Consider the following 57,671-nt stretch of genomic DNA (forward strand, 5'->3'; position numbering starts at 1 on the left):
GGGCATCAACGTGTGCAGTGGCGGCATTGTTGGCCTAGGCGAGACACGCGCCGACCGCGTCGGTTTCATCCACACACTGGCGACCCTGCCGGCCCACCCCGAAAGTGTGCCCGTCAATGCGCTCGTGCCGGTAAAGGGCACCGTGCTGGGCGATATGCTCGCCGATACGCCACTGGCGAAGATCGACGACATCGAATTTGTGCGCACGATCGCTGTTGCGCGTATCACCATGCCGATGAGCATGGTCCGGTTAAGCGCGGGACGCGAAAGCATGAGCGAAGCGACGCAAGCCCTGTGCTTCATGGCGGGCGCGAACAGCATCTTTACTGGAGACAAGCTCTTGACCGCTGCCAATGCCGGCGACGACAAGGACGCCGCAATGCTGGCCAAGCTGGGGCTCGTGCCGATGGAGGCCGAGGAGCCACTGCGCGCGTGCAAGGCGTTGGAGGCGGCGGAGTAAGACGCATGAGCGCTTGTTGGAAACAGCTTTGATAGCCTCCGCAGATCCTATGCCGCATTCAGCGGCCACCAACGATTCGCCCGTGGCAAAGGCGTATGTCATCGCCGAGGTTGAAGTGCGCGATGCCGCTGCGTACGAAGATTACAAATCCGCCGTTGTCCCTATCGTTGCCCAATTTGGCGGACGTTACATCGTTCGTGGGGGACAGATCGAAAGCGTTGAGGGCAGCGATCCTAGCGGCCGCATGGTCGTCATTGAATTTCCGAATTTCACAGCTGCCCAGGCTTTTTTGAGGTCCGAAGAATATCGTCCTGTCGCTGATATCCGGCATAAGACAGCTATATCCCGCATTATGATTGTTGAAGGAACGCTTCCTTAATGTTCAAGAAAATCCTGATCGCCAACCGTGGCGAGATCGCTTGCCGTATCATCAAGACTGCGCGTCGGATGGGGATCGCGACTGTCGCGGTCTATTCCGATGCGGATGCACGTGCACCATTTGTGCAAATGGCCGACGAAGCGGTGCATATCGGGCCTTCGCCTGCTGCGCAGTCTTATTTGATTGCCGACAAGATCATCGCCGCGTGTAAGGCAACGGGCGCTGAGGCAGTCCACCCCGGCTATGGCTTCCTGTCCGAACGCACCAGCTTTGCCGAAGCGTTGGCCAAGGAAAACATAGCGTTCATCGGCCCGCCCGTGAACGCAATTGCCGCGATGGGCGACAAAATTGAGTCCAAGAAGCTTGCCATGAAAGCGGGCGTCAATGTCGTGCCCGGCTTTGTGGGTGAGATCGACAACACCGAACATGCGGTGCGGATTTCGGAAGAAATCGGTTATCCGGTGATGATGAAGGCCAGCGCGGGCGGCGGCGGCAAGGGGATGCGGCTTGCCTATAATGAGCAGGATGTACGCGAAGGCTTTGAAGCGACCAAGCGCGAAGGACTGAATTCCTTCGGCGACGATCGCGTCTTCATCGAAAAATTCATTCTCAATCCGCGCCATATCGAAATCCAGATATTGGGCGATCAGCATGGCAATATTTTATACCTGAACGAACGCGAATGTTCGATCCAGCGGCGCCACCAGAAGGTAGTGGAAGAGGCGCCTTCGCCCTTCGTCACGCCAAAGATGCGTAAGGCGATGGGAGAGCAGTGCGTCGCATTGTCGCGCGCGGTGGGCTATTATTCGGCGGGTACTGTGGAACTCATCGTATCGGGTGCCGACCCCAGCGGCGAGAGTTTCTACTTCCTTGAAATGAACACCCGTTTGCAGGTTGAGCATCCGGTGACCGAATGCATCACCGGCATCGATTTGGTCGAACAGATGATCCGCGTTGCCGCTGGCGAGAAGCTCGCCATGACGCAGGATGATATCAAAATCGATGGTTGGTCCATCGAAAACCGCGTCTATGCCGAAGATCCCTATCGCGGATTCTTGCCCTCAACAGGCCGCCTGACGCGCTATCGCCCGCCAGTCGCAGGATGGACTGAGGACGAGGACGCTAACGGCCGTCGCGGCGTCGAAGGCGTTCGCGTTGACGACGGCGTCTATGATGGCGGCGAAGTGTCTATGTTCTACGACCCGATGATCGCCAAGCTGATTACATGGGGCAAAACCCGCGACGAAGCGGCTGACTTGCAAATCGCTGCGCTCGACCGTTTCGAAATCGAAGGCCTTGGCCACAATATCGATTTCGTCAGCGCCATCATGCAGCATCCGCGTTTTCGTTCTGGCGAATTGACCACGGGCTTCATCGCCGAGGAATATCCAGACGGGTTCCACGGCGCGGCATCAACGCCGGATTTGGTCAAATCACTCGCGGCCATCGCTGGCTTCGTTGCGACGGCAGAAGCCGACCGCGCCCGCCATGTCGACGGCCAATTGGGCGACACGCTTGAACCGCCCGCGCGCTGGCAAGTGAAGATCGCTGACGCTGTCCACGATATCGAAATGGTCGATGGCGACATGCACGTCGACGGCGAACATTTCGATCTTTCGATGGAATATGATCCGGGTGATCGCTTGATCGAGGCGGAAGTCGGTGACGAAGAGCTGGCGGTTAAAATTGCGAAGATGCGGACTGGCTTTAAGCTAACGACACGCGGCGCAACCCATATCGCGCGCGTCTTGCCGGGGCATATTGCGCATTTGGCCGATCATATGATTGAAAAGATCGCGCCGGATCTGTCCAGATTCCTTATTTGCCCAATGCCCGGCCTGTTGACGACATTGCACGTCAATGCGGGCGATGCTGTGGAAGCAGGGCAACCGCTCGCCGTGGTTGAGGCTATGAAGATGGAAAACATCCTGCGTGCCGAAAAATCCGGGACGGTGAAAATTGTCAATGCGAAGGCCGGGGACAGCCTTGCCGTTGATGCTGTCATTCTGGAAATGGAATAATATGCGCGCGGTGGCTTAATCCAAAATCGCCACCGCCCTTATCCATCCGGCACTCGCACGTTCGATCTTCACGGGGAAGCATGACAGCGTAAAACCAAAGGCTGGCAATGCTTCCAAATTGGTAAGCTTTTCAATTTGGTAATAAGGCTGGATACGTCCGGCCTTATGTCCTTCCCAAATGATCGACGGGTCGCGCTTTTCGGCCCACCGCTTTGCGGTATGGCTGAACGGCGCATCCCAGCTCCATGCGTCGGTGCCGACGACCTCGACACCTTGAGAGGTCAAATACAGCGTTGCTTCCGCGCCCATGCCAACGCCTTGATCGGTAAAGTTATCCGTTCCGTAAACCGCTCCAGACTGCACCAGAACAATGTCGCGTGGTTGAAGGGTGTAGCCAATACGCTTGAGCTCCGCCTCGACTTCCTCCGCACTGACGACATGGCCAGCGGGCAAATGGGAAAAATCCAATTTCACGCCCGGTGCAAAAAATAGGTCGAGCGGCGCTTCATCAATCGATGGGGCAGGGCGTGCACCGGCATCAGTTGTCGAATGAAAATGCCACGGCGCGTCCATATGCGTTCCATTATGCGTGGATAGAGTGAGGCTTTCGACCGCCCAACCCTCCCCATCGGGAAGGTCATCCTGCGTGAGCCCCGGGAAGAACATTGCGATCTGTTCCCACGTATTTTCGTGCGTCATATAGGAAATCTGCGGCCGCATGACCGGCGGATCAGAAACGACATCGTTGGTAATCGGGATCGACAGATCAATAAATTGCGGCATGTTCTTCTCCTCGCCCAAATCGATAATCGCCCTTGTGGATAAGCGCAACAAGCCGCTTGAACGGCACGACATAGCGATTAAGACAGGCATGAGGGTTTTTAGGGGAATATCATGGCCGCTGCTGCCGAGAACGAAATCACACTTGATCCGAAACGGGACCGCCTGGTCATAACGGCGTCATCACTTGGCACTGTGTTCGAATGGTATGACTTCTTTGTCTACGGCATCCTTGCGGCACTGATCGGCAAATTATTCTTTCCTGCAGATAACCCAACCGCTGCAACGCTGGCTTCGCTGGCTATCTTCGGTGCCGGCTTTGGTGTTCGTCCGCTTGGGGCAATATTATTTGGCTATTTCGGCGACAAGATTGGACGGAAATATACATTTCTCGTGACCATCACGCTGATGGGCGTGGCGACAGCGGCGATTGGCCTGTTACCGACATTTGAGACCGCAGGGGTTTGGGCCGCAGGTCTATTGTTGCTGATGCGCTGTCTGCAGGGGCTGGCACTTGGCGGGGAATATGGCGGCGCGGCAATATATGTCGCCGAACATGCACCCGACGGAAAACGCGGCCAATATACCAGTTGGATCCAAGCGTCCGTCGCCGGCGGCTTTTTACTTGCGGTTATTGTCGTCCTTATCACCCGGCATGCGATGAGCACCGAAGCGTTTGAAGCTTGGGGTTGGCGCGTTCCGTTTCTGACATCGATCTTATTGCTTGCTGTATCGCTATATATGCGGCTCAAACTCTCGGAAAGCCCGGTATTTAAGGCGATGAAAGCCGCCGGAACCACGTCCAAAAATCCATTTGTCGAAAGCTTTAAATATCCCGGCAATATCGGACGTCTCTTCGTTGCGTTGTTCGGTGTTGCTGCGGGTCTGACCGTTATTTATTACACGTCACAGTTCGGCACGCTCTATTTCCTGACGGGCACGGCGCGCGTTCCAGAGGAAGATGCCCTTCTATATATGGCAGTAGGCGCCGCGCTCGCTGCGCCAACTTATGTTGCGTGCGGTTGGTTGTCGGATAAATGGGGCCGCAAGCGGATGCTTTTGTTAGGCTATGGCCTTTCCATCATCGGCGTATTTCCGATTTTCTGGATGATGGCCGATGCCGCCAACCCCGCACTTGCACGTGCGACCGTCAGCAACCCGGTTACGCTTTCCTTGCCGGCATGTGATTTCAACGTGCTCAACCGCACGCATGAGACCGAATGTGCGCAGGCGCTGAATTTCCTGACCAAGCGCGGGATTGCGTACAGCAAGCAGTCGTCCGAAACACTGGGGTTGAAGGTTGGGGATTCGCAGCTTCAGGGCTTTGACGAAAAAGCCTATGTCGCCGCATTGGAAAAGGCGGGCTATCCCGATAAATCTGATCCTGCCCAGCGGCAGCCATGGAAAATCATTCTCGCGGTGTTCCTGATGGTCGCGTTGTCGGGTATGACCTATGGACAGGTCGCGGCCATTTTGGTCGAAATGTTCCCGGCGAAAATCCGCTACACGTCCATGTCGATACCCTATCATATCGGCGCAGGCTATTTTGGCGGCTTTCTGCCGTATATCTCGCAATATATTGTGGCGCAGACCGGACAGCCTTTCTCCGGACTTTGGTATACGGTCGGCGTTACCGCATTGGCCTTTGTCGTTGCGTTGATTTGGCTGCCGGAAACGTCGGGAAAGACCAAGCTGGATTGACACGCAATGGGGTAGGGGCAAAAGGCCGCGGATGACCGATTTTGAACCCCCGCTGCGTTTAATCCTAGATGGCGACGCCCTCGCTGCGAATTGGAAAGCGCTTAACGCGCGCAGCGGTTCAGCGCTGGCTGGTGCAGCGGTAAAAGCCAATGGCTATGGCCTTGGCGCGCGCGAGGTCGCGGCGCGGTTGCGCGATGCGGGATGCCGAGACTTTTTCGTTGCCCATTGGGGCGAAGCCGCTGCGATCGCGGATATTATTCCTCCGGCCTGGATATCCGTCTTAAACGGCATTCAGGCCGCCGACATTCCGCACATACGCGCTTTAGGCACAGTGCCCGTGCTGAACACACCAGAACAGGTCTCGATCTGGCGCGCGTCAGGTGGCGGACGTTGCCACATCATGTTCGACAGCGGCATCAATCGGCTTGGCATCGGGCCGGAGCAGATGTCTCAATGTCGCTTGCAAGATATCGATGTCGATTTGCTGTTGTCGCATCTGGCGTCGGCGGATGAGGACAGCGCGCAGAACGAAGCACAACAACGCCTGTTTCGTGAACATGCGGCAGCTTGGGGCGCGAAGCGCCTGAGCCTTGCCAACAGTGCAGGGATCATGCTTGGCGCGGATTATCATTATGATCTCACGCGCCCGGGGCTTAGCCTTTATGGTGGCATAGCACGCTCCGGCATGGGGGCATTTATCAAGCCGGTTGCAAGGCTTTCTGCACGATTGCTTCAGGTACGGACGCTGCCTGCAGGTGCGCCTATTGGCTATAACGCGACGCATGTCTGTGGGAACGACACCACCGTCGGGACGATTTCTATCGGATATGCGGATGGTTATCTGCGTGCATTTTCCGGCAAGGGCAGTGCGCATCATGGCGCGGCCGCGTTGCCTGTTTTGGGGCGCGTATCAATGGACCTCGTGACAATCGATATCAGTGCGGCACCTGAGCTCCGCGAAGGCGACTGGGTCGACGTAGAATATGACTTGCCCACAGCGTCAGCGCTGACCGGGCTTTCCCAATATGAATTGCTCACCAATTTGGGGACGCGCTTCGCGCGCAATTGGCGATAGTTTGCTCGCGCGTTGTCGCGGCTTGCGATTAACCCAATAAAAAAGGGCGCCACATGGGCGCCCTTCTTTTTGCTGGGTCGTGATTAAACTAGAACCTGAAGTTTGTATTAACGAACCACTGGCGACCAGTATAGTCATAACCCGAGTATAGCGGGGCGTTACCAATTGTTGTGTAGTATGCTGTGATCTGTGGCGGATCCTTATCGAGCAAATTCCGCACGCCAAGAGTCATCTGGAATTTTTCCGTGATATTTAGCTGAACCGAAGCACTATGCTGGTAATAATCAGGCACTTCAAGTTGGTAACCTTCAGTCAAGATGCTAACATTTGCCTGGTTAACTAGACCGGTTGTACGGCTTGTTTGCAGATACTCTGCAGTACCGCTACTGCCATTAAACCATGACACACCATAACGGAACGTCACTGGCCCTGTGCGATAGGTGGCGTCGAAGTTTCCAACCAAATCTGGAACGTTCGTAGTCCCGTTGCTATCAAGCAAAAACTCTTCGGGAAAAGTTTTATCACTCTGCTCGGTGTACTTCGTCATGCTCGCGTTAAAAGTAAATCGACCACCGAACAGATCCGTCGCAAACCGACCCGTGAATTCATAGCCCTTTACGATATCCAGTGAAAGGTTCACGTAGCCGCTTGTCACAGTCAAAATCTGGTTTACGTCACGCTTTACAAACTTACAAAAACCTTCAGCTGGGTTGAAGTCGACCTCGCTGTAGCACCGAGATAGGATCGTCGATCCCGAAATCGAGGACACTCCGTTAGACACCTTGATATCGAAATAATCAACAGCAAGGCCCAAAGTTGTTGAGTTGGAAATGCGCGGTTGCACAACGGCACCTACCGACCAGTTGCGTGATGTTTCCGCTGACAAACCAGTTTCCGCACCACCACGCTGGAACAACGTAATGCTCGAATTCTGTTGGAATGTGTTAGGATCAATGCCGATTGACCGACAATTGGCAGCACGCTGCTGTTGAGCAGGAGTGTACGCGCTGGGGTTTGGGTTACCATTAAGGCGAGGGAAGTTATCGGAATCGCACGGATCGCTTCCACCACTACTAAAACCACTGGTTGCGCCCAAAAACTGCTCTGAAAGAGCAGGAGCACGGTAGGATGTACCATAGCTGCCACGAACGCCGAAGCCTTTAAAAAACTCCCATTCGCCTGCTACCTTATATGTGGTGTCGCTCCCGTATGAAGCATAGTCTGTATAACGGGCAGAAGCGTTCAAGCTGAGGTTTTGGAAAAACGGACGTTCGGAAACTATTGGAACGAAGACTTCGCCGAACACTTCCTTAACATTGTCAGTACCACGAGTAGGGGTACCGGCAGTCAAGCCAAGAAGATTACCGCTGATCGAGTTCGCATCTGGGGTGTCATCAATCTGCTGCTTGCGGTATTCTGCACCCAAGGCCAATTTTACGTCGCCACCGGGAAGAGCGAAGAGAGGACCATCGATGTTAAAGCTAGCCGTCGATTCACGAAACTTGGTGTTCCCGATCGTGTTAACAAGAATGTAATCACGAAATGCTTGGGGTAACTTACCGCCAATCACATCTGCGCTTAACCGAGGACCTGGTACACAGTTGACGTTTGAAGCAGCGCTGGCACAGCTCAGGACGCCAGTGGATGATTCCACAACGTTCATCGCATTTGCCATTCTGTCAATTAAGAAAGACTCGATCTCGTACGTCCCATCCGTCCAAGACTTTCCGACATACGCATCATAACGCCAGCCATCGAATGCAAAATCGCCACGGACGCCGGCGCCAGCTCGAACGTAGTCAACTTCTTGGAAGGAATCTGTAAGTCCAAAGCCTACAAAAGCACGGGCGGCAACCGGTTGACCGCTTGATACGTTGTTCGCGGCGAGAAACGTGCCTGTTCGGAATTCCACCGGTAGAAGAGGGCTGCCCCTCAAATAGTCTAATGACACCTGACGATATAGAAGTGATGAAGACTTACGGCGTGTAGCAAGCACCTCACCATAAATCTCTGCATTACCTAGAGCGTCCGTCTGATAGCTTCCGGCAAGGAATCCAGTGTAATTTTCAACCGGAGTAATCAGCTCTTCTTCCTGACTAGCAGGATCGAATGTGTCGCGGTCATATGTACCTACACCGAGATAACCAGGTGTCCCTCCAGCCGTTCCTGCAGCAGGGACGAACCTGCTAAAGGTGCCCGCAACGCCGCTTGTGCGACCAATAGCCGAGCGGCTCGGCAAGCCTAGTGTGTTAATGGTGACCCCGCCATTGTCGAGCGTGAAGCAGTTGCGGGGATCACCCAATGGGTATGGATCATCCGAGCCCAGAGGCGATGCTGCGTCAAGCTTGTAACCTGGAATCGGACAGCTTGTGAAGTCACGGTCGTTAAGACGCAAAGCTTCCCGCTTACGATACTCAAATGAGCCGAGCACATTGAAACGGTCATCACCGAAACCAAATGTCGTAGCGATCCGACGATCAACCCCAGCACCCACCTCAGGAACGTTGATCTGCGCGTCAAGTGTTACGCCACGGACTTTCTTGTCAGTCATAATGTTTACAACACCTGCAACGGCGTCAGAACCATAAATTGACGAAGCACCAGCCTTGAGAACTTCGATCCGCTCAACGATTGCGGTCGGTAGCACGTTAAGGTCAGCGGCAAGAACGTTGCCTCGGGTACCAGCAGGCGCAAGTCGACGGCCGTTCAGCAAAACGAGCGTTCGTGCGGGGCCAAGGTTACGAAGACCAAGCGTGTTTGCTCCGGTCCCACCAGCGGTTACAAAACCGCCATAAAAGTTGTTAATTTGTCCGGCGCCCGCGGTTACTACCTGGCTCTGCAACACGTCAGCAGCGCTATTGAAGCCGCCTTGCGTTATTTCTTCAGCGGTTACCACAGTAATTGGCTCGATTGTGCTGAATGTGTCGCGACGAATGCGCGACCCAGTAACTACAATTGCGCTGGATGCGTCTTCAACCGCTTCACCCGTTTTGACGACTGCTTCTTCGGCTTCATCTTCCTGCGCAACCTGTGCGTACGATGGAAAAGCGCCAAACAGCGCGAGGCTGACAGCGGACCCTGCAATCAACAAACGTGATTTTTTCATGAAAAAGCTCCCCAGCTTAAATGTTCATCTTCAATTAATACTTATATAAAGCGCAGACGGGTTGCATGTGCAATAGCGACGCTCAAGAAAGTCTGATTTTTGCGCTATTGTTGCCGACGGGCCACATAGGGAAAACTGCGGTAATGCCGCGACATTGCATCAAAATTTCATCAGGTGCCTTAGTCGCGAAATTATATAATGCAGCGTGCGAGAAATGCGTAGCAATTGATGTAAAGTGCAAAAGATCGCTATTCTGCAACGATATTTGCATGTCTGCTGAACGCCTCAATCCGCAAATATGTGAAGTAGACTGCAGGCGATGTTTTTTGTAATAAAGTTGCGTGCAACGACTGATTACGCGCGATTTTCGTTGCACGGCGCGCCGATGTTGCAGTGCACCACAGCTTGGTGCTATCGGGCCCTTATCATCCGTGAAAGGAACATGAATGGCACGTGCAGCCAGCAGAAATGGTGATGGTCCCATCATCATCAAAAAATACGCGAACCGGCGGCTCTACAACACGCATTCGTCCAAATATATTACGTTGGACTTCCTCGCGGAACTGACTCGTAAGGATATCGACTTCAAGGTTGTTGATGCCAAAACGAATGAGGACATTACCCATGGTGTGCTCACACAAATCATCATGGAAGAAGAAAATAGCGGGCAGCAAATGTTGCCCGTCGGCTTCCTGAAACAATTGATCGCCATGTATGGTGACTCGATGCAGGGGATGGTCCCGCAGTTTCTCGAAAGCTCCATGGACAATTTCCGCAAAAACCAGAAGCAGGTGCAGGATGCGATTGAAACCGCAATAACCTCCGGTCCTTTTGGTCATATTGCAAAACAGAATATCGAGTTCATGCGTTCTGCACGCGAAGCGTTGATGCCCAATCTTGGCGGCCTGACGGGGGGCAAGGCGGCGCAGACGGAGACGGTTGCCGACCTCAAGCGGCAGATTGCGGAGTTGCAGGCGAAGCTCGATAAAATTGCGGCGGATTAACGCCGCGCTCATATTCACTATAAAGTAACAGGTAAGATTTTGATAAAACATGCTTTAAGCGTCACGCGCGCTCAAAATTTCGCGGGCTGGTATCAGGAAGTCATTTCGGAGGCCGACCTAGCCGAGGAATCGGGCGTCCGTGGATGCATGGTCATCCGGCCATGGGGCTATGGCATGTGGGAACGCATCCAAAAGTTGATGGATGCGCAAATCAAGGCTGCTGGCGTGGAGAACTGCTATTTCCCGCTGTTCATTCCCTTATCGTTTTTTGAAAAAGAAGCCGACCATGTGGAGGGCTTTGCAAAGGAAATGGCTGTCGTCACGCACCACCGCTTGATTGGTGATGGCAAAGGCAAGTTGATCCCTGATCCCGATTCCAAGTTGGAAGAGCCGCTGGTTGTTCGCCCAACATCGGAAACCGTAATCGGCGCGGCCATGAGCCGTTGGGTCCAAAGCTGGCGTGATTTGCCGTTGATGGTCAATCAATGGGCCAATGTTGTGCGCTGGGAAATGCGCACACGCATGTTCCTGCGCACCAGTGAGTTTTTATGGCAGGAAGGGCACACCGCGCACGCCGATCGCGCCGATGCGATGCAGGAAACCATGCGCGCGCTTGAAATGTATCGTGCCTTCGCCGAGGGGCCATTGGCCATGCCAGTCGTGGCTGGCGAAAAGCCAGAGAATGAACGCTTTCCAGGCGCCGTTGCAACATACAGCATCGAAGCGATGATGCAGGACGGCAAAGCGCTACAGGCAGGTACGTCGCATTATCTGGGCACAGGTTTTGCCGAAGCGTCGGGTATCAAATATCAGGATAAGGACGGCAGCCAACAATTTGCGCACACCACCAGCTGGGGTGTTTCCACGCGGATGATTGGCGGCGTTATCATGACGCATGGCGATGATGATGGCTTGCGCTGTCCGCCGCAAATTGCCCCGCACCAAATCGTCATTATACCTATGTTGCGGGACAATGACGAAGACGAAGCCGTGTTGGAATATTGCCGCAGCCTGCGCCTCGAATTGCTCGCGCTTCATGCTTTCGGCGAACCCTTGCGCGTATTGCTGGACACCAAGGCGGCAAAGGCATCGAACAAACGTTGGTCTTGGGTCAAGAAAGGCGCGCCCATCATCGTTGAAGTGGGCCCACGCGACGTCGGCGAAGGCAAAGCGGCCGTTTTGCGCCGTGATCGCCTGTATAAGGACGACGGCAAGCTTGCGACGGCATTTACCCCGCGTGGTGAGTTTGTCGCGGCAGCCGCTGGTTTGCTTGAGGACATTCAGTCCACCCTCTACACACAAGCAAAAGAGCGGCTTGATGCCAACATCCGCCGTGACGTCACCGACCTTGCCGCGCATTTTGCCGGTGACGAGGCGAAGTTTGCTGGCTGGGTAGAGGTTCAGTGGGCACGTCCAACCGGCGCTGCACTCGATAAAATCGTTGAGCAGTTAAAGTCGCTCAAGCTGACGATGCGGAATAGCCCAATTGATGCGGCTGCGGTCGACGGCGCATGCTTTTTTACAGGCGAGCCCGCCGTGGAACGGATCCTTATTGGCCGGACTTATTAGGGAATGACCAAAAACACCCATTTTGAAGGCCTTCCATCGCGCGAACAGATACTCGCCTTTATCCAATCGTCTAACGATCCCGCGGGAAAGCGAGAGATTGCGCGGGAATTCGGCTTGCGCGGGAATGAAAAGATCGCGCTGAAGGCGTTGTTGAAAGACATGACGGATGAAGGCCTGATCGACATGGCACCGGGCCGTGCCTTTCACAAAATGGGTGGCGTGCCAAAAGTCACGGTGCTGAAAATTGTTGCGATTGACGGCAACCAAGCGGTGGCCATTCCGGAGCATTGGGAAGCCGAAGGCATTCCGGCCCCCAAAATCCGGGTGATTGAGACCAAAGGCAAGCGCAACAGTGCGTTGGGCATTGGCGACCGCATTTTGGCGCGCACCGAAGAACGCGGCAATGGCTGGGCCGCGCATGTCATGAAGAAACTCGCCAAGGGCAGCGAGCAGATATTGGGTGTTGTCGAGGGCGGCGAAAATGGCCGTTTCTGGCTGAAATCCGTCGACAAGAAATCACGTTTCGACACCCAAATCGGTGATGTTGGCGACGCAAAAGCTGGCGAGCTGGTGCTTGCTGAACTGACCGGAAACGCGCACAAAAAATCGGCGCGGGTAACGCAGGTTCTGGGCGATCCATTTGCGCCGAAAAGTTTCAGCCTCATTGCCATTCATAAATTTGGCATTCCGTTTGAGATGCCTGAAACGGTGGAGCGTGAGGCGGAGCGTGTACGCGAACTGCCCGTCACCGACGACCACCGCGAAGACCTGCGCCATCTGCCGATTATAGCCATCGACCCCCGCGATGCGCGTGATTTTGATGATGCGATCTGGGCCACACCAAATGCGGATACCGGTGGGTTTGATGCCATCGTCGCGATTGCCGACGTAAGCTATTATGTCCGTCCGGGCAGCGCGCTGGACCATGAGGCGTCGAAGCGCGGGAACAGTGTCTATTTCCCCGACCTGGTCGTGCCCATGCTGCCGCACGCATTGTCATCGGACAAATGCTCGTTGCGGGCAGGGGAAGACCGTGCAGTGCTGGCCTGCCACCTTGCCATTGGCAAGACGGGCCAAGTGACGTCATGGCGTTTCACGCGCGCAGTGGCGCGGATCGCCGCCAATATTCCCTATCCCGACGCGCAAGCCGCGATCGACGGGACGATGGAAAATCCGTTGCTGGAAACCGCGCTAAAGCCATTATGGGCATGTTGGCGGTTACTGTCGAAGGCGCGTGCCAAGCGTGGTCCGTTGGAATTGAACTTGCCTGAAAAGCGTATCACGCTTGATGAACAAGGCCGCGTGACGGGCGTTGCCGAACGTGAGCAGCTTGAAGCGCATCGTTTGGTCGAAGATTTCATGATCGCGGCCAATGTCGCGGCTGCAAAGGCGCTAGAGGCGAAGAAATCATCGCTCATTTACCGCGCCCATGAACCGCCAAGCCGCGAAAAGCTGGTCGCGTTGAAGGAATATCTCAAAACCTTCGACATAGATTTTGCGCTGGGGCAGGTGGTTAAGCCCGAAACCTTCAACGGGATCTTGGCAAAGGTCATCGACGAAGAAATCCGCCCGCAGATTATGGAAGCGGTCCTCCGCAGCCAGACTCAGGCCTATTATGGCCCGACTAATGTCGGACATTTCGGCCTGTCCTTGGGCAGCTACGCGCACTTTACCTCTCCCATTCGCCGTTATGCCGACCTCATCGTGCATCGCGCTTTAGTGAGCGCATATGGGCTTGAAATGCCCAAGCCGAAGATAAAGGATGTCGAGCCAATAACCGGCCTGACTGAGGCGGCGATTGCACGATTACCCGCGACCGCCGAAGCCATTAGCCGCACGGAACGCCGCGCGATGGAAGCAGAGCGCGAGACCACAGATCGCTATATCGCGGCATATCTATCGGCGCAGGTCGGGCAAGTGGTTCAGGCACGCATTACCGGCGTTCAGAATTTCGGTTTTTTCGCGACAGTTGAGGGTGTTGGCGGCGACGGCTTAGTTCCGGTCTCAACACTTGGAAAAGACTATTTCCATTATGATGAGGCGAGCCAAACGCTCATCGGTGAAAAAACGCGGCAGGAATATCGCCCAGGCATGCGCCTGGAACTCCGCTTGGCAGAAGCCAACCCTATTTCGGGATCGCTAAGGTTCGAATTGCCCGAAGGTGGCAGCTATGCGCCGGACCGGTTCAAGCATAAGGGGAAGCCAAAGGCCGGTAAATATGACGCGGGCAAACGCGGACGTCCCGGCAACATTCGGCATCAGGGCAAGCGGCGCTAGCTCAATTCATCCAGCTGCGCATCGCTCAGCGATCCGGGGATCACCATAACCGGGCAGGGTAATGTCCCTGCATTAATACCTGTAAAGTGCGCAATAAGTGGTCCAGGTGCGCCCTGGGCTGCGGCACCGAGCACAAGCGCGGCGATACCGGGATGTTCCGCAAGCATGGCCTTGACCACATCAATGGCTTCACCAGACTTAACGGTAATCGCAGGCCGAACACCCATTTCGTCAAAAATGGATCCTGCGGCAGCGGTCACAAGCTGCTCAGCCCGGTCACGCGCTTCTTCTTCCATCGTCGCTTGCACGCCGCCCCAGGCGACAAAATCCGCCTGCTCAACGAGCGCGAGGATATGCACGGTCCCGCCCGTTTTTGCGGCACGACGCGACGCAAACCGCAGCGCAAGCCGCGCTTCTTCGGTCTCATCAATGACAACAAGGTACGTCCGCATGCGCTTCCCCCGGCATGGGCCCCTGCGGCCAGCCTTTATGAATTCGTATAGCCTGCGCGAAATTTGAATGCTTGGCAACCTTATCGCGCTTGACGCTTGGGAAAGCTTGGCTATGCGATTATTTCAAATTGCGACCAAAAAAGGCCAAACCCGATGTCTATCGAACTCAAAATGCCCGCACTTTCCCCAACCATGGAAGAAGGCACGCTTGCCAGATGGCTGGTGAAGGAAGGGGACACCGTTTCGTCCGGCGATTTGATCGCAGAGATCGAAACTGACAAGGCGACGATGGAATTCGAAGCGGTCGACGAAGGCGTGATTACACAATTGCTCGTGCCCGAAGGCACCGACGGCGTGAAAGTCGGCACGGTCATTGCGATTATTCAGGGTGAAGATGACGATGCGACCGCTGCGCCAAAGGCGGCCGCGCCTGTAGCCGCGAAAGAACCAAAGCCGGCAGCAGTGGCTGCTGCTCCAGCGCCCGCGCCAGTCACAACCCCCGTTGCCACGCCATCGCACTGCTCAGGCGACCGTATCAAGGCCAGTCCATTGGCGAAACGTATCGCGGCGAATTCGGGCGTTGATCTGGCGGGTATTAGCGGAACTGGCCCCAATGGCCGTATTGTAAAGGCTGACGTTGAACGCAGCACTAAAAATACCGTCAGTGCTGAGCTTGTCGAAGCACGCCCCACAGCCGACAGCCGCCCTTCGACAGGCTCAGGGCTTACGGTGGATGGTGGCGACATCCCACACGAAGTCGTCAAACTCTCCAACATGCGCAAAACCATTGCGCGCCGCCTGACCGAGTCCAAGCAGCAAGTGCCGCACATCTACCTCACCGTCGATGTCCGCCTCGATGCTTTGCTCAAGCTGCGCGGAGAGCTTAACGCCTCGCTGGAACCACGCGGTATCAAGTTGTCGGTTAATGACATGCTGATCAAGGCGCTTGGCCTTGCGCTGATTCAGGTGCCCAAATGCAATGTCAGCTTCGCCGGCGACAATATGCTGCAGTACAGCCGCGCCGACATCAGCGTTGCGGTATCGGTGCCCACCGGCCTGATTACGCCCATCGTGACCGACGCAGCGAACAAGTCGCTGTCAAAAATCTCGACCGAAATTGCCGAACTTGCGGGCCGCGCGAAGGAAGGCAAGTTGCAGCCCCATGAATATCAGGGCGGCACCGCGTCCATATCCAACATGGGCATGATGGGTATCAAGCAATTCGAAGCCGTCATCAACCCGCCACAAGCGATGATCATGGCGATCGGCGCAGGCGAAAAGCGCCCCTATATCGTCGATGACGCACTCGCCATCGCCACAGTCATGTCGGCCACCGGCAGCTTCGACCACCGCGCCATCGACGGCGCAGACGGCGCGCAGTTGATGAAGGTGTTCAAGGAACTGGTCGAAAAGCCTTTGGGGTTGGTGGCGTAACATGTCTGATTACGACCTAATCGTCCTTGGCTCTGGCCCCGGTGGTTATGTTGCCGCCATCCGCGCGGCGCAGCTTGGGCTGAAAGTTGCCATTGTCGAGCGGGAAAATCTCGGTGGCATTTGCCTCAACTGGGGCTGCATCCCGACCAAGGCGTTGCTGCGCTCGGCCGAAATCTATCATTATATGCAGCATGCGGGCGATTATGGCCTGACGGCGGCGAATATCAGCGCGGATATCGACGCGGTGGTGAAGCGGTCGCGCGGTGTGGCGAAGCAGCTTAATCAGGGCGTTACGCATCTGATGAAGAAGAACAAGATTACCGTCCATATGGGCGACGGCAAGCTGACTGCAGCCAACACACTGACGGTCACCAAAGATGGCAAGAGTGAAGAGCTGACCGCGAAGAACATCATCCTCGCCACCGGCGCGCGCGCCCGTGACCTGCCATTTGCGCCTGCCGATGGAAAACGCATCTGGACCTATCGCCACGCGATGGTGCCGCCGGAAATGCCAAAGAAGCTGCTGGTCATCGGATCCGGCGCAATCGGCATCGAATTTGCCAGCTTTTACAATGATATGGGCGCGGAAGTAACCGTCGTCGAAATGCTCGACCGCATCGTGCCCGTTGAGGATGCAGATGTATCGACCTTCCTTGAAAAGGCGCTGACAAAGCAGGGCATGACGATCATGACCGGGGCAGGGGTACAAGAGCTCAAGGCCAGCGCGACGGGCGTTTCTGCGAAGATCAAGGGTAAGGACGGCAAAGTTGTTGCGTCCGAATTCACCCACTGCATCGTTGCCATCGGCATTGTCCCCAACACCGAAAATATCGGGCTAGAGGCGCTTGGCGTCGAAATGGACCGCGGTTTCCTGAAAACCGATCCAATGTGCCGCACCAATGTGCCGGGCCTGTGGGCCATCGGTGACATCACCGCGCCGCCATGGTTGGCGCATAAGGCCAGCCATGAAGGCGTTATTGCCGCTGAAGCGATTGCTGGCGGCCATCCGCACGCGATGGACCCCAAGAACATCCCCGGCTGCACCTATTGCCATCCGCAGGTCGCGAGCGTCGGCATGACCGAAGCCAAGGCGAAAGAAGCCGGTTATGACGTCAAAGTCGGCAACTTCCCGTTCCTCGGCAACGGCAAAGCGATTGCGCTGGGTGAGGCGGAAGGCTTCATCAAAACCGTGTTCGACGCCAAAACCGGAGAGCTACTAGGCGCGCATATGGTCGGCGCTGAAGTGACGGAGCTTATCCAAGGCTATACCATCGGCAAAACGGCGGAGTTGGTTGAGGCGGACTTCATGCACACCGTGTTCCCGCATCCGACATTAAGCGAAATGATGCACGAAAGCGTGCTCGGCGCTTATGGCAAAATGTTGCACATGTGATTTTGCCATTTCGTCTTTGGACGGGGGCGGCGGTTCTCTTTGTTCTCGTGCTCGTATTGGGTTTCGCTGTTACCGCAGGCTATTTCCGCGCATTTGACCTCACTATCTCCGACGCCCTCAATATGCAGCGCGGGGTTTCCCCTGAATGGCTGATCCTGCTTATGCAAGGCATCAGCTGGATCGGTGGCGGCGTTCAACGCTACATCATCGTCGCCGTTCTGACGTTCGCTTTATGGCGTTGGTGGGGATGGGGCTCTGCGCTTGCCATGGGCCTAACGACGCTGATCGCGGCACTGACGTCTGACGTCATGAAATATTTTTTCGCACGTGTCCGCCCCGAACTGGTGGCACAGCTTGACCCCGTCACCAGCCCGGCATTTCCCAGCGGCCATTCCAACAATGCGGCGGTCGTCTACATTCTTTTTATCATGCTGGTGCCGCAGGCGCGGCATCCTTTGTGGCAGCTGGCGGCGGCGGCGATGATCCTATTGACCGGAATTTCGCGGATCATGCTTGGCGTGCATTGGCCGACCGACGTGCTTGGTGGATGGATGCTGGGTGCGTCCTTCGCGCTTATGGCGGGCGGGGTCATTGCCTATCGCGAGCATCAGCGACAGGGACAGTTTCCTTCGGTTCTCGCACCTTAATACCCACAGCTGCGCTTTTTGCTGTCCTACACGCGCGGAATTTGTCATGCATGTATCTTAACAGTTTTTCGGGAGAAACGACCATGGGACATAGCCTCTACTTTCTGAGAAATGCTGGCGTTTTCGCGATTGCGTTGGCGGCCGTTTCGGCCCCTGCGTCCGCGCAAAATACGATCATTACTGCGGACAAGATGATCGACGTCCTCACGGGCAAGACCGTCGACCATCCCGCCGTCTTTGTTGGCGCCGATGGGCGTATCACCAGCATTGCCGATGCACGCACCGTCAAATGGGGCAGTGACGTCAAACATATCAACCTCAGCGGCAAAACGATATTGCCTGGCTTGATCGACATGCACGTCCATCTCGACGGTCCAGCGGATATTGGCGGCTATCGTGGACTGGAATTCACCGACAGCTTTTGGGGCATGACCGCCGTGGGATCGGCGCAAGCGATGCTGAAGGCCGGTTTTACCACGGTTCGCAACGTTGGCGCGGGCAACCGCAATGACATCGGCCTGAAACAAGCCATTGAAAACGGCTACGCAACCGGGCCGCGCATTGTTCCGGCTGGCTATGCGCTTGGCGCGACTGGCGGTCATTGCGACTCCACATTCCTGCCACCCAGCCTGGAGAAATCGGGCAAGGAAGAGGGCATCGCCGACAGCGAAGACGAACTGCGTTACCAAGTGCGGCGTCAGCGCAAATATGGCGCAGAGGTTATCAAGGTTTGCGCAACGGGCGGCGTGTTTTCGCGCAATACCGAACCCGGCCAGCAGCAGCTTTCCGAACGCGAGCTTCGCGTGATCGCGGACGAGGCGCATCAATGGGGCCTTCGTGTTGCCGCGCACGCGCATGGCGGCGACGGCATTAAAGCCGCGATCAAGGCCGGCATCGACACGATCGAACATGCCAGCCTTGTCGATGATGAAGGCATCAAGCTTGCAGCCGCGCGGCCACGGCCAGTCTGGTTCTCAATGGATATCTTCAACACAGACTACACCCAGTCCGAAGGCGCCAAGAACGGCGTGCTCGAAGATAATCTCAGGAAAGACCGGGAAGTCGCGCAAATCCAACGCGATAATTTCCGCAAAGCACATAAAGCAGGCGTCAAAATGGTGTTTGGATCGGATGCTGGCGTGATGCCGCACGGGCTGGTCGGCGGGCAGTTTAAGGTCATGGTCGAATATGGCATGACACCGTTGGAAGCGATCCAAGCCGCCACGCGCAATGCGGCGCAGGCTTTGGGCCGTGAAAAGGATGTCGGCGCAATCGCCGTCGGTCGCTTCGCAGATATCATTGCGGTGGATGGCGATCCGTTGGCCAATGTTCGTGAACTGGAATCGGTCGATGCCGTCGTAAAAGGTGGCAACGTCGTTAATTAAAGCCAATATGACGGTGTGCGATGTTGCATTGATTGCGAACCGCACACTGTGATAAATAGAACCGGTACGATGAACATCTGGGGGTTTGAACTATGATTTCTTTGATCGCAGCAACTTTGCTCAGCATGGCCGCCATGAAGGGCGACGCCATGGACAATGCCCGCAAGGCATTCAACAATTGCATGATTGAAACGCACAACACCGCGGTTGACGGAAAAGCGAGCCCGAGCGATTTCATCAAAACCAGTGATACAGCCTGCCCAACGGAGCGCGCCGCCTATAAGGAAATTCTGGTGAAGTCAGAACGCTCATATGGTTCAAGCATGGCGGATGCCGAAAAATTTGCGGCTGAAGAAATTCAGATGATCGTCGACTCAATCGTCACCAGCTTCAACGAAAATGTTGAAAGCGGGGCAAAGCTGACGCCCGAGAAATAATCCCGGCGTTGTGGGTGCAACAAATTCGGTTGGGAAATTGGCGGACAGGGTGGGACCAATAATACGTTCTAGATCAACACGTTATGCATGTTATAATTATTATAAATCAATACTTTGTGTATCCATTTGTAGATAGTCGTATCGTGATATCTTCCAGAAGCGACTGAATAAGTGTACTCCAAGTGTATCCCGAGAGTCCATTCTCGGGAAGGGGTTCAACTATGGCGCTAATAACAGACTTGGCTATTCGGAACTGGAAGCCGACGAAGCCACGAGAGACAAAACCCTGTGGTGGACGAGATGGCCTTTACATTCGAGCCAACTCTGCCGGTGGCAAAGTATTCTACTGGCGTAAAACCTCATTCTATCGATTGGGCGACTATCCTGAGCTAACGCTGACCAAGGCCCGCGCAATGGTCGCGGTTTGTAATGATCGGGCGCAGGCAGGCATCGCACCAGAGATTATTGTTGCAGCATTAAGAGGCGCCGCTTCTGTATCAGATGTGGCTGAAGCTAGCCCAGAAACGATCGAAGCGTTACCGAAGTCACGGTTAAGGGCTAAACGTATCGAATCAGGCAAACCAACGTTCGATCAGGCTTTCTTCGAATTCTACGAAGCCTACGCAAAATCCAATCTCCAAGCTGGCCCCAGCCGCAATCAGCCGCTCAGCCTGCATCGCGATCATGTTCCGCAAGCGCTCAAGCTAATGGCGATAGATGAGATTAAGCGATCAGACATTTTTCCTTGGATGCTGAAGCTGCTGAAGGAGAAGCATGAGACGGCTCGCCGTTTGCGTAACCAGTTGGAGCGCGTGTTCGAATTTGCGATCAACAATGGGTATTGCGATGCAAACCCAGTGCCAAATAGGCGGGCCTTTGAAATTAAGAAGCCCAAGGCAAATGCTCATGGCACCCTCGATTATACAAGGCTCCCTGATCTGTGGGCGTGGGTTGATACGCGAGATTTCTTACCACAAACGCGCGCTGCAATAAGGCTACTTATGCTGTCGGCGCATCGTGTCACGGTTGTCCTTGCTGCGCGCTGGGAGCATTTCGACTTTGACGCAGGCACTTGGACTGTTCCGGCTAAGACTGACAATGAAACGCCGGGCTTAATGAAGTCGGGCAGGGCGCATACCATCACTTTACCAAGACCGTTTTTGGATGAACTAAGGGCCATGAAGGTTGATGAGCATTTGCTTTTTCCCTCTACGTCCGGCCGCGGACATCTGACAGAGAATGCCCTGCTAAAAGCGCTAAAGACCTATGACGAGAGCATCACCGCCCACGGGTTCAGGAACAGCTTCAAGACTTGGGCGCGTTCTGCAGGCGTAGCTGACTGGATAGCAGACGCTTATGTGGACCATAGCCTCAAGGGACTTGATGCATCATACCGGCGCGAGGATCCTGCGCGTGTCATAGCTGAGTGCGCTCTAGTTACTGAGAGGTTGTACAAATATGTCCGCGGGTAATGATAATCTCACCCCTGACGGTCCTAATCACGCTGCCGCATTGAGCCTGCTCAATGATCTTATGCTGGTACTGGATAGTGCGGCCAAGCAAGGAGTCGAACGATATTGCTCTGAAGGTGAGCCGGTATATGACTTTGCTTACTGGTCGTCAGAATGTGCGCGGGTAATTGGGATGAGGAAGATTGGCCCTCACGCAGGCAACCTGTAGGTTTTATCATTATGTCCAAACTTAAACTCGCGGATCGGATTGCCGCCCGTAATCAGGCAAGAATTGATGCCCTGCGCCTAGCTATTAACAGGGATGATATCCAAGCTGCCATTGATTATGCGCAATCAGTGCTGGAGGGCGAGGGAAGTTCGAACCTTAGTTATCGGAAACTTGTCGCCATGCAGATCCTTGAGTTAAATCCAAGTGATCCTGCCATATGGAATGATCGCGAACTAAATACTATTTTGCGATCGATCTGCGCCGAAGCCATTGCAAGCGGGGAGGCGTTATCTGAACATCTTCGAGCATTTGCTTCACAGGCATTAATGAAGGCCATGCCACCTAGAAGGCGAGGCCAACCAAGTGATCTGTGGCAGCGGCATTTAGTTCTTGCCGTGCTTCGCGACCTTAAGCTTGCCGGAGTACCAGTCTACCACGGTGAGGATTCTAATGCGAAAGCCAACTTTACCGGCGTCCAAATTGTAAAAAGAATCCTTCTGATACCAGAGAGAACGTTACGTGAATGGTGGCAATCTCGGCCGAAGATGGATCGGGGTACAGGTAATTGACGATTAGGGGGCTCTATCCGGCCTAGAAACCGTGTTTATGAGGAGGGCTGTCTTTAAAACCGAAAGGAGACAGCCATGAATACCGAGTACCTTCTCACCATTGATGAAGCCGCAAATCGGCTTCGCGTCCACCGCAGTTACATCTATAAGTTAATCAATGCAGGCGTTCTGCCTCAACCAATAAAGTTGGGGCGTTCTGCTCGCTTCAAGGCGAGTGAGTTGGATAAAGCCATCAAAAGCCTCTGTTACAAAGGGGATGCATCATGAACGTCCTTTTTCTAGGCCTTCTTGCTCCGGTGCTCGACCTATGACCGCGCTTGGAGAAATCTTCATTCCGCCCAGCCTGCCTAGTCGCATTGACATGGAGGCAATTCGCAACGCTAACCCATTGCCAGCAATTGTAGGGGCTCAACTTAAGCTTCAGCGTGCTGGTAACGAATGGAAGGGCTGCTGCCCATTCCATACGGATCGATCTCCTAGCTTCACAATCTTCAAAGGCGGCCACCGTTTTTATTGCTTTGGATGCGGAGCATCTGGTGACGTTCTGGATTATGTGTCGCGCACTTATGGCTTAAACATAATTGAGGCGTCTAAATTCCTTTGCGCTGGCGATCTGCCCAGAGTGGAATGGTCAGCACCTGCCTATGAGGACAAGCCCGACCGAACAGACGAGGCTTTGGAAATTTGGGAGAGTGCTTGTCCAGCCGCAGGGACGCTTGCTGAGGCCTATTTGGGTTATCGGGGCATTCCTGCTCCATTTCCATTAGACCTTCGCTTCCAGCGGCTTCCTTATGGCATTTTGGGTCTTATGCCGTGCCTTGTGGCAGGGGTGCGGAACCTATTTGGAGAGTTGTCTGGGATACAACGCATCTACCTTCGCAATGATGGATTGGGAAAAGCGCCGGTTCCCAAACCCAAGCTTTCATTGGGCAAGGTGGCAGGCGGTGCGATCCGGCTGGGAGAACTCGATGACTCAGGTTGCCTCACTGTCTGTGAAGGGCCGGAAGATGGGCTGTCACTGCTAGCAGGGGGCCTTGGTCCAGTTTGGGTTGCAGCAGGAGCATCGATGTTACCCGCAATGCGTTTTCCATCAGAAGTGCATACCATCACAATAGCTGCCGACAATGATGCTGCCGGAGAGGCCGCCGCAACCAAGGCTGCGACAAACTTTGAAGAGCGTGGTCTGTTAGTTCAGATAATTCGGCCCTCGGCTGCCTTCAAAGACTTCAATGATGAGTGGAGGGGTGCGTAAACATGGACAGCGAGCATTCAGATACACACCTTGAAACAGCTAATTCGATGAGCCAGCCAGAAGGCGATAACAAGGCCCCGCTAATTGAAGCGTCACCCTATGAATGGCGTGATCCTGTCAACATACCGAAGCGTCCGTGGATATTTGGGCGTTGGCTTTTATCGGGAACGGTAGCCTGTGTCGTCGCCCCCGGTGGTGTTGGAAAGTCGACCCTACTAATGAGTATGGCGCTCTCGCTAAGCAGCGGAACATCATTCTTGGGTAAAGCTATCCACGGCGATCCAAAGCGCGTTTGGCTATGGAACCTTGAAGATGATATGGACGAGTTGTCGCGTTCACTTCAAGCCGCAGCGTCACACCACGGAATTACATACGGTGATTTTGAAGGTCGACTATTTATCGATAGCGCGATGGAAGGAGCTACTCTGTGTACTGCGGTCGAAACGAAGGGGAGTTTTGCCTTACTTGAACCAATTTATGAGGCATTGACCGCTGAACTGACCCGTCGGAAGATCGACGTTCTGTTTGTTGATCCATTTGTTTCTAGTCATGCCGTAGAAGAAAACCATAATACAAAAATTGATCAGATAGCCAAGGCATGGGGTCGCGTTGCGAAGGCTGCGAACTGTTGCATTGTGCTAGTTCACCACACGAGCAAGGCCGGATCTAATGAGGTTAGCGCGATGTCTGCCCGCGGCGCGGTGGCGCTCATTAATGCTGCTCGCTCAACGCTTGTGATAAACCGGATGGATTCGAAAATTGCGGCCGATCATGGGATCTCAGATGACGAGGTGAGACGCTATATTTCAGTAGCCGATGACAAGCATAATCGTGCGCCTGCTGAAGCGGCCGACTGGTTTAAATTGGTGCCAGTTGATCTGGGTAATGGCACTAGTGGCAACTTGGACTTTGGCGATAGTATTGCAGTGGTGGAGAGTTTCAAACTCGAGAAGCCAAGCTTGGAAATAAGCGATGAAACCCGTGAAGAGATACTGCGAGTTATAGCCGCCGGTGAGTGGCGTGACGACATCCAAGCAGGCGCGTGGGTAGGTAAGGCGTTTGCTGAAGTACTAAAAGTTGACCTTGGAGATAAGCGCGACAAGGCCACTATAAAATGGATGAAAGCCCAGTGGTTAAAAAATGGGTTACTTGTTGTCGTCGAAAAGCTCGACCAAAAGAGGGTCAAGAAAAAGTTTGTTGAAGCAGCAAACCAAGAGAAATTTGCCGCACCTTAAAAGGTAGGGCGGGGCAGGCTAGGGCTGGGTGATGCATTTTATCTGCCTTACTACCCCCCCCTATCTTTATAGGGGGAGGTGGTGGGGCAATGCGTGGAGGTTTTTGAAGGTGAGGCAGTTATTAGGGTAGGGCAGAAGTATGGAAGTTGGCTGCCGTTGTGCTCATGTTACAGAAAAATGGGTCCTCCCAGAGGCTTTCCGGTCTCGGGTGATTACGACCCCAATGCTTCTGCAGAGTGACGAATTTCCAAAACCAATGACTAGCTCGGACCCATTGGTTCTGACAGGGAAACATGGCAAAATTCGACTTTGCCTTTATCCTAACAGGCAGTACCCATACGTCGAGGTAAGAATTTTTGCACGCTTAAGCTAAGGGTAACATAATGGTATCAAAGTTGGCCCTAAATTTGACTGGTTGTGCGCTCGTCTTAAGCGGGATTTCGGTTACCTATCCCTCTAATGCCGCGCCAGCAAAGAAGCCTGTAGCAAAACGAGCAGTCGCCCCAATAAAAAAGCCTAGCCCTGCGGAGGTGCTTGCCACTCATCTGGTGCTTAATAGCCTCGCACCGGGCGCAAATATTGCTGAAGCATGCCGCCGCGCTGATTTCAAATCACTCGCTACAGCGCTGTCCATGAACGTTGACTTGCTACATCAGGAAAAAGGTGAATATGAGACCTCTGATCAGTTTGCGGTCCGTGTAAGTCGTTTGGCTAGTGCTGTAGGCGGCAACGAAACGATTTTTTGCCAACCTTTGAATGACAATGAAGATCTCCCATTCGTCTATTACGCCGATACTGAAAAATTTGAGGCGTCATTTGATAAAAACCAGAATGTTTGGAGGGATGTAAAGCAGTTGGGAAGCTATCGCACGACAACGCGAATGGGTGTCCCCTTAACGGTCAAGGCTTCGGTAGAATTTGAATATAACGCGTCGCTAACCATCCCAAAGCCCGACGAATCCTGCGGTGCCTCGGCTTCATACCCCTTTAACTACAGATTTACGGTTCCCGCTTCTTTGTCTGAGGCCCCTATACTCAAAGCACGCGGATACGTTGCATTCATAGGAAAGTTAGTCCCTCCGTACGTGACTGAGGAACAAAATTCAGGATCTCCATCGCTGGATGATCCAAATGATATTCAAACAGTTGTTCGTACTGTGAGCCTCAAAACCAACCGAATAATTCTTGTTAATGGTGCAGGCAAAGAACTCTGGTCGTGCAATCTAGGGTTGCCGCCGGCACAAGAGGAATATGATTTAGCAGATCGCGAATATAATATGGGCAACTTCGTAGCGGCTGTTCGACATTATCAAAAGGCTGCTTCACTTGGTAATCCGGCAGCCTTCTCCAGTCTTGGTTACATGTATGGTGCAGGAGAGGGATTGCCTGAAGATAAACTTAAGGCGCTTTATTGGTACCGTAAATCTGCCGAAGCAGGAAATGTTCGAGCCCAGTATCTTGTTGCTGACATATACCTCAATGGACTTGGGATAGAAAAAGACCCCGCACAGGCGGCTGTCTGGTATCGAAAAGCGGCTGACGCAGGCGATACAGAAGCACTTTACGCTCTGGGTACCTTATACCGAACTGGTGAGGGTGTTTCAAAAGATGACGCTCAGGCATTTGGCTTTCATCGTAAGGCGGCCGAACGCGGCGACATTCGCGCAATAGCTGCGGTCTTTAAAGCGTACGCAGATGGTGATGGAGTAGCTAAAGATCCAGTGATATCACAATTCTGGCAACATAAGATCAAGGGCCATGGATCAATTGGCGCTTCCTTTTTGCCTCAATTGCAAGGATCGCAATATATTGGTGATATGATTGGACAGGTGCTTGCTTCAAGTTCGGCAATGAAGGCCGGGTTAAAGCCGAAGGATGTTATCCTGTCTGTTAATGGTATTGCCTTAACGCAAGACAGAGGTGCCGGTGACCTCATATATAATAGCTTACCGGGGGATGTCGTTAAGCTCGAAGTTTTAGAATATCCCATAGGTACCAAGAAACTACTATCTTTGAACCTAGAGAAAGATGTGACGTATACATCGGGGCCACCATCTAGGGCTCTGCTAGGCGTCGGTCCGGTTCCTTTGCCGAATTCTGACGCCCAAGTGCTGGGGTTGCCTGCTGGCACTGGCGAGATCATTTCATCGGTTAGGGATAATTCGCCTGCAAGCCAATCAGGCATGCGCGTTGGTGATATCGTTTTGGCGGTTAATGGCTTGCCGGTTACAACCGAGAGAACCTTAACCGCTTTAATTGCAACCTTTAATGCAAGCTCGACTATAAAGATTGAGATCCTCAGAAATCGAAATGAAATTATAACTTTAGGAGTTACTCTTGCGCGGTGGCCTTAAGTTTTGGCGCATCGAGTTGGCCTTATACTCATATGCTTTTGACTCTCGAAATTGGATAAAGCAGCCGGTCGCATAATAGTAAACGTAAGTGCCAAATGTTTTAAAAACGGACGGGTATGAAGAAGGTTTGCCTTACGCATAAATAATCTTATTAATTTTAGCATAGAAAATAACAGAATGGGTGCGTTGTGATGACGGTCGTTTTTTCCTTAATTTTTCTTGTGGCGATGGTTGGAGTGTTTCGGCCTTACAAATTCCTGCAACAAGGAAAGCGATGGCATTACGGCCTCGCAGCGTTTGCCAGTTTCATCGCCGTCGGTTTATTTGCTCCGGAGCAGTCTGGAGATAGTGCGACAGATGCCAAAATAGGCGTACCGACAGACAAAATTTCCAATAGTATAAAAGCAGGCGTTGCGGATGCTGAGGCATTGAAGTCAAAATGGGATTATAACACTCAAAAAGACGAAATGAGAGGAAGTGAAGCGCATTTCGCTACCCTAAATTCTGAAAATACAATCAAGTTTGATTTTCCATATGGCGAACAGCCGGGCATTTTGACGGTGCGTCGCGACCCTCAGCATGGCTTAGACCTGATTTTCTCGGTGCCTAGCGGTCAAATCCTCTGCAGTGGCTTTGGCGATGACTACATCAACGCAAAATTTGATGATGGTCCAATACGAAGGTTTAGTTGCAGTGGGGCATCGGATGGGAGCAGCGAAGTATCTTTCATCGGTTCGCCAAAAAAATTCCTCGGTGAACTTAAGAGGGCCAAGCGAACTGTAATCGAAGCGGAATTTTATCAAGCTGGCCGTCAGCAATACATATTCGAAACACAAAACTTAATTTGGGAGAAGTAACATGGGCGTTGTTCGTCGAGAAGTTAGTGACCGCACGATTTTTGGGAAATTCGTAAAATGGACATTTATTGCCTTTAACATTCTGATGATTTTTTGGGTAATTGCTGGCTTCAACGTGGCAAGCGAAACGATGCAAGATACCGTCAATGACGCTGAAAAGGCTGGTGCAGCTATTGGCTCAACGATTGGTATGGGCATGATTGTTATTCTGTGGGCGTTAGGCGACATTATTCTCGGGATGTTTGTGCTGTTCACGCGCCGCAAAAAGATCATTGAGACTGAAGACCAGCGCTAACAATTAATTAAATCGACGGATTAAAGGGATATACATCCAGCACGGTCAGCGTTCGGCGGGGTAGTACGATCTAAGTCTACGATGCCAAGGGACAGCAGGTTTCGAGCGTGTTTGCTGGTTCGATTTATAATTTCGGGAGTAGAGCAAATGGCTAATTTTTTTAACAGGTTGAACCCGAACTTCACTTTGGTTGTTCTCGTGGGTCTGTTAGTTTTTAGCGTCTATTTGTTTTTTGACGAGAAGCGTCGACGGGAAGAAGAGGCGATTACAAACGCCTGTACAGCACTTGCGATAGAAATGTCTGCTGCGGCGAAAAGCGCGACCTTGGAGCAACCTCAATTTTTGGCGAAATTATGCGAAGATGCAGGCGGAACAAAGCCCTTTCTCGGCGCCTTGAAGGATGGTTGGCAACAGAAGGAAAAGACGCAATAATCTTTTCCTGTAGGCAAGCTCGCCAAAACTCCCTTTTGGCGCTCTGCATGTCTGGAGCGGATCGAGAGGACAATTCGATCGACAACCAACCTAACGCATCCTTCGTCTCACGCTGATTGGAAGACTTTCTAACTTTCCGGCAACAACGTGAAAGAATAAAACGAATGACTATCCAATATCGGCGCTTGCAACACCGAAAACTCGCCGCATAATTTCAACCAAGCTGACTAGTCCAACGCTCCGCTAATTTAAGCCGCCATCAGTGCCAAATGTTCTGACGATGGACGAATAATATTTACAAATTAGAAATTACACCTCACCGTTGTAAATAGTTCTAAAAAAGGGGATTTTCATGAATAAAAAAATATCTGTTCTGGCTTGCGCAATGATGGCGGTTAGCCTTGGGGGATGCGCTACCGTAATAAACGGTACAAACACCGACTACTTAACAACCACAACACCTGAAGGCGCGTTGGTGAAGTTTACCGGCGGTCAAACGTGCACAACACCCTGTTCATTAGAGTTCAAGCGGAAAAGTGACCTTCGGGCTGACATAACCCTCCCGGGTCACAAGGCCACCTATGTGCTTATCCAATCAAAGCTTGGTGGTTCGGCGTTTGGCAATATTCTGCTTGGCGGTGGTGTAGGCGCGATTGTGGACGGCAGCAACGGAGCGAGCAATCGTTTGTATCCGCGCCCCCTCATCGTCCGCTTGGCTCCTGAGGGATCCAGTGAGGATGCCGTTTTATTGTCAAAAGACGGCAAGGTGGTGCAAACCGTTAAGCAACACAACGATGCTGTGCGCGTCGATGTCGCCAAAACTATCGGTCCCAAGCTTGCTGGTCTTGAAGAGTAACCATCGGCCAAATAAAAAATTGACGGGGCTGCATATTGGTGTGGCTCCGTTTTTTATGCACAATTAGACTAAAAGGGCGAAGCAGTCTGGCTCGGGAGAACCAGTGCTAGACTCGATATAGAAAAGGAAAAGCGTCTCTTGCTTCCTAACGATGGTGGAATTGCAATTAAGCAATTTAGTGTATTCATACTTGGCTGAAAAAAGAAAGGCTGCTTCTTGGAGCTATCAGAATTTGGGCTTATCCAAAGGGATCACCAAGACGGAATCTCGCGTTCTACCAGCAACCGTTAAGGAGTTGAGCCCTCGACTGCGACAAAACTGTATCCAAAGTGTATACCAGATGCTGAACAATAAATAAAATTCATATTATTCAATGATATTATGGAAATAATTGGCGGACAGGGTGGGATTCGAACCCACGGTGAGCTTCCACCCACGACGGTTTTCAAGACCGTTGCCTTAAACCACTCGGCCACCTGTCCGCTTACGAAGTGCCCCTAGCCATCCAGCAAAGCGATGGCAAGGGCAGATGCGGACTAAGTGTGGCTTCTCCTCGCGACCGGATGTGGGCTGGCCGGGACCAAAGCATTTCACACTATGGGTACAATGTGCCAATATGCCGCCTTCAACAGAAATGGGGGCCGCGTGCGCATTAACCGGAAGTTTTGGCTATCAACGCTAATCTGCACCAGTGCGTGCGTGTTTGGGCCCACAAGCGCCGCACAAGAAATTGCAGCGCCAACCACCGAAAGCGCCAATGATGCACATGAGGCCGGATTTCGCGCCTATCTTGGCCAAGTGCGGCAAAAGGCGCTGACAGAAGGCGTCTCGGTGGCCACGCTCGACCGTGTGTTGCCCTCGATACGCTTCAACGCCCGCGTTGTCCGGCTTGACCGGCAACAGCCAGAGGGCGCCTCAAATGCGCCGGTTCCCAATTTTGCACCCTATAAAGCCCGCCATGTCGATGCATCACGCATTAGCCGGGGCCGCGCCAAATATACCGAGCTTCGTCCGTTGCTGCAGCGGATCGAAAATGAAACCGGCGTGCCGGAAGAAATCATGATCGCCATTTATGGCCATGAAACCAATTATGGATCGGTCATGGGGAACTTCAATGCGCCCGAAGCCTTGGCGTCACTCGCATATGAAGGCCGCCGGAGGGCCTTGTTTGAGGCCGAATTGATTGCGGTGCTCAAGATGATCGACAAAGGCGTTCCGCAATATGCCATTACCGGCAGCTGGGCAGGGGCACTCGGAAAGCCGCAGTTTTTGCCTTCGGTATATTTGCGGCTGGCGCGCGATGGGGACGGCGACGGCTATGCCGACATTTGGCGTAGCGAGGTTGACGCCATGACGTCGATCGCCAACTATTTCGTCAACACAGGCTGGCGGCGCGGCGAGGAATGGGGCTTTGCGGTCAATGTGCCCGCGTCGTTCAACCGCGCCGCGTTGAGTTCGCGCATGGCATCGCCACGCTGCCCCCGCGTTTTTGGGCGGCACAGCCAGTGGAAAACAATCGCGGAATGGCGGGATCTTGGCATCACGCCAGAACGCGGATTTTGGCCAAAAGACAGCATGATGGCGACCTTGATTGAGCCCGATGGCGTCGGCCAAACCGCTTATTTGCTGGGCGGGAACTACCGCGTGATATTGGACTATAATTGTTCTAATTTTTACGCGTTGTCGGTGGGGTTATTGGCTGATGCGGTTCGGAATTAAGCCAGCTATCGTTCGATAGGTGCGCACGCTATACGGGACCTATTAAGCGGGGCGTGCACATGCACCGCTTGTCGCAGAATATGAGGACGGAACAGAGCAAATCATGCCCTTATTGGCTGACGAATCATTAGCCCCAGCAGGCTTTTTAACGCGCGCCCTTAATGGCTTGGCGTCATGGGTGGCCGCATGACCGCGCGTGGCCGTTTTTTGTCGATTGAAGGCGGGGAGGGCGTGGGCAAGTCTACGCAGATCAACGCGCTTGCCGACATGATCCGAAGCCATGGGCATGAAGTGATTTTGACGCGTGAACCCGGCGGAACAGAGGGTGCCGAAGTCATCCGGCAACTGTTGCTGGGCGGAAGCGCAGAACGCTGGGCCGCGCGCGCAGAAGCGTTGCTATTTGCCGCCGCGCGCAGCGACCATGTCGAACGCTTAATCGAACCCGCCTTGGCAAGCGGCAAATGGGTCATTGCGGACCGCTTCATCGACAGCAGCCGTGCCTATCAAGGTGCAGGCTCCGGCTTGTCGGATGATGACATCATGACGCTGCATGGCATCGGCAGTCGCGGCCTATTGCCCGACCGGACATTGGTGTTGCGCCTTGATCCGAAAGAAGCGGCGCAGCGCGCAGCAGCCAGAGACCAGAACCGTCCCGACCGTATTCAGGGCCGGGCAGAGGATTTCCATTCGGACGTCGATATGGCATTTGTGGGATATGCCGAGCGCGAACCCAGGGTGCGTCTGGTTGACGCGTCAGGAACGGCTGAGGATGTGACAGCGCGGCTTGTGGCGCAGATATCCGATTTGTTGGTGGAACCCGCCTGATGGACTATGTCGGCCATGACAAGGCATGGCGCCAGTTTTCCAAGGCCTGCGACAGCGGCAAAACGCACCATGGCTGGATATTGGCCGGGGCGAGGGGGCTTGGCAAATCTGCGTTCGCCCTGAAAGCGGCGTCGGCGATTGTTGACCCAACGAACATGCACGCAAATCTCATCGCCCGCGGTTCCCATCCCGATATTTTGTGGGTGAAACGGCTTCCGAAGGATGCACCAAAGGACGATGAAGACGTCGCCGATGAAACCGAGCTCAAACGCAGCATAACGGTCGATCAGATCCGCAGTGTTCAGCAGGTACTGACATCGCGTCCGGGGCTCAGCGATAAGCGCGCCATCATTATTGATTCTGCGGACGACCTTGAACGCGGCGGTGCCAACGCATTGTTGAAATCTTTGGAAGAACCGCCCGTTGGGACCTATTTCTTTTTGGTCAGCCATGCCAGCGACCGTTTGCTGCCAACCATCCGCTCACGCTGCCAGATATTGCGCTTTGAACCATTGTGTGACGCAGATATGGCCGAGGCCTTGCAACGCGCCGCGCCCGAGGCGAGCCAGCCCGATATTGATGCGCTGGTGCGCTTGGGCAACGGGGCACCCGGCCAAGCGCTGGATTTCCTTGGGCTAAGGCTTGACGAGTTGGAAGATGCAATGGCGTCCATTTTACGCTCAGGCGACCGGGATAATGCTATTCGCGTCGCTTTGGCCGAAAAACTGTCGCTCAAGGCCGCGCAGCCCCGATATGAAGCCTTTCTGCGCCGCGCGCCTGCACTGATCGCGGAACATACGCGGATGCTCGGTGTCGGTCAGGTTCGCGCCGGGATTGATGCGTGGGAGGCCGCAAGCGGTCTAGCCGCGCGCGCCATCGCGTTGAGTTTGGACAAGCAGAGCGTCGTCTTTCAAATGGGAAGCTTGCTGGCATCGGTTCAAGCGCATAAGGCGAGCTAATTCGCCAAAAAATACAAGAGTCCACATGTCTGAACCTTTTTATATTACCACCGCCATAGCCTATCCAAATGGCAAGCCGCATATCGGGCATGCCTATGAAGCGATTGCAACCGACGCGATTGCGCGGTTTCAACGGTTGATGGGCCGTGATGTGCGTTTCGTCACTGGCACCGATGAGCATGGCCTGAAAATGGACCAGACGGCACGGGCAGCTGGCAAGGCCACGCGCGATCTTGCCGATGAAATGTCGTCTTATTTCAAGGAAATGTGCAGCACTCTTGATATTTCCTTTGATCATTTTTGCCGCACAACGTCGGACCATCACCACAAGGCCAGCCAAGCGATTTGGAAACGGCTGGAAGCCGCTGGCGACCTGTATCTTGACCGGTATGAAGGATGGTATTCGGTCCGCGACGAAGCATATTATGACGAAACCGAGCTGACCGAGGGCGAGGGGGGGCAGAAGCTTTCTCCGCAAGGCACGCCGGTTGAATGGACGGTTGAAGAAAGCTGGTTTTTCCGTCTTTCGAAATATGAACAGCCATTGCTCGAATATTATGCCGCGCATCCTGACTTTATCCGACCCGACAGCCGGAAAAATGAAACGGTAAAGTTCGTTGAGGGCGGCCTGAAAGACCTGTCGGTTTCCCGCACCAGTTTCGATTGGGGCGTCAAAGTTCCCGGCAGCGAAAATCATGTCATGTATGTCTGGTTGGACGCGCTAACCACATATATCTCCGCGATTGGCTTTCCCGACGATACCGAGGAATGGCGCAAATTCTGGCCGGCCAATGTCCATATCATTGGCAAGGACATTGTCCGCTTTCACACCGTCTATTGGCCCGCATTTTTGATGTCGGCTGGCTTGCCATTACCAAAGCAGGTGTTCGGACATGGATTCCTGCTTTCACGCGGCGAGAAAATGTCGAAATCCTTGGGCAATGTCGTTGACCCGATGCAGCTTGCGGAGCTGTTTGGCGTCGATGCGTTGCGCTATTTCCTGCTGCGCGAAGTCAGCTTCGGTCAGGACGGCAGCTATAGCCCCGAAGCGATTGTCACCCGCGTGAATGCCGATCTCGCCAACAGTTTCGGCAATTTGGCGCAGCGGACATTGTCGCTCATCTTCAAAAATTGCGAAGGCTATCTGCCTGCCATTCGTGGTCATAATGAGGATGACAATGCGCTTTTGGATTTGGTGGGCGCGACTGTTTCGCAGCATATTCCTGCGCATTACGAAGATTTGGCGATGTCTCAGGGCTTAGAAAGCTGGATGCAGGCGGTGTTTGCCTGCAACGCCTATGTCGACGTGCAAGCGCCATGGGCGCTTAAGAAGACCGATCCAGAACGTATGGAAACCGTGCTTGCCACGCTATTCATCTGCATCGCGCAATTGGCCATCGCTGCTTTGCCGATCATTCCCGGGTCGGCGACCAAGCTTCTCGACCAAATGGGCGTTCCCCTTGAAGTGCGGAACTTCGATGCGGCAGGATCGCATTGGTATTCACCTTTGGCCGAGAGCAATTACCAAATTGCCCAGCCTGTAGGGCTGTTCCCCCGATTGGAAATGCCAGCGGAGGAGGGGACTGCGGCCTGATGTTCGTCGATTCCCACTGCCATCTGAATTATAAGGGCTTAGTCGAGCAGCAGGGCGAGATTCTTGCCCGCGCAAGGGGCTGTGGCGTGTCTGCCATGCTCAACATTTCGACCCGCGAACGCGAGTGGGATGAGGTTATCGGCCTTGCGGAACAGGAACCCGACGTGTGGGCATCTGTCGGCATTCACCCGCATGAGGCAGACCAGCATATAGGCATGGACGCTGCCAAGCTCATCGAACGCGCTGCCCACCCGCGTGTCGTCGCCATTGGCGAAACCGGGCTCGATTTTTACTACGATCACAGCGACCGGGCGCAGCAAGGCCTATCGTTTCGCGAACATATAACGGCTTCGCGGGACACCGGGCTTCCCATTATCATTCACACACGCGATGCAGAGGCGGAAACGGCCGAAATATTGCGCGACGAAATGTCCAAGGGCGCATTCACCGGCGTCATTCATTGCTTCACCGCAAGTGCAGAATTCGCGCGGACGGCGTTGGACCTTGGCCTCTATATTTCGCTGTCGGGCATCGTCACGTTCAAAAATGCGCAAGATCTTCAGTCGGTCGCCAAATGGCTGCCGTCGGACCGGCTGCTTGTGGAAACTGATGCCCCGTTTCTGGCGCCAATTCCGCATCGCGGAAAGACTGGCGAGCCCGCATTTGTCGCGGATACCGCGCGTTACGTGGCGCAATTACGCGGTGTTGACGCGGACATTCTGGCTAAAGAGACTACAGACAATTTCTACAGTCTGTTTACCAAGGCCGTACGATGAATATCATGGAAGACGGCCCATCGTTAATCTGGGGCGTCGTTTGCATAGTCTTGTTGATGAGCTCGCTTGCGGCGCGGCGTTTGCCATTGGGATATGTGGCGAAGGCGGCATTTGCGTGGATAGCGATATTCGCGGCTTTGTTCGCCATATTCAGCTTCCGATTCGAATTTAAGGCCGTCTGGGAGCGCGTAAAAGCGGACATTTCCGGCACCGCTGGCCAGAGCGTGAGCGGCGGAGAAATCACCATCAGGCGGCAGGATGACGGCCATTATTGGCTTCAGGTCGACGTGAATGGGAAGCCAGTGCGGTTCATGATCGATAGCGGCGCGACGACCACAGCGGTAAACGCCAGCACGGCGCGCGAAACGGGCGTACAAGTGGATACAGATGGATATCCGGTATTTCTCAATACGGCGAATGGCCGCGTGACGGCGCAGCGCGGTATCATTCAATCGTTGAAGATTGGAACGCACGAAATCGGACAGCATAATGTTGTGGTGTCGGAGAGTTTCGGCGACACGAATGTCCTGGGCATGAACTTTCTCGACAGTATGCAAAGCTGGAAGGTTGAGGCAAATGTCATGACGTTGAAGCAATGATAATGGGTCGGTGGAATGCACCCCCTATTGCCTTTATTCAATCTTACTTAACATAATATATATTATCGAACTTATTTATGGCTGGACCGATGCAGGCTGATATTACCCCTCTCACAGACATCATGGCGCGGTTGCGCGATCCGCAAACCGGATGCCCTTGGGATCTGGAGCAGGATTTCTCGACCATTGCGCCATATACGATCGAAGAAGCCTATGAAGTCGCTGACGCCATTGAGAACAACGATCTCGACGCGCTAAAAGACGAATTGGGCGATCTGCTCCTCCAAGTCGTATTCCACAGCCAGATGGCGTCTGAAATCGGCCAGTTCGACTTTAACGACGTTGTCCAAAGCATTTGCGACAAAATGGTCCGCCGTCATCCGCATGTGTTTGGTGCACAAGATGCACCAACCAACAGCATTCCCGACAATTGGGAAACGATCAAAGCCACCGAACGCGAAGCGGGATCGGATAACAGCGCCTTAGCAGGCGTCGCCCGCGCCCTCCCCGCATTATTACGTGCGCAAAAAATTCAGAAACGCGCCGCCAGAACCGGCTTTGATTGGCCCGACCAATCCGGCGCGCGCGACAAAATTATTGAGGAATTAGAAGAAGTTGGCGTAGCAACTTCGGCGGAACATGTTGCCGAAGAAATTGGTGATTTGTTGTTCGCCGTTGTCAACTTCGCCCGCTTTCATGACGTCGATGCCGAAACCGCGCTCAAGTCCGCAAATGCAAAGTTCGAACGCCGCTTTCGCGATATGGAAGATTCCGCTGGCGCGCGGTTCGCATCGCTGTCGCTCGATGAAAAAGAAGATCTTTGGCAACAGGCAAAGGCCAAGGAATCGAAATAATCAGGCCTCTATTTGGGCGAACTGCTTATCGAATTGGCCCCATAATTGGCGGCTGAGCGAGGCTTCGACGGTTACGAGGTCCTCATCCACAATCTGGCTGTTGATGGTGCCCCGCGCGTGAAGCCATGCGAGCGCCGCGCCATCGCTGACCTTCAATCGAACGGACCGGACAAGATTGCCCTTGGCAATCAGCGCGGACAGATGCGCCTTAAAGGCATCAACCCCCTCGCCCGTCTGCGCCGAGATCATCAGTACATCGTCATGACGCCGGGCAAGCGCCGACAGATCCTCGCGTTTTTCGGCATCGAGCAGGTCAATCTTGTTCCAGACCTCCAACATCCGCGGTTGGTTTGCGGCATCATCACCATCCAGAACGCCCAAATCGCGCAGGATTTGGAGGACATCATCACGTTGCGCATCGGTTTCGCTGTGCGAGATATCGCGCACATGCACAATGATATCCGCCGAGATCACTTCTTCGAGCGTGGCGCGGAACGCCGCGACCAATTGCGTCGGCAGGTCGGAGACAAATCCAACGGTGTCCGACAAAATCGCCTTTTCCACCCCCGGCAAGGAAATTTCGCGCATGGTGGGATCAAGCGTCGCAAACAGCATATCCTCGGCCAACACCGTCGCGCGGGTCAGGCTGTTGAACAGGGTCGACTTGCCGGCATTGGTATAGCCAACCAACGCGATCACGGGCCATGGCGCCCTTTTGCGGCGCGCACGGTGCAACGAACGCGTCCGTTTCACTTCCTCAAGCTCGCGGCGCAAACGGGCCATCCGGTCGCGGATCATCCGACGGTCGGCCTCAATCTGCGTCTCGCCCGGGCCGCCCAAAAAGCCAAAGCCCCCGCGCTGCCGTTCCAAGTGCGTCCAACTGCGCACCAAGCGACCGGCTTGATAATCCAAATGGGCCAGCTCAACCTGCAACCGTCCTTCGGCTGTTGCCGCACGCTCGCCAAAAATTTCGAGGATGAGCCCGGTACGGTCAATCGTTTTCAACCCGGTGCGTTCTTCCAGATTGCGCTGTTGAATGGCAGTCAAAGACGCATCGACGATCAACAGGTCGATTTCCAAGTCCCGCCCTATCTGCGCGATTTCCTCCACCTGCCCGCCGCCAAGCAACGTAACCGCGCGCGGCGAACGCACGCGAAAATGCTTTTTCTGGACGACATTCAGGCCAATGGCCAATGCAAGGCCCTCTGCTTCGGCAAGCCGCGCCTCTGGGCCCACCGAAGCCCGTCCGGGCAATTCGGGGTAAATGACCAACGCACGCGCACCGCGCGCAAATTCGTCGGTTTCGCTACGTTCAAAAACGCTCAAATATCATCCTCATCCACGCCTTGATTATATTCGGCGAGATTTACAGGATGTGCAGGCTGAATAGTCGATATGGCATGCTTATAGACCAATTGCGTCGTGCCATCGCGTTCCAGCAGAACCGAAAACAGGTCATAGGCCGCAATACCGCCCTGAAGCATGACCCCATTGACGAGGAAGGTGGTAACCGGTTCATTCTTGTCGCACATCGCATGCAAGAACACATCCTGCAGCATGCCCACACGGTGGCTGGTCCGGCTCATCATGTCATCAAACACCGACCGATCGGGCGAAACCGATGGCATAATCGTGGAAATGCTGTGCTTATAGACCAGCTGGGACATACCATCACGGCGCAAAAGCACCGAAAAATTGTCAAACCAGGTGACTACGCCTTGAAGCTTTACACCTTTGACCAAAAACATGGTTACCGGTGTTTTTGATTTTCTCAGCGAGTTCAGAAACAGATCTTGCAGTCCGTTATTCTTTTCAGTCATTATTATTATCCGATTATATTTTTGTTGTGCTCGGCTTAACGGGAGACCCTGAAAGGGAGTGAGCCGACGTAAAAGCGCGTATACACGAGGTGTGCAGACGGCGCAATTGGACTCATGCGTCGCTGTCTTCTTCAACCTCCAGACCGTTTTTCCGCACGGAAATGCCCAGCAGCTTGAGCTTGCGATGCAGTGCAGAACGCTCCATCCCGACAAAGGCCGCCGTCTTTGAAATATTGCCTGAAAAGCGTTTAATCTGAACACGCAGATATTCGCGTTCAAACGCTTCGCGCGCCTCACGCAAGGGCGCGCCCATCAGCGACGTGACATTATGCTCCGTGCCTTCATAGCTGTTGATGACTTCCGACGGCAGCATGTCCGCGTCAATCGTGTGGACCCGGTTTGCGGGTGCCAATATGATCGTCCGTTCAATGATATTGCGCAACTGGCGGACATTTCCCGGCCACTCACACGCCTGAAGCGCGGCCATGGCGTCATCCGAAAAATAGGGCGGTGGAATGCGATGTTCCGAAGCGAAGCGCGCCGCATAATGATTGGCGAGATCCGGAATATCCTCCCGACGGCCAGACAATGGCGGAATTTCAACGGGGACAACATTTAGGCGATAGAAAAGATCCTCGCGAAAGCGCCCCTCCACAATCTCAATCGCCAAATCACGCGCAGTGGCGGAGACAAAGCGCACATCAACGCGGATTTGCCGGTCGCCCCCTACCCGCACAAAGCTTTGGTCGGTTAAAACACGCAAAATCTTACCCTGTGTGGTCCACGGCATGTCCGCAACTTCGTCGAGAAACAACGTGCCGCCATGCGCCTTTTCCAACATGCCAGCTTGCACAAGCCGGCCATCTTTTTCGATACCGAACAGCTCTTCATCAAAGCGCTCTGGGGATAAGCGGGCCGCGCTCACCGAGACAAAGGCGGAGTCTGAACGCGGGCTCCAGCTATGGAGCAAACGGGCCGCAACCTCTTTCCCAACGCCAGCAGGGCCCGTGATAAGCATCCGGCTGCCTGTGCCCGCGACTTTCTTCAAAGTTGCGCGCACCGCGTTGATCGCCGCGGATGATCCGGTGAGTTCTTCCGAATGCCCTACCCGCGCCTTTAGCGCCGCGTTTTCCGCGCGAAGGCGTTCGGTCTCGGTCGCTTTGGATACCAAATGCAGAAGCTTACTTGCCTCAAATGGCTTTTCGATAAAGTCTGCCGCACCATGGCCAATGGCGGCAACGGCGGTGTCGATATTGCCATGCCCGGAAAAGACGATGACGGGAATCTGCGGATCGCGTAGCTTGATCGCACGCAGCAGCTCGATGCCGTCCATGGACGACCCGCGCAGCCATACGTCCAGAAGGATAAGCGACGGCAACCGCTCGTCCAATGCGGCCAAGGCCTCATCGGCCGAGGCGGCGGTTCTCGTGCCATATCCTTCATCATCAAGGACACCCGAGACCAAGTCCCGAATGTCTTGCTCGTCGTCTACAATCAGTATGTCGAGTGCCATATTAGCCCATAACCTCATCTGAATTGGATGCTGGCGGGGCCGCGTTCAACTTCCCCACCCGCAATGCTACGATTTCCGGATTGAATTTCAACGTCACAACTGCGCCTTCTGGATGGTTGTCTGACAGAGAAATCTCTCCAAAATGTTCTTCAATAATTTTCTTAACGATGGCGAGGCCAAGCCCCGAACCGGTTGCACGATTGGTGATATAGGGTTCCATGATCCGCTGACGATCCGACGGCAAACCAATGCCATTGTCCGATATTCGAATGATTAAACCACCGTCGTCAACGACCAGATCGACGACGATCGCGCCGTCGACTTCGACCATTTTCTTTTTCTCTTCAATCGATTCAACCGCATTTTTCAGAATGTTCGTGATCGCCTGCCCCAATTGGCGTCGGTCGGAGATCAATGTCGGGAACGGGCCATCCTGATTATAGGTGAAGCTGATATCCGGATGTGCAACCTCAAACATGAACACAGCATGCCCCACAATGTCGTGCACATTTTCCGACCGGAACAATGGCTTTGGCATCCGCGCAAAGGACGAGAATTCATCGACAATGTTTCGCAAGTCCCCAACTTGGCGCACGATGGTGCTCGTCAGCTGCGCGAATATCGCTTCATCTTGGGCAATATGCTTGCCGAAGCGACGCTGAAGACGCTCTGCTGCCAATTGGATAGGCGTGAGCGGGTTTTTGATTTCATGCGCAATCCGTCGGGCCACATCGGACCATGCAGCGCGGCGTTGATCGGCAAGCTGCTGACTGATGTCTTCAAAGGTTACCACACTGCCCTGCTCGCGTGGAGACACCGTGACCGCAACCGTCAGCGGCTCTGGCCCATCGCCAAGCTGCACGACACCCCGCGGGCTTTCGCTAGCCAAGGCGGCGAGCGCTGGCGCAACCACTTCAAACTTTTGGCCGACAATACTGTCCGAGTCATGCTTCAGCAGTTTTTCCGCGGTGGAATTCGCCAGTTGGACCACGCCATTGCCATCGACCGAAACCACACCTGCCGATACCGATTCCAGCACAGCCTCGATAAACAAACGCCGCTCGCCCAATTGATGGTTGGTGGCCAGCAACACGCCCGTTTGCTCCTGCAGTCGCGCGGTCATACGGTTGAACGATTGCGACAGGAAGCCCACTTCATCATCGCGAAATTGATCCTCGGTGACCCGCGCAGATAGGTCGCCATCGGCAATCCTTTGCGCGGCATCCACCAGATTGTTGACCGGCTTCACCAACCGGTCAGCGACGCGCAGGGCAATCCACAGCGTGATGCCAATAATCATCAGCGACACAAAATAGAGCGCGAGGTTGAACTGGATTTGCAACGCCCGCGAACGCGCGACCATTTTGTCATAGTCTTGCAAAACGGACTGGGCCTTTTCGCCGAGCGCAAATGAAGGCACGGACAAAGCCCGACTGGTATAGAGATAACTGCGGGGCGTATCGAACAAGACCGTGACGGCTTCGATCCGGTCTGCACGATTGGCGATAACAACGCCCTCACCTGCATTTAATTTGGCGAGTATGTCACGGGCAATCCAGTCTTGCTTTCTATCGTCATTTTCAGTTGCGACCGCCTCCGTCCGCTGAACCCCGTCAGCGCCAACGGAAACGATGGCAGACTCGCTTAATCGGCGCCTGAAGACCTGTTCGAGATAATAGCTCAGGAAAGCCGGATCATCGGGATTGGTCTGGCCCAAAGCATTCCGGAAATCCCCCGCCATAGTAAGGGTTTCGTCGCCGACATCTTTCGCATTTACTTCATAATAGCCCTTGGCCAGCTCGCCCGCATTTTCGAGCATGCCGCGCGCGGAGCCCGAAAACCAGAATTGCACCCCGCTTTGGAACAGCAATGAGGCAAAGATAACCAAAAGCACCGTTGGAACCGCCGTAATCGCCGAAAATATTGCCACCAGACGGACGTGCAGCAATTGCTTGCTGCCAATGTTGCTATTCTCCGCCCGCTTGAGCGCCACACGCCGCCCGAAGAGCACAACAAGCAATGTTGCTGGCAACAGGTTACTGACCAGCATGGTTGCGGAGGCAGCGGGCGCCAACGGCTCCGATTGCGGCCCTTGGTCGATGAGCAATATCGCGGTCACAACGCCCGCAACGACAACCATCACCGCACTGGCAATTTCCAGAAATTTGATCGATTGGCTGTTACCCAACAGATCGGCAAGCCATTCAAAAAGACGACGGACGGCGGAAGGTGAACCTGTTTCCTCCGCTAATCCGATTGTTGCCATAAAGACACTGTGGCACTCATTGCGTTACCTGAAAAGCACAAAATTGCTCCTCAAACGCTATGCATCTTGGCCAAACACCGTTCTAGCGTCCTCCGGCGGGACCAATCCCGTAATCGGTCAGTTTTTTACGCAGCGTGTTGCGGTTGATGCCAAGCAAGGCTGCGGCTTTAAGCTGGTTGCCTTTCACTTGCTTCATCACATGCTGCAGCAACGGAATTTCAAACTGGGCCAAGGCGCGTGGATATAGCTTTTCGCGCAAATGCCCGCGCTGTTTTTGATCTCGCAGGAATTGGGCAACCGCCGCTTCGAAGCTCGCGCCTTGAATGGGCAGATCAGCATCCTGCGCAGGTTCCACAAACTGGTGGATCGTGCTTTCGGTGATCGTATCTTCGCGGCACAATAATGCCAGGCGATAAATAAGGTTTTTTAACTCGCGGATATTCCCGCGCCAGGGCATCGCCATCAATTGGCCAACAGCCCCATCGTCGATTTTGCGCATTGGAAGGCCGTCCTTGGCCGCCATCATCAGGAAATGCTGTGCAAGCAGGCCGATGTCTTCCGTGCGGTCGCGCAGCGGTGGCATCTCAATGGGCACGACGTTTAAGCGGTAAAACAGATCCTCTCGAAACCCGCCCTTTTCGATCAAAGCGGCCAGGTTCTGGTTGGTCGCAGCGACGATGCGGACATCAAGGCGAATGCTCGCTTTCCCGCCAATACGGCTAATGACACCGCTTTGCAGCGCACGCAAAAGCCGCGTCTGTGCGTGCATCGGCATGTCACCAATTTCGTCGAGGAATAATGTCCCGCCTTGCGCCTGTTCAAACCGACCAATCGATTGACCGACAGCGCCGGTAAACGCGCCTTTTTCGTGACCAAAAAGCTCTGCTTCGATTAACTCGCTCGGGATCGCGGCCATGTTGACCGCGACAAAGGGCCCGGTTTTGCGGTGCCCCAGATTATGGATCGCTTCGGCCACCAGTTCCTTGCCCGTTCCGCTTTCACCCGAAATCAGGACCGACAGGTCATTCCGCAACAGGCGCGCCACCATGCGGTATACATCCTGCATCGCCGCACTGCGTCCAATCATCGGCAGATTGGCTTCGCTTAAGGCCTCAAACGGGTCAGAGGCGGTTGAGCGGCGTTTTTCGATGCCTTGCTTTACAGCCAAGACAAGGTCGTTGAGATCAAACGGCTTTGGGAAATATTCAAATGCATCAATCTCGCTGGCACGCACCGCTGTCTCAAGCGTGTTTTGCGCAGACATGATGATGACGGGCATGTCGGGCGTGCGCGCTAATATTTCTTTCAGCGTGGATAATCCGTCGCTGTCTTTCAAAACGACATCGGTCAGCATCAGGTCGAAATGGCCATTGGCAAGTGCCGCATCGCGCGCCGCCACGGTGTCGCAAATTTGTGTTTCGATATTCTCCGCCTCAAGCGCGGCACATACGACCAGACCGATGGACGCGTCATCTTCGACAATAAGAACCTTTGCTGGCTTCATGCGCTTGCCTTCCCTGAAGCTACCGGAAGCAAAAGCCGGAATGTGGTTTGTCCAAGGGCATGATCGCGTTCGAACAAGACCCTGCTGTTCATTTGCTGCACAAGCTTGCGCACAATGGCGAGGCCAAGCCCCTGCCCGTCACGTTTTGTTGTCACGAATGGCGAAAACAGTTCGTCGACAATATGATCGGGCACGCCAGCGCCATTGTCGGATATCGCGATTTCAACGGGCAATTTAATGGCGCGCCGGTCAATATCTGTGTCGCGCAGCGCGCCGCTCATCACATAACGCGTCGAAATGCCAATCACGCCGTCAAGACGCCCATTCAGCGCGTCGATGGCGTTTTGCAGGAGGTTGATGAGCACCTGAACCATCCCATCGGCATCGATATACACATCGGGCAGCGACGGATCATAGTTGATGGAAATTTCGGGCATGGCGCGGTTGGCCGCGCGCAGCGAACGAATGGCGCGCTCAATCAACAAATGGATATTTGCCGGCGCCAGTTCGGGCCGCTCCGACCGCCCCAGCTTTTGCATTTGGTCCAGCAAGCGGGCGATGCGGTCAACTTCGTTGACAATAAGCTCGGTCAACGCCCGGCTTTTTTCATCGACCTGACGCGCCAGCAATTGTGCCGCGCCCTTTATGCCCGCCAAGGGGTTTTTGATTTCATGCCCCAAAATCGCAGGCGCGCCCATGGCCTGCTGCTGCCCGGAGTCACGCTGGTCCCCAATATGTTCGCGGCCCCCATTGCGCGGGGATATGACGGCGATGCGCCAGTCGGGCTCTTTGGCCACGGCGGATATGTTGATATCGACCATGATTACACCATAAGGCGTTTTCAGCTCCATATCCTGCGCGGAAATATCGCCCTCACGCGCGAGCAAAGCCGCATTCATCCGCTCGCTTTCGAAGATCAGCGCCTCGTCAATCCGATGCCCCTCAAGCCGCCGGCGGCTTCGGCCAAAAAAGGCTTCGCTCGCATCATTGGCATAAGTGATAAGATGATCAGGCGAGATCAAAAGCACCGGCACCGCAATACTCGCCAGCATTTGGCTAAATTCGGGGCGATGCGTAATTTGGGACATCTATCAGGCGGCCGACCGCGTCAGGAACGGTTCGTAAAAACGTGTCAGCTCGTCAATCACTACATCGGGATCATCGATGCGGTTCACGAAATTGCGAAACTCGGCTGAACCATTCAGCCCCTTGGTATACCAACCGATATGTTTGCGCGCGATGCGAAGGCCGACTTCGCCGCCATAATGATCGAGCATGGCGCGATAATGGTCCATGATCAGGTGGAACTGGGCATCAATATCGGGCTCGGCGATGGTCTGCCCGGTCCGGAACCAATGCATCATCTGACCTAAGAGCCACGGCTTTCCATAAGCGCCGCGACCGACCATCACGCCATCTGCACCACTTTGTTCCAGCGCATTGCGCGCATCTTCGATGGTGCAGATATCGCCATTGACGATGACCGGCAGCGATACCGCGTCTTTCACCTTGCGCACAAATGCCCAGTCAGCCGAGCCCTTGTACATCTGGTTGCGGGTGCGGCCGTGGACGGTGATCATCTTTGCGCCAAGGTCTTCGGCAATACGCGCGAGTTCAGGCGCGTTCAGGCTATTATGGTCCCAGCCCATCCGCATCTTGACGGTAACCGGCACGGATACGGCCTTCACCGTCGCCTCGATCAAGCTGGCCGCCAGTGGCAGGTCGCGCATCAATGCAGAGCCGGCATCGCCGTTCACCACCTTTTTAACGGGGCAACCCATGTTGATATCGATAATCGCCGCGCCGCGATCTTCGTTCAGCTTTGCCGCCTCACCCATTTCATAAGGCGCGCAGCCTGCCAACTGCATCGACACAGGCTCTTCAATTGCATCCCACTCGCATTTTTGGATGCTTTGGCGCGTTTCGCGGATCATCGCTTGGCTCGCAATCATCTCGGTCACGTTTAAGCCAGAGCCAAATTGCCGGACGATTTTGCGAAATGGCATATCGGTGACGCCCGTCATCGGCGCCAAAATGACGGGACAATTGATTTCAATATTGCCGATTTGGATAGGTTTCAGCTGCATTTTCAAAACTTGCCTAAAATTTAGGCAGGCCGTTACCCGCTTTCGGCTTGGCGGGCAAGTGTGCTGTCGCTAGAGCGCGGCTATGGTAACTGTACCCATCACCGTTGCGCTCATACTTGCCGCTGGCTCTGGAAGTCGCGTGGGCGGAGATATCCCCAAACAATTTCGTCCGGTACGCGGCAAACCCATGCTGCGGCACAGCTATGAAGCGCTGTCCGCGCATCCATCGATTTCCAAGGTCTATGTGGCTATTGGCGCGGGCCAAGAGGCCGAGGCTTTTGCAGCTCTGCACGGCCTGCCCGCGGCTATCTTTGTTCAGGGCGGCGCGACACGGCGGGAAAGCGTTCGCTTGGGCTTAAAGGCGATTGCAACCGATGGGGATGCCGACCGGATCCTGATCCACGACGCCGCGCGGCCATTTCTGCCCAGCACGGTCATTGACGACTTAATCAAAGCACTCGACGAAGCGCCCGGCGCTGTTCCTGCCCTGCCCGTTGTCGATAGCCTTTCCAGAGGCGATCAGAATCTGTCCGAAACCGTCGACCGCGCACATTTGTGGCGCATTCAAACGCCGCAGGCCTTCGCCTTTGCCGATATTTTGGCCGCGCACGAAGATTGGACCGGCGACGAGCCCACCGATGACGCCCGCATGCTGATGGCCCGTGGTGGGCAGGTTCGTATCGTTCCGGGATCAGAAGCGCTCAACAAATTCACCTTTTCAACCGATTTTGCAGGATCGACTATGCCGTCATTTCGAAGTGGCAATGGATTTGACGTGCATCGCCTTGTTCCCGACGCCGAACTGTGGCTGTGCGGCGTGCTTATTCCGCATGACAAAGGTCTTGCCGGGCACAGCGATGCGGACGTCGCCATGCATGCGCTCACCGATGCGATCTTGGGCGCCATCGCCAAGGGCGACATTGGCGACCATTTTCCGCCGACGGACCCGCAATGGCGCGGGGCATCATCAGACCGATTTCTGGCCTATGCGATGCAGCTCGCCCGCGACGATGGCTATGCGCTCGCCAATGCCGACGTGACCATCATTTGCGAACGCCCGAAAATTGGTCCCTTCCGGGGACAGATGCGGCAACGGCTGGCCGAAATAATGGCTGTTGATATCGATTGTATATCGGTAAAGGCAACAACCACCGAGATGCTGGGTTTTACAGGCCGCGGCGAAGGCATCGCTGCGCAGGCCACAGCTACTTTTGAGAAATATTGATTATGGAAACCGTTTTACCCGCCGATATCGCGCAAATGGCCGCGCGTGTTGTTGCAGAAAACAAGGCCGCTGGCCGCACTGTCGCTGTCGCTGAAAGCTGCACGGGTGGACTGGTGAGCGCTGCAATCACCGAAGTCCCCGGCAGCAGCGCCATATTGGGCTCTGGCTATGTGACATATAGCAACGAAGCCAAGATGACGATGCTGGGCGTCAATGAAGATATTATCGACACCTTTGGTGCTGTGTCGGTCGCCGTCGCATGGGCGATGGCGCAGGGCGCGTTAAAGAAAAGTGGCGCAGACATTGCCGTGGCGATCAGCGGCGTGGCTGGACCTGATGGCGGGACCGCAAACAAGCCCGTGGGCACCGTCGTCTTTGCAGTCGCGTTGAAAGGGCAAAATCCCGAAGATGTGGTCGGCGATAAAAAAGCATTTGGTGCAGATAAAAGCCGCGCTGATATCCGCGCCTTTGCAACGCTTTACGCGCTTGAGCTCTTGCTGCCGCCTGCCCCGTAAAGCTCATCGGCACGGTCGATAAAGGCCGTCGTCATTTTGCGCAGGGCTGAATCAAAAAACTGTCCGGCCAGTGCCTCAAACACACGGTTGCGGAATGAAAAATCAACGGTGAAATCCACGATTGATCCGCCGCCCGCGACATCTTCAAATGTCCAAGCGTTATGCAAATGCTTCATTGGACCGTCGAGATAATCCACGACAATCGACGAATGCGGGGTTTTGACGACCCGGCTGCTGAAGGTTTCCCGAAGGGATTTGAAGCCGACAATCATGTCCGCCAGCATCTCGCCCTCTTCGTCCTTGCGAATACGGATGGCACTGACCCAGGGTAAAAATTCGGGATAGCGCGCCACATCGGCCACCAGATTGTACATCTGTTCCGCACTATGCGGCAAATGACGGCGTTCGTGATGATGCGGCATTCGGGCTGTTACCGCTTTTTGGCCAACTGCGCCGCGCGCGCGTCGCGCATTTTCGCAAAATCATCGCCCGCGTGATAGCTCGACCGCGTGAGCGGGCTGGCTGCAACAAGCAAGAAACCCTTCGCACGGGCAATCGCCGCATAAGCGTCAAATGCCGCAGGCGTCACAAAGTCCATCACCTTTGTGTGCTTCGGCGTTGGCTGCAAATATTGGCCCATCGTTAGGAAGTCGATATCTGCGCTGCGCATGTCATCCATGACCTGATGCACTTCCATCCGCTCTTCGCCCAAACCAAGCATGACGCCCGACTTGGTAAAAATGGAGGGGTCGTGGCGCTTTACGGTCTCCAGCAAACGCAGCGATGCGTAATAACGCGCACCGGGCCGGATAGTCGGATAGAGGCGCGGAACAGTCTCCAGATTGTGGTTGTACACATCAGGCCGCGCCGTCACGATGGCCTCAACGGCGGCTTGCGCCTTGTTCCGGAAATCCGGCGTCAGGATTTCAATCGTGGTGTTCGGTGTGTTGCGACGCAGCGCTTCGATCACCTTCACAAATTGGCTCGCGCCACCATCAGGCAAATCGTCACGATCAACCGATGTAATGACGATATGTTCAAGGCCCATTTTCGCGGCCGCAATCGCCACATGCTCTGGCTCTAACGGATCGACAGCGCGCGGCATTCCGGTTTTGACGTTACAAAAGGCACATGCCCGGGTGCACACATCGCCAAGGATCATCACCGTCGCGTGCTTTTTGGTCCAACATTCCCCGATATTTGGGCAAGCCGCCTCTTCGCACACGGTGTTCAAGTTCAAGTCCCGCATCAGCTTGCGGGTCTCGTTAAAACCCGCGCCAGTAGGTGCCTTAACGCGGATCCAATCCGGCTTGCGTTCGCGCACGGGGCGCTCGGGTATCGATATCGGAACGTTCATGCCGTTCGAATAGCCGCCGCGCCTCAACTTGCCAACTGCAACTTGCCTGCTATGGGTTGCAAAATCTGCAAAGAGGCTATGATGATAATCGACACCCTAACCTCGCCGGTAATATTGTTTTTCGTTCTCGGCTTTGTTGCTGCCGCACTTAAATCCGACCTCAGTATTCCCGAAGCCTTCGCAAAAGCCATGTCCATCTATCTGATGGCGGCCATTGGCTTAAAGGGCGGCGTTGAGGTTGCGAACAGCGGGGTCACTGCAGAAGTGGCCGCTGCCGCGTTGGCAGGCCTTGCCCTCAGCTTTCTGCTGCCGGTCATCGCATTTGCTTTGCTTCGGCAATTTGGCGGGCTTTCCAAAGTCGATGCCGGCGCGGTTGCCGCACATTATGGTTCAGTCAGCGTGGTTACGTTTGTGACCGCAAAGGAAATTCTCACCGGCCAAGGTTTAGGCCCGGCAGGCTATATGGTCGCCGTTCTTGCATTGATGGAAACCCCGGCCATTATTTCCGGCCTCATGCTTGCGCGGCGTGGCGACAAAGACGCGAGCGAAAAATCCTCCACGCCATGGCACGAAGTCCTCACCAACGCCTCGGTTATGATTTTGGTCGGCAGCTTTATCATTGGTATTGTTGCCGGCAGCGATGGCTTCGCACCCATCAAGCCACTGTTCGATACCGGCTTCCGCGGCGTGCTGTGCTTGTTCCTGCTCGATATGGGGCTGATCGCAGCACGGCGGCTCATGCAGTCACGTAAAATGAACCTCCGCTTGGTTAGCCTCGCTATTGTGATACCTTCGTTAAACGGCGCAATTGGTACATTTGTCGGAACATTGGTTGGTCTGGACGTAGCCTCGGCCGCTACGCTTGGCATCTTGGCGGCAAGTGCCTCGTACATTGCCGTTCCGGCAGCGATGCGGCTTGCCCTGCCGAAAGCCGACCCCGGCATTTACCTCAGCATGTCACTTGGCGTGACCTTTCCTTTCAACATCATCTTTGGCATCAGCATTTTTGCGGCATTCGCCAAAGCAATAGGATGATTTATGATTCAAACTGTCAGCCGTAAGCGGATCGAAATTCTGGTGGATACGCCGCTTGTGCCGCGGGTTGTCGCGCAACTGAAAGCGGTCGATATATCTGGCTGGAGCGTAATCCATGTGGACTCTGGCGGTGGCCGCGCTGGTGAGTGGCAAGATGACGATGTCACGGGAGCGAGCGCAAAGACGATTGTGCTGGCTATCGCGTCAGAGACCAAGACGTCCGGATTGATTGAGGCGATTGCGCCATTGCTCGACAGCTATGGAATGCTGCTGACAATCGGCGATGTGCAGGTTTTGCGCGGGGAAAGATTTTAATGTCTGAATTTGACCAATTGGTAGACGGGTACCGCCGCTTCAAATCTGACGCTTATGTCCGTCAGAAAGCCCGCTATGACGAACTGGCCAGTGATGGTCAGGCGCCGCCAATCATGATCATCTCGTGCAGCGACAGCCGGGTCGATCCAGCCACCGTTTTCGACACCACACCCGGCCAAGTGTTCGCGTTACGCAATGTCGCGAGCCTTGTTCCGCCTTATGAAATTGGCGGCGGTTTGCATGGGGTGTCGGCAGCAATCGAATTTGGCGTAATGGGGTTGGAAGTCCGGCACATTGTTGTCCTTGGTCACGCCCAGTGCGGCGGCATTAAAGCGTCATTGGAAGGCGCAAATCTGGGCCACGGTGGCCATAGTTTCATCGATGGCTGGGTCGACATTGTGCGCCCTGCCCGTGACAAGATTTTAGCGTCCGCGTCCGACGACCCGCAACATGATTTGGAATTGGACGCCATTCGCGTGAGTTTGAAAAACCTGCGCACATTTCCATTCATTGCAGAGCGCGAGCAATCCGGGCAGCTAAAGTTGCATGGTGCCTATTTCGGCATCGCCGACGGCCACCTCCACATACTCAATGACCAAACCGACGAGTTTGAGGTCCAATGACCCATCAGGTCGCCTTGCCAGCCTATTATAACGACCTTGACGCGAGTTTTGCAGAAGCGTGGAATGTCGTTGAAGCCGGTGTAACGGACCGGAAGAGTCCCGCGCACACGCCGACCATCGGTACCGTTGATGCGGACGGAACACCGCAATTGCGCATTATGATCCTGCGCGAAGTGTCGCGTGATCGTCGAAGCTTGCGCTTTCATACGGACGCACGGTCCGACAAGATTGCGCAACTGCAGCAGGGCGCGGCGACGAGCGTTTTGGTCTATGATGCGGCGGCAAAAGCGCAGATTCGGCTGTCCGGTTGCGCCCATATTGCAGCCGACGGTGATGTCGCAGATACAGCATGGTCCGGTTCAACGCCCTTTGCCCGTCGCTGTTACATGGCCGAAGCCGCTCCAGGCACGCCGATTGCGCAACCGTCGTCAGGATTGCCGGAATGGATTGAAGGCAAACAACCCGAAGAAGATCAATTGGCCGATTACCGCGGAAATTTTGCGGCTTTGATGTTTCACGCGGACAGCATGGAATGGCTATATCTGGCCAATGCAGGGCACCGCCGCGCACGATGGCATTGGGACCAAACGCAAAATCTATGGCTTGGGAACTGGCTGGTTCCCTAAACCGCGGCACGCTATCCTAAGGACCAAAGCGCCCTCCTCTGCTGCATTGGCGTTGCAGAGGAGGCGGCGCTTCATATGAGCATTAACGCGTCATCTTCTTATAGGTTGCACGATGTGGACGGGTGGCTTCGTCGCCAAGGCGGGCGATTTTGTCTTCTTCGTATGATTCAAAGTTGCCTTCAAACCATTCGACATGGCTGTCGCCTTCAAACGCCAAAATATGCGTTGCAAGACGGTCAAGGAAGAAGCGGTCATGGCTGATGACCACGGCGCAACCGGCGAAGCTTTCCAACGCTTCTTCAAGAGCCGAAAGCGTTTCAACGTCCAAGTCGTTGGTAGGTTCGTCGAGCAGAAGCACGTTGCCGCCTTGCTTCAACATCTTCGCCATGTGCACGCGGTTGCGTTCACCACCGGACAATAAACCAACCTTTTTCTGCTGATCGGTACCCTTGAAGTTGAACGCACCAACATAAGCGCGGGTCGGCGTTTCATGCTTGCCCAATTTCATAAAGTCGGCGCCGCCGGAAATTTCTTCCCACACATTCTTGTTGGGGTCGAGATCATCGCGGCTTTGGTCGACAAAGCCCAATCGGACAGTTTCACCGATTTCAACTTCACCCGAATCTGGAACTTCCTGACCGGTGATAAGGCGGAACAAGGTCGATTTACCCGCACCGTTTGGACCAATGACGCCAACGATGCCGCCCTGCGGAATGGTGAAGGACAGATTTTCAAAGAGCAATTTGTCACCATAGGCCTTGGTCACATTTTTGACCTCAATAACCTTGCTGCCCAAACGCTCAGGTATCTGAATGACAATCTGCGCTTTGCCGGGTGTGCGGTTTTCCTGGGCCTCGACCAGCTGGTCAAAGGATTTGATACGCGCTTTTGATTTGGTTTGCCGGGCCTTTGGACTTTGCCGGATCCACTCCAGCTCGTCCTTAATCGCCTTTTGACGGCCAGCGTCTTCACGCGATTCCTGCTCCAGACGCTTCGCCTTCTTTTCAAGATAGGTCGAATAATTGCCTTCGTAGACAAAATAGCGTCCGCGATCGAGCTCAAGGATCCAGCTGACGACATTATCCAAGAAATAGCGATCGTGGGTCACGAGAATGACGTTGCCCTTATAATCGACCAAATGCTTTTCCAGCCACGCAACGGACTCTGCGTCCAAGTGGTTGGTCGGTTCGTCGAGCAACAGAATGTCGGGCTTTTCCAGCAAAAGCCGCGTCAGCGCGATACGGCGCTTTTCACCGCCCGACAGGCTGGTGACGGGGCTGTCGCCGGGAGGGCAACGTAGCGCGTCCATAGCGAGCTCCAGCTGGCTATCGAGCGACCAGCCATCGACGGCATCAATCTTTTCCTGAAGCGTGCCCATTTCTTCCATGAGCGCGTCAAAGTCGGCATCTTCGGGCGGATCGCCCATGATGGTCGAAATCTCGTTAAAACGGTCCACAAGATCGGCAACCGCGCGTACGCCGTCCATGACGTTTTCCTTGACCGTTTTGTTCGGATCAAGCTCTGGCTCCTGCGCCAGATAGCCAACGCGGATATGTTCGCCGGGCCACGCTTCGCCCGTAAACTCTGTGTCCATTCCGGCCATGATTTTCATCAGCGTGGATTTACCCGTGCCGTTTGGCCCAACGATGCCGATCTTTGCATCCGGATAGAATTGCAGATTGATGTTGTTGAGGACGGGTTTGCTTGCGCCGGGGAAGGTTTTCGTCATTCCCTTCATTACGAAGCTATATTGGGCTGCCATGGGCTTTAATTCCTGTGTTGCATTACTTTTGATTTGGCCGCTTCCCTAGCTATCTGCGCGTTTCGCCGCAAGGTGGGATTGCAAATCCCGACGATGCGATTAAGCCTGCCAAGCATGAAGAAAAACATCCTATTGCTCGCCGCAGCCTCCACGCTGTTCCTTTCGCCATCACTCGCCCTTGGCGCGCCTGCGTCGCCGGACAGCGCTTCAGTCGCATCGATCCGCGACAAAGCGTTGCAGAGTGACAGTTTCGCCTATGAAATCGTCGAAGGGCTCACCACCGAAATCGGCCCACGGCAGGGCGGCACCGAAGCGGAAGCACGCGCACGGACTTGGTCGGTCAGCAAGCTGAAGGCGCTGGGTTTTGATAATGTCCGCATCGAAGAATATCAGATGCCCACATGGGTACGCGGCGAAGAAACCGCATCCATCGTCGCGCCCTATCCGCAGAAACTCGCCATTGCCGCATTGGGCAATAGCGGCAGCACCGGTGAAGCCGGGCTGGAAGCTGAAATTGTATATTTCCCGACGATTGATGATTTGCGCGCAGCCCCCGATGGCAGCTTGAAAGGCAAGATTGCCTTTGTCAGCCACAATATGAAAGCCACGCAGGACGGCAGCAGTTATGGCGCATTTGGCCCTGCCCGCTTTGTCGGTCCGAACATCGCCGCGAAAAAGGGTGCGGCGGCCATCGTCATCCGTTCAATCGGAACCGATTATCATCGCAACCCGCACACGGGAAACACCAACTTTGATCCCGGCGTCACGCCCATTCCGGCTGGTGCATTGTCGATACCCGACGCTGAAAATCTGGAGCGGATGATTGCGCGCGGTAAGCCTGTGCGGTTGAAACTGAAGCTGACCCCAAAAAATGTCGGGATGCAGACATCAGGCAATGTTTTGGCCGAAGTTAAGGGTTCGAACCCCGATCTGCCCATGATTGTTATCGCCTGCCATCTGGATAGCTGGGACCTTGGGACCGGCGCCATTGATGACGCCGCAGGTTGCGGTATCATCGGGGCAGCGGCCAAGCATTTGCAATCGATGGGCCAACCCAAGCGCACCGTACGCCTGCTGTGGGCTGGCGCGGAAGAAGTCGGCATTTGGGGTGGCCGGGATTATGGCGCGAAGCACGCGAATGAGCCCCATGCCTTCGCGATGGAATCGGATTTCGGCGCGGGCAAAGTCTGGGCCGTTGATTTCCGCCTGCCCGAAAGCGCGTCGGCGCTTCGCGGTCAGATCGTTTCTGCATTGGCGCCGCTGGGCGTTGTTCCGCGCAAGGAATTGGCCGGTGGCGGCGCGGATGTTGGCGCTATCATCGCGGCGCAGAAATTGGGCATCATTGACCTGCAGCAAGATGGTACGAAATATTTCGACCTGCACCACACGCCCGACGATACGCTCGACAAGATCGACAAAGCCGAATTGCGTCAGAACGTGGCTGCATGGGTTGCGACCTTGGCGCTCGTTGCAAATTATGACGGCGAACTAAAGCCAGAGGCGGCGCGTTGAAACACGCTTTTGTCTTGGCGCTCATGCTTATGGTTGGGGGCTGTGGTGACACGGCCCCAACCGAAGCGGGCAAGCCTGACGACGCGGGCACGCCAGCGGTCACACAGAAAGATGAGCTGGCTCAGCAGAAGCTGACGATTGAACAAGCCGCCGAAGAGGCAACGAAGCTTATTGAGGCGGATGCGAAGGCTGAAATTGACGCGGCCGATGCAAGTGGCGGCGCGGCGCAGTAAGTACTCTCTCGCCGGACGGGTCACTGAGAACCGTCAAAAATCTGCCAAAATGTCTCTGCTGAGATACAATGTGCGATCACCGCACATGCTATGCGCGATGAAACCATCGATAGCCGTGATCTGTCTAAAAATTTCCGAAGAAATGGTCGGGGAGACAGGATTCGAACCTGCGACCCTCTGGTCCCAAACCAGATGCGCTACCAGGCTGCGCTACTCCCCGACATGGGATCACTGGTATAACAATGTCCGCGCGGCTGGCTGCCTGCCAAATTCCACAAAAGTGAAACTGGTGGGCCCGGAGGGACTCGAACCCCCGACCTAGCCGTTATGAGCGGCCAGCTCTAACCAACTGAGCTACAGGCCCTGACCGGCTCGCCAACTGCCTGCGCGCCGATAGCCGAACTTTGGGCGCGCTTGCAAGCCTTTATCTCATCAAAAAGATTTAAATCCGTTGGCATTTACAATTTCCGCCATCCTTGTCGGTCGAACGCCGCTTCCCGCAAGTGGCAAAATCCGCCGTCCCACACATTATTAAGCTGCTCAAGCTGATTGGCATCGCCCCCCACTGCCGCGCCATATCATTATCGCTCTTGGTCCATTAATCCGGTTCGCCCGTCATTGACGGCTGGAAGCGACACGATCAGCGCTTGATTGTAAAAACGTAAATCCCCGCCAACATTTCGTGCAAGGCTGCGCACAAGGCGTAACGAAAAGCCTAACCCAAGCAATGGCGCGTCATGAGAATCATCGAGCGGGCCGGAACCGAAAAGTTCGCTCTCGTCCATATCGGCAAGCTTTTTAGGCAAGCTAAGCACGAAACGGTTAACCGCGTTCAACCCGCGCTCCGTCCGGAAACGACCATCGAGGATTTCGCCCGGCTCGCAGCCGATGATGACGGCAGACAACAAGCGCGAAAAAAGACGTTCCGCCAGATGGTTATCCAAAGCAAATGGCCGAACCGGATGGGCATGGACCAAGTTCAGGGTAACGTGCAAAACGTCGCTCAATTCGTAGAGCCGCTCTGCCAACCGAAGCGACAGCCAGTCACAATTCGTCGAACCGATCTTCGTTGCGTAGGATCCGGTCTCAATTTTTGCAGCGGTTGAAAGATCATCAAAGCCAGACAGCAAGCGCTCGGCATCGCGCAGGATGTTACCGGCTATTGTGCGATATTCCTCGTTAACAGGTCCAAAGAGTTGCTGTTCAATAATTTCGGAAAAGCCAATAATGGCGCCCAACGGCGTGCGCAGTTCGTGCAACAATTGCTGGATATTATCCGCATCATTGGCTCCGCCTTCAGAAATGTGCGCGACTTCCGCGAGATTGGGACGACGCAATATCCCGCGATAGCCGTTGAACCGTCCGCTGGCAGGTTCAAAAAACGGTGCAGCGTTGATCCGCCAGTCCCCGGCAATGGCAGGCGTTCCGCATAGGCGCATGCGCGCATTTTCAAGCGGCATTTTTTGCCGAAAGGCAGCGGCGCCATAACCATCTGGTCCAGGCCCCTCGTCATATGCGGGTTCACCGATATCCACGCCGACAACCGCCCCCGCAGGCGCGCCTTCAATCCAGCTGATGGTGCCATATTCGTCGGTTTCGAAGCGAATTTCGTCAATAGGTTCGTAAAACGAAACGTCGTGTTCGATAGACGCCTCAGCCAGCATTTCGGCCGGCTCGTGCTGTTCACGCGTAAGCCGCAGTTTTTCGATACGTTCAACAATATCGCGGATTTGCACAGCTTGCGGTGCGGGCACGACCGCCTCGCGTTCGGTTTCATCGAAAGACAACACAAAGTCTGCGGACGACCAAGCACGAAGCGCACGCAGGGTCACGGGGCCAATATCCTTGCGGTTGCGCAAGAATCCGCGCGCGCGGGTGGACATATGGGGGACGATATCTGCCCATTCCATGTCATTCAGCCGCGCGCCGCTCACCGCCGCTGCGGCAACCGCCGGAACATCGTCCGATAGAAGCAAAAGCAAAGGCGCAGAGCACAGTCGGCCAGATAAAGCGCGTATACATTGTTCGCGGACGGTTGAAGGAACCACGTCCATGAACTGCCGCACCTTTTGCAAGCCGGAGGCGACCGCAGACGGGTCAAAATTGGACGGATTTTGCGCTAATATATCAACAAGTTGTTGCCATTTTACTGACAAGCCAATGGCATCATCTTCCGCCTGACGCAAAGTGGTTTGAAGGCGATCGTCAAAGCGCAAATTCGGCAAGTCCTAATGGTACATTATCCGTGTGATTGACGTGGAATAAACCGATATCAGGACGTGCAAAAGCGGCAAAATTGATG

The 57,671-nt window shown here is 54.5% G+C and carries 52 protein-coding genes and 3 tRNA genes (1 of these 55 only partly in view); 38 read left to right on the forward strand and 17 right to left on the reverse strand.

The annotated features are described in order from the left end of the window. The 3 genes in view from bioB to GGR91_RS05290 are tightly spaced (at most 49 nt apart) and all read left to right on the forward strand, a layout consistent with a single transcriptional unit that may run on beyond the window. Positions 1-460, forward strand: partial view of a biotin synthase BioB gene (bioB, locus tag GGR91_RS05280; RefSeq protein ID WP_183940738.1) — the end only. 548 nt of this gene lie to the left of the window's left edge; 460 of the gene's 1,008 nt are visible here — the last part of the coding sequence; its start codon lies beyond the left edge, outside the window; it ends in the stop codon at positions 458-460. A 49-nt stretch (positions 461-509) separates the two neighbouring features. Next, positions 510-839 (forward strand): DUF1330 domain-containing protein, encoded by a 330-nt coding sequence (locus tag GGR91_RS05285; protein ID WP_183940740.1) that lies wholly within the window; start codon positions 510-512, stop codon positions 837-839. Continuing rightward, positions 839-2,860 (forward strand): acetyl-CoA carboxylase biotin carboxylase subunit, encoded by a 2,022-nt coding sequence (locus GGR91_RS05290; RefSeq protein WP_183940742.1) that lies wholly within the window; start codon positions 839-841, stop codon positions 2,858-2,860. Before GGR91_RS05285 ends, GGR91_RS05290 begins: the two co-directional genes overlap by 1 nt. 15 nt (positions 2,861-2,875) lie before the next feature. On the opposite strand, the gene GGR91_RS05295 is transcribed toward GGR91_RS05290, so the two are convergent. Then, positions 2,876-3,643 (reverse strand): cyclase family protein, encoded by a 768-nt coding sequence (locus GGR91_RS05295; RefSeq protein WP_183940744.1) that lies wholly within the window; start codon positions 3,641-3,643, stop codon positions 2,876-2,878. A gap of 111 nt (positions 3,644-3,754) precedes the next feature. Here GGR91_RS05295 and GGR91_RS05300 point away from each other — a divergent pair, with 111 nt between their 5' ends. Both GGR91_RS05300 and alr read left to right on the forward strand, forming a co-directional pair. Then, positions 3,755-5,341 (forward strand): MFS transporter, encoded by a 1,587-nt coding sequence (locus tag GGR91_RS05300; RefSeq protein WP_183940746.1) that lies wholly within the window; start codon positions 3,755-3,757, stop codon positions 5,339-5,341. Between the two features lie 31 nt (positions 5,342-5,372). Then, complete coding sequence (gene alr / locus GGR91_RS05305) at positions 5,373-6,416, forward strand: alanine racemase (RefSeq protein WP_183940747.1); 1,044 nt, start codon at positions 5,373-5,375, stop codon at positions 6,414-6,416. 88 nt (positions 6,417-6,504) lie between these two features. Here the strand turns inward: alr and GGR91_RS05310 are convergent, their stop codons facing one another. Further along, entirely contained in the window at positions 6,505-9,522 is a 3,018-nt protein-coding gene (locus GGR91_RS05310; protein ID WP_183940749.1) for a TonB-dependent receptor domain-containing protein, read from the reverse strand. Positions 9,523-9,968: 446 nt separating this feature from the next. On the opposite strand from GGR91_RS05310, the gene phaR reads away from it, so the two are divergent. Genes phaR through rnr form a run of 3 tightly spaced genes read left to right on the forward strand, consistent with a single transcriptional unit; the run spans position 9,969 to position 14,372 of the window. After that, entirely contained in the window at positions 9,969-10,526 is a 558-nt protein-coding gene (gene phaR / locus GGR91_RS05315; RefSeq protein ID WP_183940751.1) for a polyhydroxyalkanoate synthesis repressor PhaR, read from the forward strand. Between the two features lie 39 nt (positions 10,527-10,565). Continuing rightward, entirely contained in the window at positions 10,566-12,095 is a 1,530-nt protein-coding gene (gene proS, locus GGR91_RS05320; RefSeq protein ID WP_183940753.1) for a proline--tRNA ligase, read from the forward strand. Positions 12,096-12,098: 3 nt separating this feature from the next. Then, positions 12,099-14,372 carry a ribonuclease R gene (gene rnr / locus GGR91_RS05325; protein ID WP_183940756.1) on the forward strand — a complete coding sequence of 758 codons (2,274 nt, stop codon included), beginning with the start codon at positions 12,099-12,101 and terminating at the stop codon, positions 14,370-14,372. Here rnr and GGR91_RS05330 read toward each other — a convergent pair. Next, complete coding sequence (locus tag GGR91_RS05330) at positions 14,369-14,824, reverse strand: universal stress protein (protein ID WP_183940757.1); 456 nt, start codon at positions 14,822-14,824, stop codon at positions 14,369-14,371. The two genes, rnr and GGR91_RS05330, sit on opposite strands and share 4 nt — an antisense overlap. A gap of 153 nt (positions 14,825-14,977) precedes the next feature. On the opposite strand from GGR91_RS05330, the gene GGR91_RS05335 reads away from it, so the two are divergent. From GGR91_RS05335 to GGR91_RS05405, 15 genes are all read left to right on the forward strand, one after another. Further along, positions 14,978-16,258, forward strand: a complete 1,281-nt coding sequence (locus GGR91_RS05335; RefSeq protein ID WP_183940759.1) for a pyruvate dehydrogenase complex dihydrolipoamide acetyltransferase — start codon at positions 14,978-14,980, stop codon at positions 16,256-16,258. A 1-nt stretch (position 16,259) separates the two neighbouring features. Continuing rightward, positions 16,260-17,651 (forward strand): dihydrolipoyl dehydrogenase, encoded by a 1,392-nt coding sequence (gene lpdA, locus GGR91_RS05340; protein ID WP_183940761.1) that lies wholly within the window; start codon positions 16,260-16,262, stop codon positions 17,649-17,651. Positions 17,652-17,653: 2 nt separating this feature from the next. Beyond that, positions 17,654-18,298 (forward strand): phosphatase PAP2 family protein, encoded by a 645-nt coding sequence (locus GGR91_RS05345; protein ID WP_183940763.1) that lies wholly within the window; start codon positions 17,654-17,656, stop codon positions 18,296-18,298. Positions 18,299-18,381: 83 nt separating this feature from the next. Next, positions 18,382-19,683: a Xaa-Pro dipeptidase gene (locus GGR91_RS05350; RefSeq protein ID WP_183940766.1), complete on the forward strand. Its 1,302-nt coding sequence runs from the start codon at positions 18,382-18,384 to the stop codon at positions 19,681-19,683. A gap of 92 nt (positions 19,684-19,775) precedes the next feature. Beyond that, positions 19,776-20,120, forward strand: coding sequence for a hypothetical protein (locus tag GGR91_RS05355; RefSeq protein ID WP_183940768.1), 345 nt, complete (start codon positions 19,776-19,778; stop codon positions 20,118-20,120). A gap of 221 nt (positions 20,121-20,341) precedes the next feature. After that, entirely contained in the window at positions 20,342-21,592 is a 1,251-nt protein-coding gene (locus tag GGR91_RS05360; RefSeq protein ID WP_183940769.1) for a tyrosine-type recombinase/integrase, read from the forward strand. Between the two features lie 219 nt (positions 21,593-21,811). Further along, on the forward strand, positions 21,812-22,369 hold the full coding sequence (locus tag GGR91_RS05365; protein WP_183940771.1) for a hypothetical protein: 558 nt from the start codon (positions 21,812-21,814) through the stop codon (positions 22,367-22,369). A 75-nt stretch (positions 22,370-22,444) separates the two neighbouring features. Next, positions 22,445-22,636, forward strand: coding sequence for a helix-turn-helix transcriptional regulator (locus GGR91_RS05370; RefSeq protein ID WP_183940773.1), 192 nt, complete (start codon positions 22,445-22,447; stop codon positions 22,634-22,636). A 40-nt stretch (positions 22,637-22,676) separates the two neighbouring features. Next, positions 22,677-23,621, forward strand: a complete 945-nt coding sequence (locus tag GGR91_RS05375) for a DUF7146 domain-containing protein (protein WP_183940775.1) — start codon at positions 22,677-22,679, stop codon at positions 23,619-23,621. A gap of 2 nt (positions 23,622-23,623) precedes the next feature. Next, positions 23,624-24,856: an AAA family ATPase gene (locus GGR91_RS05380; protein WP_183940777.1), complete on the forward strand. Its 1,233-nt coding sequence runs from the start codon at positions 23,624-23,626 to the stop codon at positions 24,854-24,856. A 383-nt stretch (positions 24,857-25,239) separates the two neighbouring features. After that, complete coding sequence (locus GGR91_RS05385) at positions 25,240-27,210, forward strand: PDZ domain-containing protein (RefSeq protein ID WP_183940779.1); 1,971 nt, start codon at positions 25,240-25,242, stop codon at positions 27,208-27,210. Positions 27,211-27,398: 188 nt separating this feature from the next. Further along, on the forward strand, positions 27,399-28,067 hold the full coding sequence (locus GGR91_RS05390; protein ID WP_183940781.1) for a hypothetical protein: 669 nt from the start codon (positions 27,399-27,401) through the stop codon (positions 28,065-28,067). A gap of 1 nt (position 28,068) precedes the next feature. Beyond that, a complete protein-coding gene (locus GGR91_RS05395) occupies positions 28,069-28,362 on the forward strand; it encodes a hypothetical protein (protein ID WP_183940783.1) in 294 nt (97 codons plus the stop codon). A 147-nt stretch (positions 28,363-28,509) separates the two neighbouring features. Then, on the forward strand, positions 28,510-28,794 hold the full coding sequence (locus GGR91_RS05400; protein WP_183940785.1) for a hypothetical protein: 285 nt from the start codon (positions 28,510-28,512) through the stop codon (positions 28,792-28,794). Positions 28,795-29,146: 352 nt separating this feature from the next. Further along, positions 29,147-29,650 (forward strand): translation initiation factor 2, encoded by a 504-nt coding sequence (locus tag GGR91_RS05405; RefSeq protein ID WP_183940788.1) that lies wholly within the window; start codon positions 29,147-29,149, stop codon positions 29,648-29,650. 392 nt (positions 29,651-30,042) lie between these two features. Here GGR91_RS05405 and GGR91_RS05410 read toward each other — a convergent pair. Continuing rightward, positions 30,043-30,132, reverse strand: a tRNA-Ser gene (locus tag GGR91_RS05410). A 217-nt stretch (positions 30,133-30,349) separates the two neighbouring features. Here GGR91_RS05410 and GGR91_RS05415 point away from each other — a divergent pair. The 7 genes from GGR91_RS05415 to mazG all read left to right on the forward strand — a co-directional run bounded on the left by GGR91_RS05415 (position 30,350) and on the right by mazG (position 36,976). Beyond that, positions 30,350-31,369 carry a lytic murein transglycosylase gene (locus tag GGR91_RS05415; protein ID WP_407698391.1) on the forward strand — a complete coding sequence of 340 codons (1,020 nt, stop codon included), beginning with the start codon at positions 30,350-30,352 and terminating at the stop codon, positions 31,367-31,369. Between the two features lie 186 nt (positions 31,370-31,555). After that, positions 31,556-32,194, forward strand: a complete 639-nt coding sequence (gene tmk / locus GGR91_RS05420; protein ID WP_183940789.1) for a dTMP kinase — start codon at positions 31,556-31,558, stop codon at positions 32,192-32,194. Then, on the forward strand, positions 32,194-33,153 hold the full coding sequence (locus GGR91_RS05425; protein WP_183940791.1) for a DNA polymerase III subunit delta': 960 nt from the start codon (positions 32,194-32,196) through the stop codon (positions 33,151-33,153). Before tmk ends, GGR91_RS05425 begins: the two co-directional genes overlap by 1 nt. A 25-nt stretch (positions 33,154-33,178) precedes the next feature. Beyond that, on the forward strand, positions 33,179-34,747 hold the full coding sequence (gene metG / locus GGR91_RS05430) for a methionine--tRNA ligase (RefSeq protein WP_183940792.1): 1,569 nt from the start codon (positions 33,179-33,181) through the stop codon (positions 34,745-34,747). Beyond that, on the forward strand, positions 34,747-35,523 hold the full coding sequence (locus GGR91_RS05435) for a TatD family hydrolase (RefSeq protein WP_183940794.1): 777 nt from the start codon (positions 34,747-34,749) through the stop codon (positions 35,521-35,523). The genes metG and GGR91_RS05435 overlap by 1 nt, the downstream gene beginning before the upstream one ends. After that, positions 35,520-36,122, forward strand: coding sequence for a retropepsin-like aspartic protease family protein (locus GGR91_RS05440; protein WP_183940796.1), 603 nt, complete (start codon positions 35,520-35,522; stop codon positions 36,120-36,122). The genes GGR91_RS05435 and GGR91_RS05440 overlap by 4 nt, the downstream gene beginning before the upstream one ends. Positions 36,123-36,199: 77 nt before the next feature. Beyond that, positions 36,200-36,976: a nucleoside triphosphate pyrophosphohydrolase gene (gene mazG, locus GGR91_RS05445; RefSeq protein ID WP_183940797.1), complete on the forward strand. Its 777-nt coding sequence runs from the start codon at positions 36,200-36,202 to the stop codon at positions 36,974-36,976. On the opposite strand, the gene hflX is transcribed toward mazG, so the two are convergent. The 7 genes from hflX to dusB all read right to left on the reverse strand — a co-directional run bounded on the left by hflX (position 36,977) and on the right by dusB (position 46,166). Next, complete coding sequence (gene hflX / locus GGR91_RS05450; RefSeq protein ID WP_183940799.1) at positions 36,977-38,302, reverse strand: GTPase HflX; 1,326 nt, start codon at positions 38,300-38,302, stop codon at positions 36,977-36,979. Then, entirely contained in the window at positions 38,299-38,796 is a 498-nt protein-coding gene (gene hfq / locus GGR91_RS05455) for an RNA chaperone Hfq (protein WP_183940801.1), read from the reverse strand. Before hfq ends, hflX begins: the two co-directional genes overlap by 4 nt. A gap of 112 nt (positions 38,797-38,908) precedes the next feature. Then, on the reverse strand, positions 38,909-40,309 hold the full coding sequence (gene ntrX / locus GGR91_RS05460) for a nitrogen assimilation response regulator NtrX (RefSeq protein WP_183940803.1): 1,401 nt from the start codon (positions 40,307-40,309) through the stop codon (positions 38,909-38,911). Position 40,310: 1 nt separating this feature from the next. Next, positions 40,311-42,575: a sensor histidine kinase gene (locus GGR91_RS05465; protein ID WP_183940805.1), complete on the reverse strand. Its 2,265-nt coding sequence runs from the start codon at positions 42,573-42,575 to the stop codon at positions 40,311-40,313. Between the two features lie 82 nt (positions 42,576-42,657). After that, complete coding sequence (locus GGR91_RS05470) at positions 42,658-44,079, reverse strand: sigma 54-interacting transcriptional regulator (protein WP_183940807.1); 1,422 nt, start codon at positions 44,077-44,079, stop codon at positions 42,658-42,660. Next, positions 44,076-45,167 (reverse strand): two-component system sensor histidine kinase NtrB, encoded by a 1,092-nt coding sequence (locus tag GGR91_RS05475; RefSeq protein ID WP_183940809.1) that lies wholly within the window; start codon positions 45,165-45,167, stop codon positions 44,076-44,078. The genes GGR91_RS05470 and GGR91_RS05475 overlap by 4 nt, the downstream gene beginning before the upstream one ends. 3 nt (positions 45,168-45,170) lie before the next feature. Further along, the gene (gene dusB / locus GGR91_RS05480) at positions 45,171-46,166 is read right to left on the reverse strand and encodes a tRNA dihydrouridine synthase DusB (protein ID WP_183940811.1); all 996 of its coding nucleotides are present in this window, start codon (positions 46,164-46,166) and stop codon (positions 45,171-45,173) included. 82 nt (positions 46,167-46,248) lie between these two features. Here dusB and GGR91_RS05485 point away from each other — a divergent pair, with 82 nt between their 5' ends. Both GGR91_RS05485 and GGR91_RS05490 read left to right on the forward strand, forming a co-directional pair. Further along, positions 46,249-47,391, forward strand: coding sequence for a bifunctional 2-C-methyl-D-erythritol 4-phosphate cytidylyltransferase/2-C-methyl-D-erythritol 2,4-cyclodiphosphate synthase (locus GGR91_RS05485; protein WP_183940813.1), 1,143 nt, complete (start codon positions 46,249-46,251; stop codon positions 47,389-47,391). A gap of 2 nt (positions 47,392-47,393) precedes the next feature. Further along, positions 47,394-47,906 carry a CinA family protein gene (locus tag GGR91_RS05490; protein ID WP_183940814.1) on the forward strand — a complete coding sequence of 171 codons (513 nt, stop codon included), beginning with the start codon at positions 47,394-47,396 and terminating at the stop codon, positions 47,904-47,906. Here the strand turns inward: GGR91_RS05490 and GGR91_RS05495 are convergent. Continuing rightward, the gene (locus tag GGR91_RS05495) at positions 47,870-48,328 is read right to left on the reverse strand and encodes a type II toxin-antitoxin system RatA family toxin (protein ID WP_183940816.1); all 459 of its coding nucleotides are present in this window, start codon (positions 48,326-48,328) and stop codon (positions 47,870-47,872) included. The two genes, GGR91_RS05490 and GGR91_RS05495, sit on opposite strands and share 37 nt — an antisense overlap. 8 nt (positions 48,329-48,336) lie before the next feature. Continuing rightward, positions 48,337-49,263 carry a lipoyl synthase gene (gene lipA, locus GGR91_RS05500; RefSeq protein WP_183940818.1) on the reverse strand — a complete coding sequence of 309 codons (927 nt, stop codon included), beginning with the start codon at positions 49,261-49,263 and terminating at the stop codon, positions 48,337-48,339. A gap of 78 nt (positions 49,264-49,341) precedes the next feature. On the opposite strand from lipA, the gene GGR91_RS05505 reads away from it, so the two are divergent. Genes GGR91_RS05505 through GGR91_RS05520 form a run of 4 tightly spaced genes read left to right on the forward strand, consistent with a single transcriptional unit; the run spans position 49,342 to position 51,862 of the window. Then, a complete protein-coding gene (locus GGR91_RS05505) occupies positions 49,342-50,298 on the forward strand; it encodes a sodium-dependent bicarbonate transport family permease (RefSeq protein ID WP_246337055.1) in 957 nt (318 codons plus the stop codon). Positions 50,299-50,301: 3 nt separating this feature from the next. Next, complete coding sequence (locus tag GGR91_RS05510; RefSeq protein ID WP_183940820.1) at positions 50,302-50,613, forward strand: P-II family nitrogen regulator; 312 nt, start codon at positions 50,302-50,304, stop codon at positions 50,611-50,613. Then, complete coding sequence (locus GGR91_RS05515; protein ID WP_183940823.1) at positions 50,613-51,236, forward strand: carbonic anhydrase; 624 nt, start codon at positions 50,613-50,615, stop codon at positions 51,234-51,236. The genes GGR91_RS05510 and GGR91_RS05515 overlap by 1 nt, the downstream gene beginning before the upstream one ends. Next, entirely contained in the window at positions 51,233-51,862 is a 630-nt protein-coding gene (locus GGR91_RS05520) for a pyridoxamine 5'-phosphate oxidase family protein (protein WP_183940825.1), read from the forward strand. Before GGR91_RS05515 ends, GGR91_RS05520 begins: the two co-directional genes overlap by 4 nt. 82 nt (positions 51,863-51,944) lie before the next feature. Here the strand turns inward: GGR91_RS05520 and ettA are convergent, their stop codons facing one another. After that, positions 51,945-53,624 (reverse strand): energy-dependent translational throttle protein EttA, encoded by a 1,680-nt coding sequence (gene ettA / locus GGR91_RS05525; protein ID WP_183940827.1) that lies wholly within the window; start codon positions 53,622-53,624, stop codon positions 51,945-51,947. Positions 53,625-53,738: 114 nt separating this feature from the next. Between ettA and GGR91_RS05530 the strand changes: the two genes are divergently transcribed. Both GGR91_RS05530 and GGR91_RS05535 read left to right on the forward strand, forming a co-directional pair. Further along, complete coding sequence (locus tag GGR91_RS05530; RefSeq protein ID WP_183940829.1) at positions 53,739-55,136, forward strand: M28 family peptidase; 1,398 nt, start codon at positions 53,739-53,741, stop codon at positions 55,134-55,136. Beyond that, positions 55,133-55,369, forward strand: coding sequence for a hypothetical protein (locus tag GGR91_RS05535; RefSeq protein WP_183940831.1), 237 nt, complete (start codon positions 55,133-55,135; stop codon positions 55,367-55,369). The genes GGR91_RS05530 and GGR91_RS05535 overlap by 4 nt, the downstream gene beginning before the upstream one ends. Before the next feature lie 143 nt (positions 55,370-55,512). Here GGR91_RS05535 and GGR91_RS05540 read toward each other — a convergent pair. From GGR91_RS05540 to GGR91_RS05550, 3 genes are all read right to left on the reverse strand, one after another. Next, a tRNA-Pro gene (locus tag GGR91_RS05540) sits at positions 55,513-55,589 on the reverse strand. 67 nt (positions 55,590-55,656) lie between these two features. Next, positions 55,657-55,733, reverse strand: a tRNA-Ile gene (locus tag GGR91_RS05545). Between the two features lie 217 nt (positions 55,734-55,950). After that, a complete protein-coding gene (locus tag GGR91_RS05550) occupies positions 55,951-57,585 on the reverse strand; it encodes a histidine kinase dimerization/phospho-acceptor domain-containing protein (RefSeq protein WP_183940833.1) in 1,635 nt (544 codons plus the stop codon). Between the last annotated feature and the right edge of the window lie 86 nt (positions 57,586-57,671).

This window comes from Sphingorhabdus rigui, from assembly GCF_014196595.1.
GTDB lineage: Bacteria > Pseudomonadota > Alphaproteobacteria > Sphingomonadales > Sphingomonadaceae > Sphingorhabdus_B > Sphingorhabdus_B rigui.

Coding starts and splice junctions, on each gene's coding strand:
- GGR91_RS05505 (WP_246337055.1), top strand. CDS start 49,342: ATGATGATAATCGACACCCTAACCTCGCCGGTAATATTGTTTTTCGTT.
- GGR91_RS05470 (WP_183940807.1), bottom strand. CDS start 44,079: ATGAAGCCAGCAAAGGTTCTTATTGTCGAAGATGACGCGTCCATCGGT.
- GGR91_RS05510 (WP_183940820.1), top strand. CDS start 50,302: ATGATTCAAACTGTCAGCCGTAAGCGGATCGAAATTCTGGTGGATACG.
- hfq (WP_183940801.1), bottom strand. CDS start 38,796: ATGACTGAAAAGAATAACGGACTGCAAGATCTGTTTCTGAACTCGCTG.
- GGR91_RS05310 (WP_183940749.1), bottom strand. CDS start 9,522: ATGAAAAAATCACGTTTGTTGATTGCAGGGTCCGCTGTCAGCCTCGCG.
- GGR91_RS05530 (WP_183940829.1), top strand. CDS start 53,739: ATGAAGAAAAACATCCTATTGCTCGCCGCAGCCTCCACGCTGTTCCTT.
- GGR91_RS05440 (WP_183940796.1), top strand. CDS start 35,520: ATGAATATCATGGAAGACGGCCCATCGTTAATCTGGGGCGTCGTTTGC.
- GGR91_RS05475 (WP_183940809.1), bottom strand. CDS start 45,167: ATGTCCCAAATTACGCATCGCCCCGAATTTAGCCAAATGCTGGCGAGT.
- metG (WP_183940792.1), top strand. CDS start 33,179: ATGTCTGAACCTTTTTATATTACCACCGCCATAGCCTATCCAAATGGC.
- GGR91_RS05385 (WP_183940779.1), top strand. CDS start 25,240: ATGGTATCAAAGTTGGCCCTAAATTTGACTGGTTGTGCGCTCGTCTTA.
- GGR91_RS05495 (WP_183940816.1), bottom strand. CDS start 48,328: ATGCCGCATCATCACGAACGCCGTCATTTGCCGCATAGTGCGGAACAG.
- GGR91_RS05370 (WP_183940773.1), top strand. CDS start 22,445: ATGAATACCGAGTACCTTCTCACCATTGATGAAGCCGCAAATCGGCTT.
- GGR91_RS05365 (WP_183940771.1), top strand. CDS start 21,812: ATGTCCAAACTTAAACTCGCGGATCGGATTGCCGCCCGTAATCAGGCA.
- GGR91_RS05395 (WP_183940783.1), top strand. CDS start 28,069: ATGGGCGTTGTTCGTCGAGAAGTTAGTGACCGCACGATTTTTGGGAAA.
- GGR91_RS05425 (WP_183940791.1), top strand. CDS start 32,194: ATGGACTATGTCGGCCATGACAAGGCATGGCGCCAGTTTTCCAAGGCC.
- GGR91_RS05330 (WP_183940757.1), bottom strand. CDS start 14,824: ATGCGGACGTACCTTGTTGTCATTGATGAGACCGAAGAAGCGCGGCTT.
- GGR91_RS05375 (WP_183940775.1), top strand. CDS start 22,677: ATGACCGCGCTTGGAGAAATCTTCATTCCGCCCAGCCTGCCTAGTCGC.
- GGR91_RS05520 (WP_183940825.1), top strand. CDS start 51,233: ATGACCCATCAGGTCGCCTTGCCAGCCTATTATAACGACCTTGACGCG.
- GGR91_RS05400 (WP_183940785.1), top strand. CDS start 28,510: ATGGCTAATTTTTTTAACAGGTTGAACCCGAACTTCACTTTGGTTGTT.
- GGR91_RS05355 (WP_183940768.1), top strand. CDS start 19,776: ATGATTTCTTTGATCGCAGCAACTTTGCTCAGCATGGCCGCCATGAAG.
- GGR91_RS05515 (WP_183940823.1), top strand. CDS start 50,613: ATGTCTGAATTTGACCAATTGGTAGACGGGTACCGCCGCTTCAAATCT.
- GGR91_RS05435 (WP_183940794.1), top strand. CDS start 34,747: ATGTTCGTCGATTCCCACTGCCATCTGAATTATAAGGGCTTAGTCGAG.
- ettA (WP_183940827.1), bottom strand. CDS start 53,624: ATGGCAGCCCAATATAGCTTCGTAATGAAGGGAATGACGAAAACCTTC.
- GGR91_RS05380 (WP_183940777.1), top strand. CDS start 23,624: ATGGACAGCGAGCATTCAGATACACACCTTGAAACAGCTAATTCGATG.
- GGR91_RS05300 (WP_183940746.1), top strand. CDS start 3,755: ATGGCCGCTGCTGCCGAGAACGAAATCACACTTGATCCGAAACGGGAC.
- GGR91_RS05335 (WP_183940759.1), top strand. CDS start 14,978: ATGTCTATCGAACTCAAAATGCCCGCACTTTCCCCAACCATGGAAGAA.
- rnr (WP_183940756.1), top strand. CDS start 12,099: ATGACCAAAAACACCCATTTTGAAGGCCTTCCATCGCGCGAACAGATA.
- GGR91_RS05360 (WP_183940769.1), top strand. CDS start 20,342: ATGGCGCTAATAACAGACTTGGCTATTCGGAACTGGAAGCCGACGAAG.
- GGR91_RS05465 (WP_183940805.1), bottom strand. CDS start 42,575: ATGGCAACAATCGGATTAGCGGAGGAAACAGGTTCACCTTCCGCCGTC.
- alr (WP_183940747.1), top strand. CDS start 5,373: ATGACCGATTTTGAACCCCCGCTGCGTTTAATCCTAGATGGCGACGCC.
- GGR91_RS05285 (WP_183940740.1), top strand. CDS start 510: ATGCCGCATTCAGCGGCCACCAACGATTCGCCCGTGGCAAAGGCGTAT.
- lpdA (WP_183940761.1), top strand. CDS start 16,260: ATGTCTGATTACGACCTAATCGTCCTTGGCTCTGGCCCCGGTGGTTAT.
- GGR91_RS05290 (WP_183940742.1), top strand. CDS start 839: ATGTTCAAGAAAATCCTGATCGCCAACCGTGGCGAGATCGCTTGCCGT.
- phaR (WP_183940751.1), top strand. CDS start 9,969: ATGGCACGTGCAGCCAGCAGAAATGGTGATGGTCCCATCATCATCAAA.
- dusB (WP_183940811.1), bottom strand. CDS start 46,166: ATGCAGCTGAAACCTATCCAAATCGGCAATATTGAAATCAATTGTCCC.
- ntrX (WP_183940803.1), bottom strand. CDS start 40,309: ATGGCACTCGACATACTGATTGTAGACGACGAGCAAGACATTCGGGAC.
- GGR91_RS05295 (WP_183940744.1), bottom strand. CDS start 3,643: ATGCCGCAATTTATTGATCTGTCGATCCCGATTACCAACGATGTCGTT.
- lipA (WP_183940818.1), bottom strand. CDS start 49,263: ATGAACGTTCCGATATCGATACCCGAGCGCCCCGTGCGCGAACGCAAG.
- mazG (WP_183940797.1), top strand. CDS start 36,200: ATGGCTGGACCGATGCAGGCTGATATTACCCCTCTCACAGACATCATG.
- GGR91_RS05490 (WP_183940814.1), top strand. CDS start 47,394: ATGGAAACCGTTTTACCCGCCGATATCGCGCAAATGGCCGCGCGTGTT.
- GGR91_RS05485 (WP_183940813.1), top strand. CDS start 46,249: ATGGTAACTGTACCCATCACCGTTGCGCTCATACTTGCCGCTGGCTCT.
- GGR91_RS05405 (WP_183940788.1), top strand. CDS start 29,147: ATGAATAAAAAAATATCTGTTCTGGCTTGCGCAATGATGGCGGTTAGC.
- tmk (WP_183940789.1), top strand. CDS start 31,556: ATGACCGCGCGTGGCCGTTTTTTGTCGATTGAAGGCGGGGAGGGCGTG.
- GGR91_RS05350 (WP_183940766.1), top strand. CDS start 18,382: ATGGGACATAGCCTCTACTTTCTGAGAAATGCTGGCGTTTTCGCGATT.